We start from the raw sequence: 57,320 nt of genomic DNA, 5'->3' as shown, positions 1-57,320 counted from the left end.
CCACAGTTTCATCCGCCGCGAGATCCTGGCGCTGGAGCGCCAGGGGGTGGAGGTGCAGCGTATTGCCCTGCGCGGGTGGGACGCCGAGTTGCAGGATGCCGAGGACTCGAGCGAACAGGCCAGGACCCGCTATGTGCTGCAACGTGGCGTCAAGGGCTTGCTGGCACCGTCCTGGCAAGTGCTGCGCGCACAGCCGCGCCGGTTCTTCCAGGCGCTTTGGCTGGCCATGCGCCTTGGCCTGCGGGCCGACCGCGCCTGGCCCTACCACCTGGTCTACCTGGCCGAGGCTTGCCAGGTACTGCAGTGGTTGCAGGCTGGCGAAGCAAAACATGTGCATGCGCATTTCGGCACCAACTCCACCGAGGTGGTGATGCTGGCCAACGTGCTGGGCGGGCCAGCCTACAGCTTTACCGTGCACGGGCCGGAAGAGTTCGACAAACCGCAGTTCCTGCACATGGGCGAGAAGGTGCGGCGTGCCGCATTTGTCGCGGCGGTCAGCTCGTACGGGCGCAGCCAGTTGTTTCGCTGGGTGGCACACGACCACTGGGCCAAGGTGAAGGTGGTGCATTGCGGCCTCGAGCGCAGCTTCCATGAGGTGGCGCCGGTCGGCGTGCCCACGGCGCCACGCCTGGTGTGCGTCGGCCGCCTGTGCGAACAGAAAGGCCAGCTGCTGTTGCTCGAGGCCGCGCGGGTACTGGCCGCCCGGTCGATCGCCTTCGAGCTGGTGCTGGCCGGCGACGGTGAAATGCGTGGGCAGATCGAGGCGTTGATTGCCCGGCATGGCTTGCAGCAGCAGGTGCGCATCACCGGCTGGATCAGCAGCGCACAGGTGCGTGAGGAAATCCTTGCGGCGCGTGCACTGGTGCTGCCCAGCTTTGCCGAGGGGTTGCCGGTGGTGATCATGGAAGCCATGGCCTTGCGCAGGCCAGTACTGACCACCTATGTGGCAGGTATTCCCGAGCTGGTGCGGCCGGGCGAGAACGGCTGGTTGTTCCCTGCCGGCGCCGTGGACGAGCTGGCGGCGGCCATGGCCGACTGCCTGGCGCAACCTGCCGAAGCGCTGCAGCGCATGGGCGAGGCAGCCCGCCAGCGTGTGCTGCAACGGCATGACATCGATACCGAAGCGGCCAGGCTGGCCAGCTATTTCAAGGCATCCGCATGATGAGTGTATTGGCTTGGTTACTGGGCACACTGGCGGCCATCGCCCTGTTGCCGGTGCTGCTGCTGTTGGTGCAGGTGCTGATGGCTTGCCTGCCAGCGCGCGCGCAGCCGTTGGGCAACAACGCTCGTCCGCAGGTGGCAGTGCTGGTGCCAGCCCATGACGAGGCGTCGATGATTCGTGTCACGCTGGCAAGCATTGCCCCGCAGTTGCGGCCTGGCGACCGCTTGCTGGTGGTGGCGGACAACTGCACTGACGACACCGCGCAACTGGCGCGCGAGGCCGGTGCCGAAGTGGTGGAGCGCCGCGATGCGCGGTTGCGCGGCAAGGGCTACGCCCTGGATTTTGGCGTGCGCCACCTGGCCAGCCAGCCGCCCGAGGTGGTGATCGTGGTGGATGCCGACTGCCAAGTGGGCGAGGGGGCGATCGAGCGCCTGGCGCGGCGCTACCGCGAGGTCGCTCGCCCGGTGCAGGCGCTGTACCTGATGCACGCACCGGCAGGGGCCGGGCTGGCAGTGCAGGTTGCCGAGTTCGCCTGGCGGGTCAAGAACCTGGTGCGCCCGCGTGGTTGGGCACGGCTGGGCCTGCCTTGCCAGTTGATGGGCGCCGGCATGGCGTTCGGCTGGCGTGACCTGGCCTTGATCGACCTGGCCAACGGGCATCTGGTGGAGGATGTGAAACTGGGCCTGGACCTGTGCCAGCAGGGCAAGCCGCCAGTGTTCTGCCCCGAGGCCGTGGTCAGCAGCCTGTTCCCTGCCAGCCAGCAAGGCCTGGGTAGCCAGCGCACCCGCTGGGAGCATGGGCACCTGAGCCTGATGCTGGCCGATGCGCCCAGGCGTGCGCTGGCCGCAGTCACCCGGCGTAACGGCAGCTTGCTGGCCATGACCCTGGACCTGCTGGTGCCGCCCCTTGCGTTGCTGGTGCTGAGCCTGCTCGGGCTCAACCTGGTGGCCTGGCTGGCGTACCTGCTGTTCGGCCTGGCGGCACCTGCCTGGATCGCCCTTTGCGCGCTGGCATTGCTCGGCCTTGCCGTCGCACTGGCCTGGGCGCGCTTCTGTCGCGAACTGATCCCGTTTTCCGTGCTGCTGTACGCGCCGTTTTACGCCGCAAGGAAGGTCCCCTTGTATCTGGGGTTCCTGATCAAGCGCCAGGTTGAATGGGTACGTTCGAAACGGGATAAAGACTGATGGCTGAATGGCAGAAACGTTGGAACACCCTTGTCGGCAAGCTGGAAGTGGTGGTGGATGCCACTGCCGCGCAGCGCCTGCTGGACAGGCTGAGCGCCCCGGAAGCCGCGACCGTGCTGGGCTTCGTCAATGCCCATGCAATGAACCTGGTGGTGCGCGATGGCGCCTGCCACCAGGCATTGTCGGCGGCCGACGTGCTGCTGCGCGACGGTTCCGGCATGGCGATCCTGTATCGCCGGCTGGGGCTTGAACCGGGGCTCAACATGAATGGCACCGACTTCATTCCTCGGCTCCTGGCCGCCTACCGTGGGCGGCGGGTCGCGTTCTGGGGCACCCGGCAACCTTACCTGGACCAGGCCGTGCAGCGCAGCGTAGCCATGTTCGGGGTGGTGCCAGTGTCGGTCCACGATGGCTTTGCCAGCGTCGATACCTACCTGCAACTGGCCAGGGAGCAACAACCGGAGCTGATCGTGCTGGGCATGGGCATGCCCAGGCAGGAGGTTGTGGCGGCAAGGCTGGCAGCAACTGGCGGGCCGTGCCTGATCGTGTGCGGCGGCGCGATCCTGGATTTTCTCGGCGGCAAGGTCAGCCGGGCGCCCGAGTGGTTGCGGCGGATGGGCGGGGAGTGGCTGTACCGACTGTTGCGCGAGCCGAAGCGTTTGTTCATGCGTTATGTGGTGGGTAACCCGTTGTTCCTGCTGCGTACCTTGCTGTACCGCCGCGACGGAGGGGCGGCCAGACACCCCGTATGAGCGGCACAATCCGCGCACACTGATGGCGGGTGGCTGCTACAGTGAGATCAATGGGTTGGGGCTGCAGGATTTCGCTTCACGGGCTTTGCATGAGCCGTTGTCAAGTCTTGCTGGTTTGTGGAAGGCACTTGCTGCGCGCAAATTGATGAGGTCTGAAATGGTTCTCGAGCCCAGAAGCAGTCGTTCCTTATTGCAGAGAAGAAGCAGCGTAAGTAACGCCATTCAGGCCGGCCTCGATGGGATTGCAGTCACCGGCATTGCCTGGTACCTGATCTACGACCAGTTTGGCTACATCACCTCCGATTACGTGATCATGCTGCTGTTGCTGGTTGGCGCCCTGGCAGTCATCTACGATCATTATGCGATCTACCGTACCAACGTTGGCCTTTCCATCAAGGCTTTTCGGCTGTTCAAGGCCTGGTCGGCAACCTTTTGCTTCCTGGTGGTCATGGCCTTCCTGGCCAAGCAGAGCGAAACCTATTCGCGGCTGCTGGTGGTGCAGTTGTTCATCATTGGCTACATCGCCCAGTTGTTCCTGCACTTTGCCGTGCGTGAATTGCAAAAGCGCTTCACCGCCCATGCACGCCTGGACAACGCCCTGATCATTGGCGCCGGTGACCTGGCCAACTTCCTGTACCAGAAAATCAGCAACAACCCCTGGTTCGGCGAGCGTGTGCTGGGCTGCGTGCTGATCGACAGCGCCGATGAGCCGGGGCGCGAAAGCGCCGACGGCAAGCAGCGCATGCCAGTGCTTGGGCATGTTGCCGAGCTCGACGATGTCGTGGCCCGTCACGGCATCCGCACGGTGTACCTGGTGACTCCACTGGGTGGTTCCGAGGTCATCAATGATGTGTATTTCAAGTTGCTCGACAAGTGCATTGCGGTGAACTGGGTGCCGGATATCTTCTCGTTGCGCCTGATCAACCACAGCGTGCGGGAAATTGCCGGCATTCCCGTGCTGACCTTGTCGGAAACACCGCTGACGGGCATGAGCCTGTTCCTGAAGAACCTCGAGGACAGGGTGTTGGCGGCGCTGATCCTGCTGCTGGCATCGCCGGTGTTGCTGGCCGTTGCGCTGGCCATCAAGCTCGATAGCCGCGGCCCGGTGTTCTTCCGCCAGGAACGCACCGGCTGGACCGGGGAAGCGTTCCGCATCTGGAAGTTCAGGAGCATGCATGTCCATCAGCCGGAAGAGGGCGTGGTCAGGCAGGCGCAGAAGAATGACCCGCGGCTGACCCGGGTCGGCGCCTTCATCCGCCGCACCAGCCTGGATGAACTGCCGCAATTGTTCAATGTGCTGACCGGGGAGATGTCGCTGGTCGGGCCACGGCCGCATGCCTTGCAGCATGACACGCTGTATTCGCAGGACATCGTCGACTACTTTGCCCGCCACAATATCAAGCCTGGCATGACCGGCCTGGCGCAGGTGCGTGGGTTCAGGGGCGAGACCAGGGATATCGAGCAGATGATCCAGCGGGTGGACTCGGACATCGAGTACATCAACAACTGGTCGCTGTGGCTGGATTTCGTGATTCTGGTGCGCACGTTGAATGCGTTTACCGGCAAGCAGGCCTACTGACGCACAAATCTCGCAAGCGCTCTGCGCACCCTGTGGGAGCGGGTTTACCCGCGAAGAATCCAACGCGGTGCATGGCACCGGCTGTGCCGGTGTTCGCGGCTAAAGCCGCTCCCACAGGGTCCCTGCTAATTCAGTGAGTCACTTGTAATTCCATGAAAGTGTGCAAGCGCTCTTGGCCGCCCTAGTCCTTGTTCAGCGGGTGCAACTCCCTGAACCCCCGCGCTTCCTCCACCAGCCAGTCATGCACCGCCCGCGCCCCCGGCTGGTTCAGCCCGCCCGGCGGGTAATGCACCACATAGCGCTTGTGATTGGCGATCGGCACCCCGAACGGCACGATCAGCGCCCCGCGCTCCAGTTCGTCGTTGAGCAGCGTGCGCCGGGCAATCGCCACGCCAATGCCGGCAATCGCCGCCTCGATGGTCAGGTGGTTGCGGTTGAAGGTATGCCCGCGCCGCACATCCAGGCCGGCGGCGCCGATGCCCTCCAGGTAGAACTCCCATTCGGCATATTCCGAACTGCCGCGCCAGGCCGTGATGTCGTGCAGCAGCGGGTAGTGCGCCAGGTCTGCCGGCCCGTGCAGCGGCGGGCGCCCGCGCAGCAAGGTGGGGGAGCACACGGGGAATATCTGCTCGTCCAGCAGCGGCGTCGAGAGCATGCCGGGGTAGCTGCCATCGTTCAGGTCGATGGCCAGGTCGAAATCGCCCGGGGTCAACGCCTGGGCACTGTCTTCGGCCACCAGGCGCAGCTCGATGTCCGGGTAGCGTTGCTGAAAGCGCGGCAGGCGAGGCGTGAGCCATTTGGCCAGGAACGACGGGATCGAGCGCAGGCGCAAGGTGCCGCGGATTTCCCCTGCGTCCAGGCGCAGCAGTTCGGCTTCGATGCTGCCATAGGCTTCGGTCACCGTCTGCGCCAGGCGTTGCCCTTCGGCGCTCAGTTCCACACCGCGCGCCCGGCGCAGGAACAGCCGATAGCCCAGGCGTTCCTCCAGCTGGCGCATCTGTTGGCTGACGGCGCCTGGGGTGATGTGCAGCTCCTCGGCACAGCGGGTGAAGGACAAGTGCCGGGCCGCACAGGCGAACACGTGTAGCCAGACGAACGTCTGGCCATTGAGTTGTCGTCGCATCGTTTAGTACCACTAAAGCCTTGCTTAGGAAGTTTCGTTGGTCATCCATGAGCCAGCGCGGCAGTATCGCGCAAAATCGCAATAACGCTCAATTTCTCCAGATAACCGTGCTGCGTCTTCATACCCGGGCACGGTCAGGCATTAGCATGGCTATCAGTGTTTTCGACCTTTTCAAAATCGGCATCGGGCCGTCCAGTTCCCACACCGTCGGCCCGATGCGGGCGGCGGCTACCTTTGCCCAGGCCCTGCGCGAACAGGGGCTGCTGGCCCGGGCAAGCCGTGTCGAGGTGCGGCTATACGGGTCGCTGTCGGCCACCGGGGTTGGTCACGCCACCGATCGTGCCTGCCTGCTCGGCCTGATGGGGCAGTGGCCGGACCGTATCGACCCGGCCACCATCGAGTCGCGCATTCGCCAGGTGATGCAGGAGCACTGCCTGATGCTCGATGGCAGCCACCCGCTGGCGTTCGACTACAGCCGCGACATGCTGCTGCTCGACGAGAACCTGCCGTACCACCCCAATGCCATGAGCCTGGAAGCCATGGACGGGCAGGGCAGCCTGTTGCGCCAGACCTACTATTCAGTGGGCGGTGGCTTTATCGTCGAGCAAGCCGAGATCGATGCGCCAGCTGTCGAAGCGAATGCGCTGGTGCTGCCGTACGAGTTCGACAGTGCCGCGCAGTTGCTGGCCTTGTGCAAGGCCCATGGGTTGAGCGTGGCGCAGTTGATGATGGCCAACGAATGTGCCTGGCGCCCGGAGGCCGAGGTCCGCGAGGGCTTGCTGCGGATTTGGGGCGCCATGCGTGAATGCGTCGACAACGGCCTGCGCAACGAAGGCATCCTGCCGGGCGGGTTGCACGTCAAGCGCCGAGCGGCGCGGCTGCATCGCAGCCTGCAGGAACTGGGCAAGCCCAACGTGATCGGTTCCACCCTCAGCGCCATGGAATGGGTCAACCTGTTCGCCCTGGCGGTGAATGAAGAGAACGCCGCCGGCGGGCGCATGGTCACGGCGCCTACCAATGGTGCGGCTGGCATCATCCCGGCGGTGCTGCACTACTACATGAAGTTCAACCCGGGCGCGTGCGACGCGGACGTGGTGGACTTCCTGCTGGCGGCAGCGGCGGTCGGCATCCTGTGCAAGAAGAACGCTTCGATTTCCGGGGCTGAGGTTGGTTGCCAGGGCGAGGTGGGCTCAGCCTGTTCGATGGCCGCTGCCGGCCTGGCCCAGGTGCTGGGCGCTACGCCGCCGCAATTGGAAAATGCCGCCGAGATTGCCCTGGAACACAACCTTGGGCTGACCTGCGACCCAGTTGGTGGCCTGGTGCAGGTGCCGTGCATCGAGCGCAACGCGATTGCTGCGGTGAAAGCGATCAACGCCGTGCAGATGGCGTTGCGGGGGGATGGCGAGCACTTCATCTCGCTCGACCGGGTGATCCGCACCATGCGTGATACCGGGGCGGACATGCATGCCAACTACAAGGAGACTTCGCGCGGCGGCCTGGCCGTTGCCTTCGTCGAATGCTGACGCGGTCAGCTGTAGGAGCGGCCTTGGGTCGCGAAAGGGCTGCGAAGCAGCCCCAGCGATTTCAGCTTGTATACGTGGATCTGGGGCCGCTCCGCACCCCATCGCGACACAAGGCCGCTCCTACATGGACCAGTTAGGCTTTAGCGGGCTTTCTGCTTCGCTTCCAGGAAGCTCGCGCGCATGTCCTTGGCCCAGCCATCCAGCACCGGCTTGACGTCATTCAGGGTCAGCTGCGTGGTCTTGTTCTCCAGATCCTGCCCCGTGCCCTTGCGCACGACCTGAGCCAGCACTTTCTGGCTGGCACCATCGAGGAACGCAGCTTCCACGCCGACATCCACCTCCTGGTCACGGCCGCCCATGGCCGTGTTCACACCGGCTGAAATCAGCGCGATAGGGATGACCTCATAGGGCTTGAGGCCCTCGTTGCTGGTGGACACCGCAGTAATGGCCGGGCGCACCACGATCACGCCCGGGCCGGGGCCCTTGGCCAGCGGTACCACGCTGCCCATTTCACGGCGCAGCGCTTTGTTGAAGTAGCGGGTGATTTCCTGCAGCGTCTGCGCCGAGATGACCGCCGTCGGCTGCGGCCTGGGGTAGAACTGGCTGGGCTCGATGAACACCTGGCTGTACTGGTTGACGTTGACCTTGGGGTCGATCCAGCGCATCACCGGGTCACCCGACGGGCTCTTGGTTTCCTGCAGCCGGCTGTAATCCTTGAGGAAGCCGGAGTAGTCCTTTGGGTCCACGCGATTGCTGGAGCAGGCGGCCATGGCAAGCAATGCGGCGCACAACAGGGTAATGCGGGGCAATGATTTCATGATGAAGATGCATCCATGATAGGTCGGCCAGAACAACGCTAGCAGGTGCGGGGCAGTTGGCCAGTGGGTAGGTTCAATCGATTGTGAAATGGTAGAAAGTTGGAGGGGTTGGAAGGGTTTGTCTTGAGTTTTTCTGCGTCTGTTAGACCGAGCGCCGCGCGGGCGGCGCTCGGTCTAACAGACGCCGCAAAGCTCGTGGCGAACTCAACCCAGCACCTCCCGCAGTCGATACCACAACATCCCCAGCGCCAGCAGCGGCGAGCGCAGTGCCTTGCCGCCGGGGAAGGTCAGGTGTGGCACCGCGCTGAACACGTCCAGTCCCTGGCTGTGGCCGAGGGCGATGCTTTCGGCCAGCAGTTTCGCCGTCCAGTGCGTCACGTTCAGCCCATGCCCGGAATAGCCCTGGGCGTAGTAAACGTTGGGGTGCTGGCTGAGGCGTCCGACCTGGGGGAAGCGGTTGGCGGTGATGCCGATCATGCCGCCCCACTGGTAGTCGATACGCACGTTGGCCAGCTGCGGGAACACCTTCAGCACCTTGGGCCGCATGTAGGCGGTGATGTCCTTGGGGTCGCGGCCGGAATAGTGGCAGGCGCCGCCGAACAGCAGGCGCCGGTCTGCCGTCAGGCGGTAATAGTCCAGGCCGACTTTCTGGTCACACAGCGCCATGTTCTGCGGGATCAGGCTGCTGGCTAGTGACTCGGGCAATGGCTCGGTAGCCACCACGTAGCTGCCGGCCGGCAGCACCTTGCCGCTCAGGCGTGGTTCCAGTTCATCGAGGTGGGCGTTGCAGCCCAGCACCAGGCTGCTTGCCCGCACCTTGCCACGGGCTGTGTGCAGGGTCACGCGGGGGCCGTGCTCGATGCGCAGCACCGGGCTCTGCTCGAAGATGCGTACGCCCAGGCCGTGGGCGGCGCGGGCTTCGCCCTGGACCAGGTCAAGCGGGTGCAGGTGGCCCGAGCCCATGTCTACCAGGCCGCCGGCGTACTGGTCGCTGGCGACGATTTCATGCAGCTGGTCGGCACTGACCAGGCGGGTTTCAGGGCGATAACCGAGTGCGGCCAGGTCGTCCTGTTCGTCCTTGAATGCGGCGAACTGCGCTGGGGTATTGGCCAGTTCGCAGAAGCCCCAGCGCAGGTCGCAGGCAATGCCGTACCGGGCGATGCGGCTGGCCACCAGCGCTACCGAATCGATGCCGGCCTGTTTCAGGTAGTGCACGCCGTCCTGGCCGACATGTCGGGCAAAGCCGCTGACGTCATGGCCGATGCCGCGAATCAGCTGGCCGCCGTTGCGGCCGCTGGCGCCCCAGCCGATGCGCCGGCCTTCAAGCAGCACCACCGAGAGCCCGCGTTCGGCCAGTTCCAGGGCGGTATTGACCCCGGTCAGCCCGCCGCCGACCACGCACACATCGGCGCTCAGTTCGCCGTCCAGGCTGGGATAGGGCGCTGCATCGCGTGCCGTGGCGGCATAGTACGAAGCGGTGTGTTGGGTAGTGAAAGACATGGGCGTTCTCGACTCAGCGGTTGGACTTGATCTTGCTCCAGGAACGGGTCATGACGCGCATGATCTTCGGGCTCGGCGTGCTGGAGATGTACAGCTTGTCCAGCACGTCCTGGGGTGGGTAGATCTCGGGGTTTTTCACCAGCGACGCGTCCATGTAGGCCTGGGCATCGGGGTTGGCGTTGGCATATCCGACCGTGGCGCTGACCTTGGCGATCACCTTGGGGTCGAGCAGGTAGTTGATGAACGCCAGGGCCTGTTCGGGGTTGTTGGCGTCCTTGGGGATGGCCAGCAGGTCGAACCACAGGTTGCTGCCTTCCTTGGGAATGCTGTAGGCGACTTTCACGCCGTTTTTCGCCTCCACGGCGCGGTTGGCGGCCTGGAACACGTCGCCGGAGTAGCCGAAGGCCACGCAGACATCGCCATTGGCCAGGTCGGAAACGTACTTGGAGGAGTGGAAGTAGGTGATGTAGGGGCGCAGTTCGAGCAGGCGGGCTTCCGCCTTGGCGTAGTCGGCCGGTTTTTCGCTGCGCGGGTCCATGCCCAGGTAGTTGAGCACGGCCGGGAACAGTTCGTCGGGCGAGTCCATGAACGCCACGCCGCACTGCTTGAGCTTTTTCAGGTTCTCGGGCTCGAACAGCACCGCCCATGAATCGATATGGTCGACGCCCAGGGCCGCCTTGACCTTGTCGATGTTGTAGCCGATGCCGTTGGTACCCCACAGGTAGGGTACGGCGTACTGGTTGCCAGGGTCGTTCTGCTCAAGCTGCTTGAGCAGCTTGGGGTCCAGGTGCTGCCAGTTGGGCAGCTTGCTGCGGTCCAGCGGCAGGAAGGCACCGGCCTGGGCCTGGCGTGCGAGGAAGTGGTTGGATGGCACCACCACGTCATAGCCGGTGCGCCCGGCCAGCAGCTTGCCTTCCAGGGTTTCGTTGGAGTCGAACACGTCATAGACCACCTTGATCCCGCTGCTGGCCTGGAAGTCGGCCACGGTGGTGTCGCCGATGTAGTCGGTCCAGTTGTAAACGCTGACCGAGGGGGTGGCCTGGGTGGTGGTGGCGAACAGCAGGGCGAATGCGGTGGGGATCAGGGTTTGCAGATGACGCATGGGGACACCTCGTTGGTCTTGTTCTTGGCGTTCGGTGTGTTGGGGCTGCTTTGCAGCCCATCGCCGGCAAGCCGGCTCCCACAGGTACAGCACAGGCTTCAGGTTCATGGAGAACCTGTGGGAGCCGGCTTGTCGTGGCGACGAACCGCGGCGATGGGGTGCAAAGCACCCCTTGGGTGGATCAGACGCTCAGCATCAGGAATTCACGCTCCCACGAGCTGATCACGCGCTTGTAGTTCTCGTGCTCGGCGCGCTTGACCGCTACGTAACCCTGGACGAACTGCTTGCCCAGGTACTGCTGCACGGTCTCGCAGTCTTCCATGTGCTGCAGGGCGTCCTCGATGGTGATCGGCAGGCGCAGGTTGCGCCGCTCGTAGGCACGGCCCTGCACCGGTGCGCTGGGCTCGATGCGCTCGATCATGCCCAGGTAGCCGCACAGCAGGCTGGCGGCGATGGCCAGGTACGGGTTGGCATCGGCGCCCGGCAGGCGGTTTTCCACGCGCATCGCCTCGGGGCTGGAGGTGGGCACGCGCAGGCCGGCGGTGCGGTTTTCTTCACCCCACTCGACGTTCACCGGTGCCGAGGTGTCCGGCAGGAAGCGGCGGAACGAGTTGACGTTGGGCGCAAACATCGGCAGCAGCTTGGGGATGTACTTCTGCAAACCGCCGATGTGGTACAGGAACAGCTGGCTCATGCTGCCGTCTTCATTGGCGAAGATCGGCTTGCCGGTTGCGATGTCGACCACGCTCTGGTGCAGGTGCATGGCACTGCCGGGCTCGTCGGTGATCGGCTTGGCCATGAAGGTGGCGGCCACGTTGTGCTTGAGCGCGGCTTCACGCATGGTGCGCTTGAACACGGTGATCTGGTCGGCCAGGTCCAGGGCGTCGCCGTGGCGGAAGTTGATCTCCATCTGCGCCGGGCCGTCTTCATGGATCAGCGTGTCCAGGTCCAGGCCCTGGATCTCGCACCAGTCGTAGACATCTTCGAACAGCGGGTCGAATTCGTTGGCGGCATCGATCGAGAACGACTGGCGGCCGCTTTCGGCACGGCCGGAACGCCCCAGCGGCACTTGCAGTGGCAGGTCCGGGTCTTCGCAGCGCTGGGTCAGGTAGAACTCCATCTCCGGTGCCACGATCGGCTGCCAGCCTTTGTCGGCATACAGCTTGAGCACTTTCTTCAGCACGTTGCGCGGCGACAGCTCGATGGGGTTGCCTTGCTTGTCGAAGGTGTCGTGGATCACGATCGCGGTCGGCTCGATCGCCCACGGGATCTGGTACACGGCGCTCGGGTCTGGGCGGCAGACCATGTCGATGTCGGCGGCATCGAGCAGGTTGTAGTAGATGTCATCGTCAACGTAGTCGCCGGTGACCGTCTGCAGCAGCACGCTCTCGGGCAGGCGCATGCCACGCTCGTGGAGAAACTTGGCGGTGGGCGCGATCTTGCCGCGGGCGATGCCGGTCAGGTCGCTGATCACGCATTCGACTTCGGTGATCCGGTGTTCTTTCAGCCAGGTGGACAGCTGATCGAAGGGGGCGTTCATACAGACCTCTTGGTTGGGGTTTAGTGTGGGAGCAAGCGTGCCAGCGTAAACCGTTCTACGGTTTCGAAGGCGTCCCGCTTCCCAGGTGACGCGCTGGAGACTATCTTGGTCGCAGCCCGCATGGCTGATCTATCCACTTTCTCCGGCAATGAATGCACCAAAAGAGTGCAACTAGGACCGAGCGTGACAACCGCCAATGCCCTGCAAGTCCAGGCTTTCCACACCACCGACGTGACCGAACAAGTACGTGCCACCCCTGGGTGGCAGCAGCAGTACCGGCAGATGTCGCCCGGGCATTTCAGCGGAGAGCTGCGTTGCCTGGGGCTGGACGGGGTGGAGGTCTACGAGGAGCGGTTGAACACCCGGGTGGAGCAGTTTTTCCGCGCACCCAGCGGTTCGCTGGCGTTCTGCTTCGACCGCAGCGAGAACAGCCTGTACCTGCTGAACGAACAGAGCCGCAACATCTGGATCACCCCGGAGAACTACCAGGAAGTGGCGGTCGTGTTCGACCAGGCCTTCCTGGCCCGCCATGGGCTGGACCCGCAGCGCCTGGAAGGGTTGTTCATGGTGCCGCTGGGCAGCGGCCAGAACGCGCTGTTCGGCAGCTGGCTGAGCGCGACGCTGACCCGCCTGGGCCAGGCGGATTGCCCGCTGCAGGGGCAGGCCCTGGCGGAGCAACTGCTGGAAGACTGCCTGTTCATCCTCGACAACGCCTGCCAGCGCCTGCAGGGCGTGGCGTTGGGCCGGCGTGACGAGGAACGGGCGATCATGCGCCGGGTGAGCGAGTGGGCGGCCGACTGCCCGGAGGAGACTCTTAACCTGGTGGAGCTGGCGGATGTTGCCGGGGTTTCCTTGCGTCAGTTGCAGCAAGCCTTCAAGGCGTATACCGGGATGCCGCCGGCGCACTGGTTGCGCCTGCGCCGGCTGAACGGTGCGCGGCGCGATCTGCTGCACGGCGGTGAAGTGACCGTGGCCGAGGTGGCGATGCGTTGGTCGTTCTGGCATTTGGGAAGGTTTTCAGAGAGTTACCGGCAGTTGTTCAAGGAGTTTCCCAGCGAGACTTTGAAGCGGGGCAGGGGCTGAATCTGGTGGTGTAGCTGCTCCCACAGGGTCACCTCAGTGCCAGGCGTTGTGAGGTCCCTGTGGGAGCGGGCAAGCCCGCGAAAAGGCCGGCCCAGGCAATACACAACCCAGCATTCCACAGCGAAAATTGCTATCGTGCCGCCCTGATTCCACCCGAGGTGCCGATGTTCTACCTGCCTTTGCCCAGCGACCAGGCCGACCGCCTCGCCAGCGAGCCCACCACCGACTTCTTCACCACCGCCAGCGTCCTCGACGCCGCCGCAGTGCTGTTCGTGCAGAACCTGCCGCGCCAGCCCGCCACCGCCTCGGCGGATGCGCAGGAACGCCGCTTTGCCGAAATAGTGCGCATTGCCAACGAGGTCGAAAGCGCCGCGCCGGGGCGCTTCCCGGGCCAGGTGGCGCAGCACTTCGATCGCGAAGCCTTCGCCATGGGCCTGGGCATGCTGGGCGAAAACGGTATCGCACTGCTGTCGACCGAGGTGGAGTACCAGGCCGACGAACTGCTGGACGCCGAGGGCCAGTGGAACTTCCAGTTCGCCGACAGCTACCGCCAGCGGGCAACCCCGCTGCACCCGGTGTACCTGCCTTCCCTGGCCAGCGACCTGATGCTCAGCGACCAACAGAACCGCCTGCTGCGCGAATTCCTCAGTGGTATCGATGAGTCGGTGGCGGTTCAGGGCTTTGCCGGCACCGGCAAGACCTTCCTGATTCACCAGTTCGCCCGTTTGCTCGAGCCGCAGCGCACGCTGTTGCTGGCGTTGACCGAAGGCCAGCTGCGCGCGCTGCAGGCGCGGGTCAAGGATGCCGCCGCCTACACCGCACTGACCTTCGGCCAGCTGGCCGACGAGCTGCTCAACCGCGACCTCACCAGCAATGGCTGGCGCCTGCGCGACCCGTATCGCACCAAGCTTTCGTGGCGCCCGCAGGATGCGCAGGTGGTACGTTGGCTGGCCATCCCCGACATCGGCCCGCTCGCCGCGCGCGATGTGGTTGCCTTATGCGTCCGCGCGGTGCGCACGTTCTGCCACAGCGCCGACACCCAGCTGCAGTTGCACCACCTGCCCTGGGCCGGGCCGGGGACCACGCCACTGGACCAGGAAGTGTTGCTGGAAAAGGCACGGCTGTACTGGCAGGAGCTGATTCGCCCGTCGGCACGGGAAATCCAGTTGCCGGTGCGCGACTACCACCGGGTCAAACTGCTGTCGCTGACCGGTCATGTGATCGACAGCCGCTACACCCATGTCATCGTCGACGAGGCCCACGAGCTGTCGGCACCGATGCTTGCCGTGCTCGACCGCAGCCCGCAGTCGATCATTGCCCTGGGTGACGAGCTGCAGAACCTCAACGGCCTCAGCGCGCACCATGGCGGCTTCATCCGCCAGCGTTACATCGACCACTCGCTGCGGGCCGGGCCGGCGATGGACAACGTGCTCAACCCGCTGATCCAGGCCCACCCGGCGGCGATCCAGGCAGCTTTCAGCGGCAGCGCCGAGCATTACACGCGGGTCAGCTTCTTCGATGCGGTAACGGTGCCGGAACAGCCCACGGCATTGATCGTCGACGATGAATGGGGCCTGTTTGGCTGGTTCCAGCGCCTGACCCACCAGGGTGTGCCGTTCGTGCTGCTGAAAAGCGCGCGCAAGGACTTCGAGCTGTTCGTCGAAGACTGCATCGAGCTGTACCGCCATGGCACCCGGCCGCGTCACCCGATGCTGTTCCGCTATGCCAGCTGGCAGGCGCTGGAGCAGGACAAGGGTGATGACAAGGCGTTCGTCGCCGTGGCCAACATGCTGCGCAAGGGTTACACGCCAGAGCACTTCGCCAGGGCCAAGAGCCGTTACCGTTGGGACAAGGCGCCCAAGCTGTTCCTGGGGCGGGTGCGGGATGTGAAGAACATGGAGTTCGCCCGGGTGATGGTGTCGCCGGAGCTGATGGTAGCGCCGCAGGTGGCCGGGAACCGCAATGAACGGGCGCGGATGCTGGCGGGGTTGTACACCGCCTGTTCGCGGGCGCGGCATGAACTGATCGTGCCGGGGGGGATGCTGGACTGGGTCAAGGACCAGGTTCGGGATTGAGCCCTGGGGCCGCTTTTTCAGCCCTTCAAAGTCCTTGTGGGAGCGGGTTCACCCGCGAACACCGGCGCAGCCGGTGCCGGGCACCGTGTCGCCTGATTCGCGGGTAAACCCGCTCCCACAGGGCTGCAAAGCAGCCCCAGGGTCATGAATCAGTTACGGTCCAGCCACACAGTCTGGGCATTGGTGAACTCACGCACACCAAAGTGCGACAGCTCACGCCCGAAGCCGCTCTTCTTCACCCCGCCAAACGCCACGCGGGGGTCGGAAGCGCAATAGCCGTTGATGAACACGCCGCCGGTATCCAGCGCCGCGGTCATGCGCTCGGCCAGCGCGTAGTCGGCGGTGTAGATGGTCGAGGCCAGGCCGAACTCGCTGTCGTTGGCCAGCTCCACCGCATGCTCCGCATCACGTGCGCTGATGATCGCCGCCACCGGGCCGAACAGCTCCTGCTTGAACGCAGTCATCTGGGGGGTGACGTTGGCGAACACGGTCGGCGCGTAGAAGTTGGCAACGCCATCGACCTTGTGGCCGCCCAGCAGCAGGGTGGCGCCTTCGGCGATGGTCGCCTGGACCTGGCCATCCAGCTCGTCGCGCAGGTCGTAACGGGCCATCGGGCCGATGTAGGTACCTTCTTCCAGCGGGTTGCCGACCTTCAGCTCGCGAGTGGCCTCGACGAACTTGCGGGTGAATTCGTCAACGATGCTTTCCTCGACGATCAGGCGCTTGGCCGCAGCGCAGACCTGGCCGGTGTTCTGGTAACGGCCGATCACGGCTGCTTTCACGGCGGCATCCAGGTCGGCGTCGGCCAGCACGATGAACGGGTCGGAACCGCCCAGCTCCAGCACGCACTTCTTCAGCGCGGCGCCGGCTTGCGCACCAATCGCCATGCCGGCACGCACGCTGCCGGTCAGGGTCACGGCGGCGATGCGCGGGTCGTTGATGGCGCGGGTGACGCCGTCCGGGGTCACGTTCAGCACTTCGAACACGCCTTCCGGCAGGCCGGCATCCTTGAACAGCTCGCCCAGCAGGTAGGCGCTGCCCATCACGTTCGGCGCGTGCTTGAGTACGTAGGTGTTGCCGGCCAGGATCGCCGGCACGGCGCCGCGCAATACCTGCCAGACCGGGAAGTTCCAAGGCATCACGGCCAGGATCGGGCCCAGCGGGCGGTATTCGATGCGGGCTTTCTCGACCTGGGTCGGCTCGGCGGCGAGCATGGCCGGGCCATGTTCGGCGTACCAGCGGCACAGGCCGACGCACTTGCTGACTTCACCACGGGCCTGGGCGACAGGCTTGCCGATTTCGCGGCTGATCATTTGCGCGAAGGCTTCGGCCTTGGTTTCGAGGGTTCTGGCCAGGGCAAGCAGGTACTCGCTGCGCTGACCCAGCGACACCTGGCGCCACTGGCGGTAGCCAACCTTGGCGCGTTGCAGCGCCGCTTCCAGTGCGGCGTCGGTGTCGAACGGGTAGGCGCCGATCTGCTCGCCGCTGTACGGGTCGAGGGAGATGGCGTGGGTCAGGCTGCTGATCGCGCTCATGGCGGGACACTCTCGTTGTTGTTGAACCGTGACGCCAGACTAGTGGGCTATGGCTTTAATGAAAACTGAATAATAATGAGCGAAACATTCACGTTTGGAGAAAGGCTGTGGACCTGGTGCAACTGGAGATCTTCAAGGCCGTGGCAGAGCAGGGCAGCATCAGTGCCGCCGCGCAGCATATCCATCGGGTGCCGTCGAACCTGACCACGCGTATCAAGCAACTGGAGGAGGACCTGGGCGTGGAGCTGTTCATCCGCGAGAAGAGCCGCCTGCGCCTGTCCCCCGCAGGCTGGAACTTCCTCGAATACACCCGGCGCATCCTCGACCTGGTGCATGAGGCGCGGTTGACCGTGGCCGGTGAAGACCCGCAAGGCACCTTCGCCCTGGGGTCGCTGGAAAGCACGGCCGCGGTGCGCATCCCGGCCTTGCTGGCGGCCTACAACCAGCGCTACCCCAAGGTCGACCTGGACCTGTCCACCGGGCCGTCCGGGACCATGCTCGAAGGCGTGTTGTCTGGCCGCCTGGTGGCGGCGTTCGTCGACGGGCCGGTGCTGCACCCGACGCTGGAAGGCATGCCGGTGTTCGAGGAAGAAATGATGGTCATCGCGCCGCTCAACCACGCCCCGGTAACCCGCGCCCAGGACGTCAACGGCGAAAGCATCTACGCCTTCCGCGCCAACTGTTCGTACCGCCACCACTTCGAGAACTGGTTCGTGCAGGACCAGGCGGTGCCGGGCAAGATCCACGAAATGGAGTCGTACCACGGCATGCTGGCCTGCGTCAGCGCCGGCGCCGGCCTGGCCATGATGCCGCGCAGCATGCTCGACAACATGCCCGGTTGCAGCACCGTCAGTGCCTGGCCGATGTCGGAGGATTTCCGTTACCTGAAGACCTGGCTGGTGTGGCGCCGGGGCACGGTATCGCGCAGTTTGAGCATGTTCGTGAAACTGCTTGAGGAAGGGCGCGCAACCTGATGTTCCAGCGCAATATTCACACCATCGATGCGAATTTCATCAAGACGACCATGCATCAGCACGAACGCCGTTACGCCCGAAGGATCAGATAATAGGTAAGCCATCCTCGAAAGGAGGGTCGTACCATGCGTAACCATCACTATGCCCTCGGCGCGGCGCTGCTGATCACCCTGGCGCTGCCATGGACCCTGGCGGCCGCCGCCGACCTCAATGCCCCCATCGACATGCAGGCCGTGCAACTGCAACAGCAGGAGCAGAACGGCGTCCGCTACCTGCAAGGCGGCATCGGCCAGGATGAAGCCAACGCCCTGCGCAAGACCCCGGGCTATGACCTGCATGTGGAACTCTCCACCGGCCCGGAAGGCAAGTTCCAGAGCGGTGCCACCGTCGACATCCAGAATGCACAGGGCCAGCCCGTGCTCAGCCTTACGGATGCCGGGCCGCTGCTGTATGTGCAGTTGCCTCCCGGCAAATACAAAGTGACTGGCAACGCCCAGGGTGAGACGGTGCAGCAATTGGTGACCGTGAATGGCAAGACCCCCGCGACCGTGAACCTGAACTGGCGTTGATGAAAAAGAGGGCAGGAGTACGGATGTACTCCTGCCTGAAAGGAGCGCATCGCCATGAGCCTGGACCTTCAGCTGGAGATGTTGGACGAGCGGGGCTATGTGTTGCTCCCCGGTGTGCTCGAACCCTTGCGTATCGCCTTGCTGCGCTGCGCCATCGATGACTTGCAGCCCATCCACTGGGATTACCAGGGGCTGCTGGAACACTACAAGTGCGTGTTCAACCGCAACCCATTGTGGTTGCCCTTTCTCGACCTGCCGCCGCTGATCGCCCTGGCCGAAGCGGCACTGGGTGCCGACTGCCATGTGATCGGCCAGACCGCCTGGCGCAGCCACCCGGGTTACCCCGGCGTGGCCCTGCACCTGGACCATCTGCCCATGCAGTTGCCCGACTGGCTCAGCGAGCGCGGCGACTTCACCCAGCCCCCGCAGATCCTGACTGCGCAGCTGTACCTCAGCGATATCGACCATCACATCGGGCCGACCTGGATTGTGCCCGGCAGCCACCGCGCGGCGCGGCCACCACAGGCTGGCGAGCAACACTGGCAGGGCCGTGATGCCCAGCCGGTGCTGTGCAAGGCAGGGGACGCGCTGGTGTTTCGCAGCGATGTCTGGCACAGCGGCGGGGCCAACTGCACCCAGTCACGCGAGCGCGACATGCTGCAAGTGCACTATGGCCGGCGCATGGTCGCGCAGAAGTTTTCGCCGTACCTGAACTGGCGTTTCAACCCGCAGGTGCTGGAGGAGGCCACACCCAGGCAAAGGCGCCTGCTGGGCGAACACCAAGAGGCGGAATACGACTGACCGCTGCTGTTCGGCATGGCAGATGCTGGCGCAGGGTATTAGCCAATGGTGGCAATTCACTTTCAACTTTCTGTTTATCTGGTCGATAATCAGAAAAGTATTACTTCGTGTGACCGGTCTGGATGCATCCGGTCACCACATAAGATCGAGGGGCCCAAGCCCCCACTTGCCGTATAGACCATCAGGAGAAGTCATTGATGAAAACCCGTCTAGCAGCTTCGCTGGCTGCTGCAGTGCTGGCCTTTGCCGGGGCGAATCTGGCCCAGGCAGCGCAGGTGAGCGGCGCCATTGGCGCCACTGGCCAAGGTGACATGACCTACCGTATCGGCCTGTCGTTCGACTGGGACAAGAAATGGCTGGAAAGCAGCACCGGTCATCTGACCGGATACTGGGATGCGGCCTACACCTATTGGGAAGGCGGTGAGGCCAGTGGCGCGCACTCGCTGTCGTTCAGCCCGGTGTTCACCTACGAGTTCAGCGGTTTCACCTATACCCCGTACATCGAGGCCGGCATTGGTCTGGCGGCGTTTTCCAAGACCGACGTGGGCGACCAGCGCCTGGGCTCGTCGGTCAACTTCGAAGACCGCATCGGCTTCGGCCTGAAACTGCCGGGGGAGCAGAAGGTGGGGATCCGCGCGATGCATTACTCCAACGCGGGGCTCAAGCAGCCTAACGACGGCATCGAGTCGTACTCGCTGTTCTACAGCAAAGGGTTCTGAGACCGGGGGCCGCTTTGCGGCCCATCGCCGGCAAGCCAGCTCCCACAGGGACCGCGTATGGCTGGGACGATGCGGTCGAGGTGGGAGCTGGCTTGCCGGCGATGGGCTGCAAAGCAGCCCCAAGAACGGTCAGAAGGTATACGAAACCCCAGCCTGCACCGTCCGCGGCGCACCCGGGTAGGCGTAGAAGTTGAATGCTCCCTCGTCGTATTCCTTGTTGAAGAGGTTCTTCAGGTCGAGATTGAGGCGAATGTTGTCGTTGACCTTGTAAAAGGCCAGCAGGTCGACAACGGTGTACTGGTCCATGTTGTAAGTCACTGCCTCGGTCTGGCCATTGCGGTCATCGACGTACTTCACCCCAACCCCCAGCCCAAGGCCTTTGGCCAATCCGTCCTGGAATTCGTAGGTGTTGAGCAGGCTGAAGCTGTTCCTTGGAATGTTCGCCAGCCGGGTGCCAGAGGGCAGGCGGTTGTCCTTGGTCACTTCAGCGTCAACGTAGGCATAACCACCGATCACGCGCCACTCCGGCGTCAGGTTGCCGGCGATGTTGATGTCCAGACCACGGCTACGTACTTCGCCAGCGGCAAGGTTGTAGTTGGGGTCCGCCGGGTCGCGTGTCAGCACATTTTCCTTGACGATGTGGTAGATCGCCGCGTCAACGCTCAGCTGACGGTCCGGCGCTTCCCATTTGACACCCAGCTCATACGATTTGCCTTTCTCCGGGTCGAAGCCCGAACCTTGCAGGCTGGCGCCGCTGTTAGGCTTGAACGAACGGGCGGTGTTGGCATAGACAGCGACAGTTTCGGTCAGGTCGTAGATCAGGCCAACGCGCGGGGTGACGCCATTCTCGCCTTTGCTGAAATCTCGGTTTGCGGACCGCTTGTCGTCGTAGTCATGCTCGAAACGCTCGAAGCGTACACCTGCAAGTGCCTTCAAGCGCTCAGTCAGGGCCACCTGGTCCTGGATGAAATACGCCCAGGTCTCGAGCTTCTCGCTGTCCCAGGTGGTTGGTACCGCTGCCAGCTCCGGCCTCGGCTGGCCTAGTACCGGGTTGTAGATATCAATCGTGTAGGGCGCGGTGGAACGTCGAATGATCGAACTGTAGTGGTAGTTCTCGTACTCGATGCCAGTCAGCAGGGTGTGGCTGAACGCTCCTGTATCGAAATGCCCGGTCAGGTTCAGTTGCCAATCGCGATCAGTCCACTCCAGCTTGCGATAGTTGAAGTTTCGCTGCAGCGTGCGGCCGTCTGCGGGTGCGCCATTGGCTTCGACAGCATTACCCTTGAGCGAGCCATCCAAAAACTGGAACCCGCCACCCAGCGTCCAGTTATCGTTGAGCAGGTGTTCGAAACGCACCTGAGCCATGTTGTTGTCGTTGTGCAGAAGGTTGTCGCTGCCTTTTTCCCAGATATAGGTGTCGCGCGAGGCGCTGCCAGTCTGGGTGGCGTAGCGGGTCAGGCCACGGTCCAGCGGGTGGTTGTTGCGCATGAAATCGCCCTCGAAGACGATCTTCGTGCTGTCGTTGACCTGCCAGCTGAGCACCGGCGCCACGTCATAGCGCTCGCTTTCCACGTCGTCACGGAAGCTTTCGCCACCTTCGCCCAGCAGGTTCAGGCGGTAGGCCAGCGAGCCGTCCTGATTCAGCGGCCCGGTAGCGTCCAGGGTAGCGCGGTGCATGCCCTGGTCATCGAACTGGCTGCCCAGGGTGACTTTCGACTCTGGCAGCGGCTGCTTGCTGACCACGTTGAAGGTGCCGCCTGGGTCGCCACGGCCGTACAGGCTGCTGGCCGGGCCACGGATCACTTCCAGGCGTTCGACGGTGTTGGCGTCGGGGGCGTTGGGGTAGCCGCGGTTGATCGGGAAACCGTTGCGGTAGAACTCGCCGGTGGTGAAGCCACGCACGGTGAAGGTGGTCAGGCCCTGGCCGCCGAAGTTGTTGGCGCGGCCGACGCCGCCGGCGTAGTCCAGGCCGTCCTGCAGACGCGTGGCGCCGGTGTCTTCCAGTACATCCTTGGGCACCACGCTGACCGATTGCGGGGTTTCGTGCAGGGCAGTGTCGGTGCGAGTGGCGCTGGCCGAGCGGGTAGCCTTGTAACCCTCGACCGGGCCATCGGCACGTTCGCTGTCGGCGCTGCTGGTGATGTTCAGGGCCTGGAGTTCGATCTGGGTGGGTTCGCTGAGCGGTTCAGGCTCGGCAAAGACCAGCGGGGAGACAGCATGAAGCACACAAAGCGAAACGAACGTGCGACGCATCGACGGTACGATCCTGGAGTAGGGCGCTGAGGGTAGGGTGGGCAAGCGCCGAGAAACTACTACGAATCATTATCAAATGCATTCTTTTTGTGTGGGACTGGTGTACCAGATACCAAGTGGAATTTGTGCTGGATTCTTCGCGGGCACGCCCGCTCCCACAGGTTCGTCACAGGCTCAGGCTTTGTGCATGACCTGTGGGAGCGGGCGTGCCCGCGAATAGGCCAGTCCAGGTGCAGCAGCTCTCAGCGAACCGCCTTGATCGCCAGCACATTGCACAGCGGATGCTCCAGCACATGCACCGTGGTCCCGCCCAGGAACGTCTGCATGGCGTCATGCCGGTGGCTGCCCATCACGATCACATCCGCCCGGCTGTGCCCGACGAACTGGGCAATCACCTTGATCGCGGCCCCTTCCAGGAAGTGCCTGCGCTCCAGCGGGATCTGGTGGTGGTCGCCCAGCCGGTTGAACGCCGCACGCTGCGCGGTGCGCACGCTGACATCGAAGCCAGGCATGGTCACCGTGCCGGCGCCGAAGTCGGCAATGTGGGTCTTGGCCGCGTCGCACACATGCAGCAGGTGCAGTTCGGCATTGCACTGCAGGGCCAGGGCATGGGCGCAATGGATCACCTGCTCATCCAGGTGCTCGCCGGCGCCATGGCTGTTCAGGTCCACCGCGGCGGCAATCTGCCGGGGCAGCGGCAGGCGGATATCGCTGACCAGGTGCACGGCTACCGGGCTGTCCTTCAGCAACTGCCAGTCCAGAGGCGTTACCAGCAGGCGCTTGAGCACCGGTTCGTGCTGCACGTCCTTGATCAGCAGGTCGCAACCCAGCCGTTCCACCCGCTCCAGCACGCTGCCCAGCGGGTCGCGGGTCAGCAGCAGTTCGGTAGACACATCCAGGCCGGCGTTGGCCAGTTGTTCGGCTTCGTCCGCCAGCCATTGGCGGTTGTCGCTGAGCAGTCGCTCACGCTCGCGGCTATCGCTCATCAAACCGAAGGTGTCGACATCGTCGACGAACACGTTGATATCCAGCAAGGCACCGCTGGATTCCGCCAACGCCGCAGCGCGTTGCAGCGCTGGCGTGTGGCGCATCTGCGGGCCGAGCATGACGAACAGACGCTTGAACTGGCTCATCTCACACCTCCACGTGTGGCAGCCCCCCGGTGTCTGGTCTTGTTCAGTCTAGACCGCGCAGGGCCGCATGAGCAGCCGACGGAGGCTGGCGCGGCACGGTGTGTCGGGTATTATGCGGGCCCCATCATTTTCACGAGGCCCGCCCCATGTCCCTGAGTGCTGAACAGATCGGTGAATTCCGCGCCTTCGCCGAGCAGCTGGCCGATGCTGCTGCCGTGGCGATCAAGCCATACTTTCGCGCCAGCCTGGACGTCGAGGACAAGGGGGGGCGCCTGTACGACCCGGTGACCGTGGCCGACAAGGCAGCCGAGGACGCCATGCGCGAGCTGATCCAGGCCCGCTACCCCGACCACGGCATCCTCGGTGAAGAAGCCGGCGTGGCAGTCGGCAGCAGCCCGCTGACCTGGGTGCTCGACCCGATCGACGGTACCCGTGCCTTCATCACCGGCCTGCCGCTGTGGGGCACGCTGATTGCCCTGAACGACGGCACGCGCCCGGTGGTAGGGGTGATGAACCAGCCGTTCACCGGCGAACGCTTTGTCGGCACACCGGAAGGCGCCTGGCGCAGCGGTACGCCGTTGCAGACCCGCGCCTGTGCCGACCTGGCCTCGGCCACGCTGATGTGCACCACCCCGGACATGTTCGATACCGCCGCGCGCAAGGCTGCGTTCGAGGCCGTTGCCGGCAAGGCGCGCCTGATGCGCTACGGTGGCGATTGCTATGCCTACTGCATGCTGGCTTCCGGGTTTGTCGACGTGATCGTCGAGGCGAGCCTGCAGCCGTATGACGTGCAGGCGCTGATGCCGATCATTGAAGGGGCGGGCGGGGTGATCACGGCGTGGGATGGCAGCAGCGCGCAGAATGGCGGGTGCGTGGTGGCCTGTGGTGACCCGGCGCTGCATGCACAGGTGGTGGAGATGTTGCGTCACGCCATGTGATTCATGTGTTGCTTGTGCCGGCCCCTTCGCGGGCTTGCCCGCTCCCACAGGTTCATCACAGGTGCTGCGGGCTGTGCGGTCCCTGTGGGAGCGGGCAAGCCCGCGAAGAGGCCGGCACAGGTATCCAACCCCCCCGATCACCGCACTTTTTCCAATTTCCGGGCTCTATGTTTGGCCAGGCCACACTGATCCCCGGTGCGGCCGCCGAATATCGACCCGGTGCCGATGGTTGCAAGCAAGCCAAAATTCTTCCTCCGCCTGCTATTGGCAGGCGCCCTCACATGCCTGTGCGCCTGCACCCAGCAGCAGGGTCGCGACATGGTCAACCAGCTCGGCAACGGCAAGCCCAGCGAACTGTTCCAGACCAGCGTCGACCGCCTGGCCACGCTGTCCATGCGCGACAATCTGCAGAGCTTGTACCTGCTGATGAACAAGCTTTACCTGCGCAACCCCAACCAGTGGAAGCTGTCCGGCTACGTGGACGCTGCCACTGCCGAGCGGCAGATCCGTATCGCCATCGAACAACGCCAGCCCTTGCCGCAACTGGGCAACCGTCGCGACCTGGCCGCCTTGAGCTATGCCCTGAGCCCCGAGTTTCGCGGTGACCGGGTCGGCGCCTTCATCTACGCCATCGGCAGCATGCTGATCACCGCGCACGGCGGCCGTACCGAGTTCTACATGACCGATACCATCGATCCGCTGTTCGTCAACAACGCGGCGCGCAATATCGAGAAGGCCACCTGGATGCTGAGCCAGCGGCAGGATGCCAATGGCGTGCTGCTGTTGTTCTCCAACGAAATCTCGGAAGAGGGCAGCAACCTGAGTTTTGCCGTTGAGTTTGGCAAGATCGTGGCACGGCTGGATTTGCTGGCGGAGTTGCTGGATGAGCGGTACAGGCGGATTGGCTTGAATTATGCGCAAAGCCTGTTGTTGATGAACTTCCTGCCGGTGCAGTGAAGTGGGCGGTTCCGGGTTGCCTGTACCGGCCTCTTCGCGGGCATGCCCGCTCCCACAGGTACTTCATCGCCCTTCAGGCTGGTGATATCCCTGTGGGAGCGGGCGTGCCCGCGAAGGGGCCAGCACAGGCAACCGACATTCAGCGGGTACGCAACGACTCCAGCAACGGCTGAAACTCCGCCAGCAACCAGTCCCGCAAGCGGCAGCAACTGGAGTCATGGTCCTTGTCTTCGTTGAACGCCAGGAAGTGGAAGGTATCCTTGAGCACCAGTTCCTCTTCCACCGGCCTTGCCAGCAGCCCTTGGGCCACCAGCGGCTCTACCAGGTGGTGCCAGCCCAGCGCCACGCCCTGGCCACCCAGGGCCAGCTGCACCAGCAGGTTGTAATCGTTGGCATTGAAGAAGTGCGGGCCGGTGTTGGCGCGGCTTTTCAGGTCGATGTCATGGAACGCCAGCCAGACGTTCCAGTCCACGTGTTCGGCCACCTGCGAGCGGCCATAAGGGCTGAGGTTCAACAACGTGCCATCGCGCAGCCCCTGCAGGGTACGCACCTCTGGGTGCTGCGCCAGGTACAGCGGCGTGCACACCGGGTAGATCACGTCGTGGTTGAGCTGGTGCGAGCTGTAGCCCGCCTGCACCTTGCCCAGTTTGGTGATGTAGATGTCCGGGCGCACCCCGGGCTCCATGGCCAGGAAGTTCTGCGTGGTCACCAGGTTGATGTCGATGTCCGGGTTCTCATCGAAGAACCTCGGCATCCGCGGCCCCATCCACAAGGCGGCGAAGGCCGGCGAACAGCACAGGGTGACCACCTGCTTGCTGTTGGTGTTGCTGCGAATGCGCTCGGCAGCCTGGGAAATGTTGACGAACGACAACTGCACCGCATCGAAGAAGATCGAGCCGGCCACCGTCAGCTCCACCGCACGGCCCACGCGGGTGAACAACTCGGCGCCCAGGTAGGTTTCCAATTCGCGGATTTGCCGGCTGACCGCTGCCTGGGTCACGCACAGCGCCTCGGCGGCGCGGGTGAAGTTCTGGTACTTGGCGGCGGCGACGAAGACTTTGACCGCACGCAGCGAGGGCATCTTGATCAGCGTCTGATCGGGTTCGGAGTGTCTGACCATGTCGGTGGGGTGCAGGTCCTTTGTAGGAGCAGCCTTGTGCTGCGAAAGGGCCCCTACAGGCACCCAAGGCTCAAGTGTATGAGCCGGTCTCTTCGCAGCACAAGGCTGCGCCTGCATTCAAGCGCACTGCGCCAGGCTCTGGCTCGGGGCTCAGGTCCTGATTGATAACTTCAGGTAATGGTTTGCGTGAAACAAATGTCGTTGGACCCGCTCTGGATCAAGGCCTAACGTTAAACCCACGGCGCGACATTCGAGACATCGATAGTCGGACAACTTTGAAGCAGGACATTCTGCGTGCCGGTTTTGACTCACGTTCGAATTTGAACGGACTGCCAAGCGTACTCGCACTGATCTCTACCCGCCTTATTGAAAGTGCGATGTTGAAAGATTGGTTAATAAGCATAATAAAGAGGGTCGTATGAGCCATGCCGATGAGATTCTTTCGGTAAAAAACATCTTCAAAGTGTTCGGTCCCAACCCGAACATGGCCATGGAGATGCTCCGCAAGGGGGCCGACAAGAACGAAATCTTCAGCAAGACCGGCCACGTCGTCGGCGTGTTCGATGCAAGCTTTTCCGTCAAGCGTGGCGAAATCTTCGTCATCATGGGCCTGTCCGGTTCGGGCAAGTCGACCATGGTGCGGCTGTTCAACCGCCTGATCGAGCCCACCTCCGGCAGCATTCACCTCAACGGCAAGGAAATCACCGGGCTCTCCGACAAAGCCCTGCTGGATGTGCGCCGCAAGGAAATGGGCATGGTGTTCCAGTCCTTTGCGCTGATGCCGCACATGAGCGTGCTGGAAAACACCGCGTTCGGCCTGGAAATTGCCGGCGTAGCGGAGGCCGAACGCCACAGCCGCGCCCGTGAAGCATTGAGCCAGGTTGGCCTGGCCGGCCATGAAAACAGCTACCCGCACCAGTTGTCTGGCGGCATGCAGCAGCGTGTAGGCCTGGCCCGGGCCCTGGCCAACGACCCGGCGATCCTGCTGATGGACGAGGCGTTCTCCGCGCTCGACCCGCTGATCCGCAGCGAGATGCAGGGCGAGCTGATCCGCCTGCAGGCCGAGCAGCAGCGCACCATCATCTTCATTTCCCACGACATCGAGGAAGCCATCCGCATCGGCCATCGCATCGCGATCATGGAAGGTGGCCGCGTGGTGCAGATCGGCACCCCGCAGGAGCTGATCAACCAGCCGGCCAACGACTACGTGCGCACCTTCTTCAAGAGCTTCGACAGCTCGCGGGTGCTCAAGGCCGGTGATGTGGCCAAGTTCGACCCGGCGGTGGTGTGCAAGGTCAACGGCAAGGCACCGAGCTTCCAGGCCGGCGTGCCGTTCGGCTACCTGGTCGACGACCGCGGGCAGTTGCTGGGCGTGGTCGACACCGACGCCAACGGCGCTACCGCCAGTGAGCGTTACAGCCTGCACGAGCAGTGCCCGGTGTACACCGATACGCCACTGCACGAAGTGCTCGGGGTGGCGGCCGACCTGCCGTACCCGGTACCGGTGCTCGACCGCCAGGGCGCCTTCAAGGGCACGCTGTCGAAGAACGAGCTGTTGCAGACCCTGAGCCGCCACTAATACCCAGAGGTACACCCTCATGTCCGAATTCAGCATTCTCGACCCGTTCCAGGCGGCCACCATCCCCTTGGGCGACTGGGTCACCGCCACCCTCAACTTCCTGGTGCACAACTTCCGCGAGGTGTTCCGCGCCATCCGCTGGCCGATCGACCAGGTGCTCAATGGCATCGAGTTCACCCTGCAGAGCATCCCACCCACCATCGGCATCATCCTCTCCTCGCTGCTGGGCTGGCAGCTGGCCGGCAAGCGCATGGCCGTGCTGTGCTTCGTCACCCTGACCCTGCTAGGGCTGATCGGCGTGTGGGCCGAATCCATGACCACCCTGGCGCTGGTGCTGACCTCGGTGTTCTTCTGCGCGGTCATCGGCATTCCGCTGGGCATCCTGTGTGCCCGCAGCGACCGCCTGGAGCGCATCATCCGCCCGCTGCTCGACGCCATGCAGACCCTGCCGGCCTTCGTCTACCTGGTACCGGTGGTGATGCTGTTCGGCATTGGCAACGTGCCCGGCGTGCTGGTAACCATCGTGTTCGCCTTGCCGCCACTGGTGCGCCTGACCAACCTGGGCATTCGCCAGGTGCCGGAAGACAAGATCGAGGCCGCCCGTGCCTTCGGCTGCACCCCACGGCAGATGCTGACCCGCGTGCAGCTGCCGCTGGCCACCTCGACCATCATGGCCGGCCTCAACCAGACCTTGATGCTGTCGCTGTCAATGGTGGTGATCGCCTCGATGATTTCCGTCGGCGGCCTGGGCCAGATGGTCCTGCGCGGTATCGGCCGCCTCGACATGGGCCTGGCCACGGTCGGTGGCGTAGGGCTGGTGCTGCTGGCGATCTTCCTTGACCGCCTGACCCAGGCCATGGGCGCCCGCACCAGCGCCGACCCGAGCCTGCGCTGGTACCACACCGGCCCGGCAGGCGTGGTCATGCGCCTGTGTGGCGTGGCGCAACCGCAAGGGCGGCGCAAGACCGCCTGAGCACTGCAAGGCTTTTGAGACGTTCGATCTGCCGCACTTGAAGATAAAAATCAGAAGAAGGTAAGCGACGATGCACGAATCCAAGTTCTCCCGCAGCATCCTCAAATGCGCCACTGCGCTGACCCTGGTGGCAGCCGCGCTGGGCGCGCACGCCTCGGCCGAAAAACCGGGGGAGGGCGTGAAGGTTACGCCGATCTTCCCCTCCATCGCCGAAGAGCGCTTCCGTGGCGAAGTGGCCATGGAAGGCCTGCGCGAGCTGGGCTACAAGGTCCAGGAGCCTAAGGAGACCGAGTACGGCGTGATGATGGTGGCCCTCGCCAACGGCGATGCCGACTTCACCGTGCACCTGTGGGACAAACTGCACAACCAGTTTTACCAGCAGGCCGGTGGTGACGATGTGATGGTCAAGACCGGCGACATTCTGCCGGGCGTGGCCCAAGGCTACCTGATCGACAAGAAAACCGCTGACCAGTACAACATCAAGTACATCACCGACCTCAAAAAGCCAGAGATCGCCAAGCTGTTCGACACCGACGGTGACGGCAAGGCCGACATGACCGGTTGCAACCCGGGCTGGGGTTGCGAGCTGGTGATTGCCCACCACATGAAAGCCTACGACCTGGACAAGAGCATCACCGTCAACCAGGGCTCCTACTTTGCGCTGATGGCCGACACCATCACCCGTTACAAGGAAGGCAAGCCGATCTTCTACTTCACCTGGGTGCCACAGTGGATCGCCAGCGTGCTGGTCGAGGGCAAGGACGTGGTCTGGCTGGAAGTGCCGAAGACCGACCTGCCGGATGGCAAGAATGATGTCGACACGATGTACCACGGCAAAAACCTCGGCTTTGCCATCGACAAGGTGGTGGCCGTGCTGAACAAGGACTTTGCCGAAGAGAACCCGGCAGCGCTGAAGTTCCTGTCGCTGGTGCAGATCAGCACCGACGACGAGAGCAACCAGAACCTGAAGATGCAGCAGGGCGAGAAGAAGCCTGCCGACATCACCCGCCATGCCAAGGAATGGGTAGCGGCGCACCGCCAGCAGTTCGACCAGTGGCTGCAGGCATCGCGTGACGCGGCTGCACAGGCCAGCAAGTAACCTGTTCCATCAGTGCTGGCTTCTTCGCGGGCTTGCCCGCTCCCACAGGATCACCACAGGCTTGAGTTGTGTGGTTTCCCTGTGGGAGCGGGCAAGCCCGCGAAGAAGCCACCGCGATTTCCGCTGTTGAGTTAATAGCCATGAGCCACTTCGAAAGCATCCTCAAGAACACCAACCTGGCCCACCTGGACCCGGCCATCCGCACTTCGCTGTCGATGCCATGCCAGCGTGTCGCCTTCGTCCTGCGCGAGCACTTCTCGATGATGGCCTTCACCGCCGCCATGGACAGTCTGGTCACCGCCAACCTGATGAGTGCCACGCCGTTGTTCCAGATTCAGGTAGTGGGTGAGGGTACCCAGGTGATGAGTGACCTTGGCATCGCCCTGCCGATCAACACCCAGCTGGCCGACCTGGAGGTGCAAGGCCTGGACTGCCTGCTGGTGTGCGGCGGCTTCCGTGTGCGCCTGGAAACCGCACCGATGCTGCGCGCCAGGCTGCGTCAGGCCGACCAGCACGGCTGCCAGCTGGGCGGTTTGTGGAACGGTGCCTACTTCCTGGCCGAAGCCGGTTTGCTCAACGACCATGATTGCGCCTTCCACCCCGATGGCCGGGCGATGATGAGCGAGCTGTTCCCCAAGGTGCGGATCAGCCGCCAGGCCCATGTGCTGGACCGCCGGCGCATGAGCTGCGCAGGTGCCAGTAGCGCGCTGGACATGATGCTGGCGCTGCTTGAACAGTGCGGTGGCGTAGCGTTGCGCCGCGCCGTGGAGCAGATGCTGGCGTGCGACCGGGCGCGGGTACTGAGTGATGCACCTGCCAGCTCGCCGGAAATCGACCCAAGCCTGCCCAACGGCGTGCGCCTGGCCCTGGAGCTGATGCACGCCAATATCGAAGACCCGATCGGCATCGACGAGATCGCCGAGCATGCCGGCTTGTCCAGGCGGCATCTGGAGCGCCTGTTCCGCCGGCATGTACAGGCCACGCCGCCGCGTTACTATCTGGAGCTGCGGTTGACCCATGCACGACAGTTGCTGCAGCACACCAGCAAGTCATTGACCGAAGTGGCGGTGGCCAGCGGGTTTGTCAGCTTCCCGCATTTCTACCGGCGCTTCCGTGAGCTGTTCGCCATTGCCCCGCGGCAGTACCGGGCAAGGAGCCAAGGGTGGGCAGGGCGGCAGGATGTGGCTGTGCACTGAGTTATCTACTGTTTGTGCCGGCCTCTTCGCGGGCACGCCCGCTCCCACAGAGCCTTGCACAGGCCCAGAGGGCTGCGGCGATCCTGTGGGAGCGGGCAAGCCCGCGAAGAGGCCGGCACAGGAAAACACCGTTCGATAAACGAACACTGACCCTGTCCTGCCTGTCCGCTATCCGCCCATCCATTCCCAACGTCGCATTGCCCAACCCCCGCCTTTTTGCTTAAGTGTGCCCATCCACCGGTTGTCGCCTGCCCCCGCGACCCGCAGCCGGCTCGATAGAATGACCGTGACGACCGCAACCACAGCCCAACCGGGCCGTAGGAAGCGGCGACCAGAACAATAACGATCCGAGTGCCTTGCCTATGGAAAGCCGCCTGCTGAGCGAGCGCAGTAGCGTGTTTCATCACGCCGACCCTTATGCTGTGTCCGATTATGTCAACCAGCATGTAGGCCAGCATTGCATCGGTCTGTCCCGCACCACTCATCCGCAAGCCAGCCTCAGCCACCGCAAGTTCGCTGAACTCGACCTGTGCCGCATCAGCTACGGCGGCAGCGTGCGCGTTACCTCGCCGGCACTGGAAACCATCTACCACCTGCAAGTGCTGCTCAACGGCAACTGCCTGTGGCGTGGACACAAGCGCGAGCATCACCTGGTGCCGGGCGAGCTGCTGCTGATCAACCCCGACGACCCGGTTGACCTGACCTACTCGGAAGACTGCGAGAAATTCATCCTCAAGGTGCCGACCCGGCTACTGGACTCGATCTGCGACGAACAGCGCTGGAACCGCCCCGATGGCGGGGTGCGGTTCTTGCGCAACCATTACCGGCTGGACGAACTGGACGGGTTCGTCAACCTGCTGGCCATGGTCTGCCAGGAAGCAGAGGTGAGCGACTCGCTGCCCAGGGTGCAGGGCCACTACAGCCAGATCGTCGCCAGCAAGCTGCTGACCCTGATGAGCACCAATATCCGTCGCGAAAGCCTGGGTTCGCCGGGTGCAAGCCTTGAACGGATCATCGACCACATCGACCGCAACCTGAAGCTTGAACTGACAGCTGAAGCACTGGCGGAGCAGGCGTGCATGAGCCTGCGCTCGTTGTATGCATTGTTCGACCGGCATCTGCAGACCACGCCCAAGCAGTATGTGCGCCAGCGCAAGCTGGAGCAGGTACATGCCTGCCTGGGGGATGCCAGTTGCGCGGTACGCAGCGTGACCGAACTGGCCATGGATTATGGCTTCATGCACCTGGGGCGGTTTTCCGAGGTGTATCGGCAGCAGTTTGGCGAGTTGCCCTCGGAAACCTTGCGTAATCGTCGCTGAGCCGCACCGGCCTCTTCGCGGGTAAACCCGCTCCCACAGGGCCCCCGCAGAAACACCAGCCTGCACAAAACGGATAGCACCGCGCACAAACCGGATATTCCCGCCCAATACCAATCCCTAACCTGACCAGGTCTAAACAATAACAAGGGAGACCCTGGCCATGTCCCTGGGATTCGACTACCTCAATGCCTTGCTCGAGGACGACCGTGAAAAGGGCATCTACCGCTGCAAGCGCGAGATGTTCACCGACCCACGCCTGTTCGACCTGGAGATGAAACACATCTTCGAGGGCAACTGGATCTACCTGGCCCATGAAAGCCAGATCCCCGAGAAAAACGACTTCCTCACCCTGACCATGGGGCGCCAGCCGATCTTCATCGCGCGCAACAAGGACGGTGAGCTCAATGCCTTCCTCAACGCCTGCAGCCACCGCGGCGCCATGCTCTGCCGGCACAAGCGCGGCAACCGCTCCAGCTACACCTGCCCGTTCCACGGCTGGACCTTCAACAACAGCGGCAAGCTGCTCAAGGTCAAAGACCCGAGCAACGCCGGCTACCCCGACAGCTTCAACTGCGACGGCTCCCATGACCTGACCAAGGTGGCGCGCTTCGAGTCGTACCGTGGCTTCCTGTTCGGCAGCCTGAATGCCGACGTCAAGCCGCTGGTCGAGCACCTGGGCGAGTCGGCCAAGATCATCGACATGATCGTCGACCAGTCGCCGGAAGGCCTGGAAGTGCTGCGCGGTGCCAGCTCGTACATCTACGAAGGCAACTGGAAGCTCACTGCCGAGAACGGTGCCGACGGCTACCACGTCAGTTCCGTGCACTGGAACTACGCCGCCACCCAGAACCAGCGCAAGCAGCGCGAGGCGGGTGAAGAGATCAAGACCATGAGCGCCGGCGCCTGGGCCAAGCAGGGCGGTGGCTTCTACTCCTTCGACCACGGCCACCTGCTGTTGTGGACCCGCTGGGCCAACCCCGAGGACCGCCCGGCCTACGAGCGCCGTGAACAGCTGGCCGCCGACTTCGGCCAGGCCCGTGCCGACTGGATGATCGAGAACTCGCGCAACCTGTGCCTGTACCCGAACGTGTACCTGATGGACCAGTTCAGCTCGCAGATCCGCATCGCCCGGCCTATTTCTGTGAACAAGACCGAAATCACCATCTACTGCATCGCACCGAAAGGCGAGAGCGCCGATGCCCGCGCCAAGCGCATTCGCCAGTACGAAGACTTCTTCAACGTCAGCGGCATGGCCACCCCGGATGACCTGGAAGAGTTCCGCTCGTGCCAGACCGGCTATGGCGGCGGCACCGGCTGGAACGACATGTCCCGCGGCGCTGCGCACTGGGTGGAAGGCGCCGACGAGGCGGCCAGGGAGATCGAACTCAAGCCGCTGCTGTCGGGCGTACGCACCGAGGACGAAGGCCTGTTCGTGCTGCAGCACAAGTACTGGCAGGACACCATGATCCAGGCCCTGAAGGACGAACAGCAACTGATCCCCGTGGAGGCCGTGCAATGAGCCTTTATGAAACCGTGCGCGATTTTCTCTACCGCGAAGCGCGCTACCTGGACGATGCCCAGTGGGATCAGTGGCTGGAGCTGTACGCCAGTGATGCCAGCTTCTGGATGCCGAGCTGGGACGATGACGACACTCTTACCGAAGACCCACAAAGCGAAATCTCGCTGATCTGGTACGGCAACCGTGGCGGCCTGGAAGACCGGGTGTTCCGCATCAAGACCGAGCGCTCCAGTGCGACCGTGCCCGACACCCGCACCTCGCACAACATCAGCAACATCGAGATCGTCGAGCAGGGCGAGGGCAGCTGCCAGGTGCGCTTCAACTGGCACACCCTGAGCTTCCGCTACAAGACCACCGACAGTTACTTCGGCACCAGCTTCTACACCCTCGACCTGCGCGGCGAACAGCCGCTGATCAAGGCCAAGAAGGTGGTGCTGAAGAACGACTACGTGCGCCAGGTCATCGACATCTACCACATCTGATCCAGGGTTTTGCGAGCGCTGCCCGGTGCGTCCTGCGACGTGCCGTGGCCCGGCTCGCCCGCGAGGTGCAACATGAGCTACCAGATCGCACTGAATTTCGAAGACGGGGTGACCCGCTTCATCGAGGCCACCGGCCATGAAACCGTGGCCGACGCCGCTTACCGCCAGGGCATCAACATCCCGCTGGACTGCCGCGACGGCGCCTGCGGTACTTGCAAGTGCAAGGCCGAGTCCGGGCGCTATGACCTGGGCGACAACTTCATCGAAGATGCCCTGAGCGAAGACGAAGTCGCCGAAGGCTACGTACTGACCTGCCAGATGCGCGCCGAAAGCGACTGCGTCATCCGCATCCCGGCCTCGTCGCAGCTGTGCAAGACCGAGCAGGCCAGCTTCGAGGCCGCCATCAGCGATGTCCGCCAGCTGTCGGCCAGCACCATCGCCCTGTCGATCAAGGGCGAGGCCCTCAGCCGCCTGGCCTTCCTGCCGGGGCAGTATGTCAACCTCAAGGTGCCAGGCAGCGAGCAGAGCCGCGCCTATTCGTTCAGCTCGCTGCAGAAGGACGGCGAGGTCAGCTTCCTGATCCGCAACGTGCCGGGCGGGCTGATGAGCAGCTTCCTGACCAACCTGGCCAAGGCCGGCGACAGCATGACCCTGGCCGGGCCGCTGGGCAGCTTCTACCTGCGGCCGATCCAGCGCCCGCTGTTGCTGCTGGCCGGTGGTACCGGCCTGGCGCCGTTCACGGCGATGCTGGAGAAGATCGCCGAGCAAGGCAGCGAGCACCCGCTGCACCTGATCTACGGCGTGACCAACGACTTCGACCTGGTCGAGCTCGACCGCCTGCAGGCGCTGGCGGCGCGCATCCCCAACTTCACCTTCAGCGCCTGCGTGGCCAACCCGGACAGCCAGTACCCGCAGAAGGGCTACGTGACCCAGCACATCGAACCGCGCCACCTCAACGACGGCGATGTGGATGTGTACCTGTGCGGCCCGCCACCGATGGTCGAGGCGGTCAGCCAGTACGTGCGCGAGCAGGGCATTACCCCGGCGAACTTCTATTACGAGAAGTTCGCGGCGGCGGCCTGATTCCTTTTATTCCAAGTAATACGCCGACCCTGTGGGAGCGGGCGTGCCCGCGAAGAGGCCAGCAGGTTCAACAACTTTGTCTGGTCGGACGCATTCGCGGGCATGCCCGCTCCCACAGGAACTGTGGCGAACCGGAGAGATGGATATGAACAACCGATTCCAAGGCAAGGTCGCCCTGGTCACCGGTGCCGCCCAGGGCATCGGCCGTGGCGTGTGCTGGCGGCTCAAGGCCGAAGGCGCGCAAGTGGTCGCGGTAGACCGCTCCGAACTGGTTCACGAACTGGCCGGCGAGGGCATGCTCACCCTCACTGCCGACCTGGAACAACACGCCGACTGCGCCCGGGTCATGGCCAGCGCGGTTGAAGCATTCGGCCGCCTCGACATCCTGGTCAACAACGTCGGCGGCACCATCTGGGCCAAGCCCTTCGAACACTACGAAGTGGACCAGATCGAAGCCGAAGTACGCCGTTCGTTGTTCCCCACCCTGTGGTGCTGCCATGCCGCACTGCCGTACATGCTCGAACGCGGCAGCGGCGCCATCGTCAACGTCTCGTCCATCGCCACCCGTGGCGTCAACCGCGTGCCCTATGGCGCGGCCAAGGGCGGCGTCAACGCGCTGACTGCGTGCCTGGCCTTCGAAACCGCCGGCCGGGGCATCCGGGTCAACGCCACCGCTCCCGGCGGCACCGAGGCGCCACCCCGGCGCGTGCCGCGCAACAGTGCCGAGCAGACCGAACAGGAAAGGCACTGGTACCAGCAGATCGTCGACCAGACCCTCGACAGCAGCCTGATGCACCGCTACGGCAGCATCGACGAGCAGGTCGGCGCGATCCTGTTCCTCGCTTCCGACGAAGCCTCGTACATCACCGGCGTGACCTTGCCGGTAGGGGGCGGCGACCTCGGCTGAGCGACACCCACAAGGCAAAGAGCTTTCTTTCACAACAAAAACAAGAGCGACAGATGCCATGCGAACCCTTGACGTACACCCGATCATCGATAACGCGCGCTTTACCCCGTTCCACTGGATGGTCATGGCCTGGTGCGGCCTGCTGCTGATCTTCGACGGCTATGACCTGTTCATCTACGGCGTGGTACTGCCGGTCATCATGAAAGAGTGGGGCCTGACCCCGTTGCAGGCCGGTGCACTGGGCAGCTATGCGCTGTTCGGCATGATGTTCGGCGCCCTGGCGTTCGGCAGCCTGGCCGATCGCATCGGGCGCAAGAAGGGCATCGCCATCTGCTTCGCCTTGTTCTCCGGGGCGACCATCCTCAACGGCTTTGCCAGCAGCCCGAGCGAGTTCGGCATCTACCGCTTCATCGCCGGCCTGGGTTGTGGCGGCCTGATGCCCAACGCCGTGGCACTGATGAACGAGTACGCGCCCAAGCGCCTGCGCAGCACGCTGGTGGCGATCATGTTCAGTGGCTACTCGCTGGGCGGCATGCTCTCGGCGGGTGTCGGCATCTTCATGCTGCCGCGTTTCGGCTGGGAATCGATGTTCTTCGCCGCAGCGGTGCCACTGCTGCTGTTGCCGGTGATCCTCTACCACCTCCCGGAATCGATCGGCTTCCTGGTACGCCAGGGCCGTACCGACGAGGCCCGCAAGCTCCTCAAGCGGCTGGACCCGGATTGCGACCTGCAACCTGACGATGTACTGGTCGCCCCTGTGGGAGCGGGCTTGTCCCGCGAAAGGGCAGGTAAGTTCACCGCTGTAGTCGAACTGTTCCGCAATGGCCTGGCCATTCGCACCCTGGCGCTGTGGCTGGCGTTCTTCTGCTGCCTGCTGATGGTCTACGCGCTCAGTTCCTGGCTGCCGAAGCTGATGGCCAACGCCGGCTACAGCCTGGGCTCGAGCCTGTCGTTCCTGCTGGCGCTGAACTTCGGCGGCATGGCCGGGGCGATCCTCGGCGGCTGGCTGGGCGACCGCTACAACCTGGTCAAGGTCAAGGTGGCGTTCTTCATTGCCGCCGCGCTGTCGATCAGCCTGCTGGGCGTCAACAGCCCGATGCCGGTGCTGTACCTGCTGATCTTCATTGCCGGCGCCACCACCATCGGCACGCAGATCCTGCTGTATGCCGGCGCCGCCCAGCTGTACGGGTTATCGGTGCGTTCCACCGGGCTGGGCTGGGCCTCGGGCATCGGCCGCAACGGCGCCATCGTCGGCCCGCTGCTGGGTGGTGCGCTGATGGGCATCAACCTGCCCCTGCAACTCAATTTCATCGCCTTCGCCATCCCCGGCGCAATTGCCGCGCTGGCCATGGCCGTGCACCTGGCCAGCGGCCGTCGGCATGCCCAGGCCATTGCGGCGCAGGCGTAACGCCAGAACAACAACATGAGGTATCCCACCATGACCGTGAAAATTTCCCACACTGCCGAGGTACAGCAGTTCTTCGAAGAGGCCGCAGGCTTTGGCAACGATGCCGGCAGCCCGCGCCTGAAGCGCATCGTGCAGCGCCTGCTGCAAGACACCGCGCGGCTGATCGAAGACCTGGAAATCAGCGAGGACGAGTTCTGGCATGCCGTCGACTACCTCAACCGCCTGGGCGGCCGCGGCGAGGCCGGGCTGCTGGTGGCGGGGCTGGGCATCGAACACTTCCTCGACCTGCTGCAGGATGCCAAGGACCGGCAGGCAGGCCTGGTCGGCGGCACCCCGCGCACCATCGAAGGCCCGCTGTACGTGGCCGGTGCGCCCATCGCCGAAGGTGAAGTGCGCATGGATGACGGTAGCGAGGAGGGCGTGGCCACGCCGATGTACCTCGAGGGCCAGGTGCTCGACCCACAAGGGCGGCCGTTGCCTGGGGCCACGGTCGACCTGTGGCATGCCAATACCCGTGGCACCTATTCGTTCTTCGACCAGAGCCAGTCCGAGTACAACCTGCGCCGGCGCATCATCACCGATGGCGAAGGGCGCTACCGCGCACGCTCCATCGTGCCGTCCGGGTATGGCTGCGATCCACAGGGGCCGACCCAGGAGTGCCTGGACCTGCTCGGCCGTCACGGCCAGCGTCCGGCGCATGTGCACTTCTTCATCTCGGCACCGGGGTACCGACACCTGACCACGCAGATCAACCTGGCCGGAGACAAGTACCTGTGGGATGACTTTGCCTATGCCACGCGGGATGGGCTGGTGGGCGAGGTGGTGTTCGTCGAGGGCGAGGCGGGGCGGCATGCCGAACTGAAGTTCGACTTCCAGTTGCAGCGGGCCCACGGCGGTGCCGATGAGCAGCGCAGTGGGCGGCCGCGGGCTTTGCAAGAGGCCTGAGCCACCGGGTTGGCTTCTTCGCGGGCTTGCCCGCTCCCACAGGATCACCACAGGGCTGAAACCTGTGTGATCCCTGTGGGAGCTGGCTTGCCGGCGATCAAGGGCGCAGCCCTTGCCATACATCACCGATGCGAGAGGTGCCATGAAAACCCTGATCAAGGACAGTTCACTGTCCGCCATCGTCGCCGGCTGCATCGCCACGATGATCTCCTACGCAGGCCCCCTGGTAATCATCTTCCACGCCGCAGAAGCCGCCGGCCTGTCCCATCGGCAACTGTCCTCCTGGGTCTGGGCAGTGTCCATGGGCAGCGCCGTGCTCGGCGCGCTGCTCAGCCTGCGGTATCGGGTGCCGGTGGTGATCGCCTGGTCGATCCCTGGCTCGGCGCTGCTGGTCACCGCCTTGCCGCAACTGGGCCTGGAACAGGCCGTTGGCGCCTATCTGGTTGCCAACCTGGTCCTGCTGCTGATCGGCATCAGCGGGGCCTTCGACCGCATCATCGCGCGCCTGCCGGGCTCCATCGCCGCCGGCATGCAGGCCGGCATCCTGTTCAGCTTCGGCATCGAGGTGTTCCGCGCCTTGCCGGTGCAACCGCTGCTGGTACTGGCAATGTTCGTCACCTACGTGCTGATGCGCCGGCTGCAGCCGCGCTACGCCGTGGCGGCGGTGCTGTGCGTGGGCACGGTGGTGACCGTGGCCAGCGGGGCGTTTCGTAGCGAGGCGTTGGTGCTGGAGCTGGCGTCGCCGCAGTGGGTCACCCCGCAGTTCAGCCTGGCAGCGGTATTCAGCCTGGCAATGCCACTGGTGCTGGTGGCCCTGACCGGGCAGTTCATGCCGGGCATGGCGGTGCTGCGCAACGCCGGCTACCCCACGCCGGCCAGCCCGATCATCAGTGCCAGCGCCCTGGCCGGTGCCGCGCTGGCGCCGTTCGGTTGCCACGGGCTGAATCTGGCGGCGGTCACCGCCAGCCTGTGCACTGGCCATGAAGCCCATGAAAACCCACGGCGGCGCTATGTCGCGGCGGTGGCTGGCAGTGCGCTGTACCTGCTGCTGGGGATCGCCGGGGCCACGCTGATGTCGCTGTTCGCAGCATTCCCCGCCGCCCTGATCGCCGCCCTGGCCGGGCTGGCCCTGTATGGCGCCATCAGCGAAGCCCTGGCCCGCAGCCTGGCGGAACCAACCGAGCGCGATGCCGGGCTGTTCACTTTTCTGGTCACCGCTTCGGGGGTGGCCTTCCTGGGTCTGTCGGCAGCGTTCTGGGGCCTGCTGTTCGGCCTGCTGAGCCATGGTTTGCTCAGGCTGCGCCAGCCACGTGCCCGGGAGGTGCTGCGCCGTACCCCATGAACCGCCGTGCTTCCAACGCTTTACCCATAAAAACAAGATCAAGAGAGCTTCGGAATGAACCACACCCCTTGCGTCGCCCTGGGCCTGACTTTGCTCAGCCAACCGTTGCTGGCCGCCGAAGGCGGCTTCTTCGAAGATTCGAAGGCCACCCTGAGTGCCCGTAACTACTACTTCAGCCGCGACTTCTCCGACATCGTCGGGACCAACCGGCAATCCAAGGCCGAGGAGTGGGCCCAGGGCTTCATCCTCGACTTCAAGTCGGGCTACACACCGGGCACGGTCGGCTTTGGCGTTGACGCCCTGGGCCTGCTGGGCATCAAGCTCGACAGCAGCCCCGACCGCACCAACACCGGGTTGCTGCCGGTGCACAGCGATGGCCGCGCCGCCGACGAATACAGCCGCCTGGCGCCCACCTTCAAGGCCCGGTTGTCCAGGACCGAATTGCGCGTCGGCGAACTGCAACCCAACCTGCCGGTGCTGACCTTCAGCGACATCCGCCTGTTGCCGCCGACCTACCAGGGCGCAAGCCTGAGCTCGGCGGAAATCGACGGGCTGACCGTGCAGGCCGGGCACCTGAAAAGCACCCACCTGCGCAACGAAGGCGGCGACGGCAAGATGAACGCCATGCTCGGCCATGTGCCGATGCGCCAGGCAGAAAGCGATGCCTTCAACTACCTGGGCGGGGACTATGCGTTCAATGCCAACCAGAGCAGCGTCAGCCTGTGGTACGGGCAGCTGGAGGACATCTATGAACAGGGCTTTGTCGGCCTCAAGCACAGCAAGCCCGTAGGCAACTGGGTGCTCAGCGCGAACCTGGGGTATTTCACTGCGCGCGAGGATGGCGATGCGTTGCTCGGCAACATCGACAACCAGGCGTTCTTTTCGATGTTCACTGCCCGGCATGGCGGGCACAGCTTCCATGCCGGCTACCAGGGCATCTATGGCGACAGCCCTTTCCCACGGGTGTTCGCCAACATCTCGCCGCTGGGTAACGAAGTACCGACCTATGAGTTCGCCTACACCGACGAACGCTCGTACCAGGTGCGCTACGACTACAACTTCGCGGCCATGGGTGTGCCGGGGCTGACGGCGACCGTGCGCTACATCACCGGTAACAATGTCGACACCGGGCTGGGTTATGAAGGGCGCGACCGCGAGCGCGACCTGGACATCGGTTACGCCGTGCAGGGCGGGGTGCTGAAGGGTCTGGGGATCCGGGTGCGCAATGCCATGGCCCGGTCCAACTACCGCAGCGACATCGACGAGAACCGCTTGACGCTGGTGTACACCTGGCAGTTGTTCTGAATCATCCATAGAGGCATGTGCAAACCCGGTGGGAGCAGCTGTCTTATGTTGCCTGCACTGACCTCATCGCCGGCAAGCCAGCTCCCACAGGGATAGCGCATACCTTGAGGTCAACGCGGTCGGGGTGGGAGCTGGCTTGCCGGCGATGAGGCCAGTGCAGGTAGCCCGTTACAGATGCACCTTCAAGAAGAATTGCGCATTGGGCCCGGATGAAGTTAGCTTCCGGAAACCTCCCTTTCAGGAATGCCACCCTTGGACTCCATCACCCAGGCCGTACTCGGCGCGGCCCTGCAAGGTACCGTACTCGGCCGCATCCAGGGCCGCCGCTCGCTGCTGTATGGCGCGGCGCTGGGCACGCTTCCCGACCTGGACGTGATCATCCGCTACGCCGACCCGGTGTCGCAGATGACCTACCACCGCGGCTTTTCTCATTCCCTGTTCGTGCTCACCGGGCTGGCCTTGCTGCTGGCCTGGCTGGTCAACAAGTGCTGGCCAGGCAAAGGCTATACCTTGCCCAGGCTGTTCCTGGCGTTCTGGCTGGTGCTGGTCACCCACCCGTTGCTCGACGCCTTCACGGTCTACGGCACGCAGTTGTTCTGGCCCTTGCAGGCCACCCCGGAAAGCTGGGCAGCGGTGTTCATCATCGACCCGGTCTACACCGTGCCGCTGCTGGCCGCGGTGATCTACGCAATCATCAAAGGGCTGACGCGCAAGGCTACGCAGCTACTCACCTTGGCCCTGGTATTCAGCGCAGCCTACCTGGGTTTCGGCCTGGCCGGACGCATGGCGGCCGAGCAGCGTTTCCAGGCTGCCCTCGATCGCCAGGGTATCGCCGTCAGCCAGGTACGTGCCGTGCCGATAGCCTTCAACAGCCTCGTCTGGCGGGTGCTGGCCAAGACCCCGGATGGCGATTACTACGAAGGCATCAGCAGCGGGTTCGACCAGCAAGCGCCAGAAATGCAGCGTTTGCCGCGTAATCTGCAACTGGCGCAAGCGCTGGCCGGGCACCCTTTGCACCAGCGCTTGCGTTGGTTCACCGATGACTGGCTGCGCTACGACCAGGTCGGCGATGCGCTGGTAGTCAGCGACCTGCGCATGGGCATTCCGGGGAACTACACGTTCCGCTTCAACATGGCCCACCGTGACAGCCAGGGGCACTGGATTGCCGATGTGCCGTCGATGTGGAAGGGCGCTGGACCAGGGGCGGCGTTCAACGGCGACGACCTGATGCTGATCTGGCGACGGATCGTCGAGCAGCAGCCACCTTTGCCGCTGGCTGCCTGGACCGACCGCTACCTGGGGCCCGCCACAGTCGAGTCCGGGCGCTGAGGCATGCGATCAGCCGGGCTGGACCTGGTCAAGTGGACGGCGATGCTGACCATGGTTGCCGACCACCTGCGTTTCCTGTGGCCTGCTGCCGATGGCCTGTTCGTACTGGGCCGGTTGGCGTTTCCGCTGTTCTGCCTGGCCATTGCAGTGAATGTGGGGCGTGCCAGGGGCGGGGCGCTGTATACCCGCGGCAACCTGCGTTATCTGGGGTTGATGCTGGTGTTCGCGGTGCTGTCGGAGCCTGTATACCGTTGGCTGGAAAGTGGTTCGCCAACGTTCAGCGTGATGCCGACCCTGGTGTTGGGCTTGCTGGTTGCCTGGGGCGTGCATCATCCGTCGAGGTCGGCGCGCGTGCTTGGCGTTGCCGGTCTGCTTGCAGGGTGGTTGTTCAGCGAACAGCTGATGTACGGGCTGCCGGGGGTGATGCTACCGGGCGCCTGGTTGATGGCCCGCCGCAAGGGAGGGGCGGCCTGGGTGTTGACTTGCCTGTTGGCCATGGGTGGGAACCTGACCAACAGTTGGTTGCGGGAACATCTGTTGGCGCCCATTACCGTGCTGACGCTGATTGCTGCAGCCTTGGCGATTCCGGTCGGGTTGCTGTTGCTGCGTCATGATGATTGGCGGGTGCCAGCAGTGGGGCGTTGGGGCTACCTGTTCTATCCGGTGCATTTATTGGCGATCAAGGTTTTCGCTTGATCGCTCTCGACGGTCCTGCTTGCATTTCACAAATCCATACCCATCTAAACCGGCCGCACCAGACTCAGGAACCCCCATGGAACCCAACCGCTTCGGCGACATCGCCGCCTTCGTCAGCGCCGCGAAGGCCGGCAGTTTTACCGCCGCCGCCGCCACCTTGGGCCTGACGCGTTCGGCGGTGGGCAAGAGCATCGCTCGCCTGGAGGCGCGCATGGCCGTGCGCCTGCTCAACCGCACCACGCGCAAGCTGAGCCTGACCGACGAGGGCCTGGTGGCCTACGAGCGCTGGCGGCAGATTCTGGATGACCTGGACGAGGTGGAAAGCACCATGGCCCAGCGCCGTGGCAAGCCCACCGGCACCCTGCGCCTGACAGCACCCCTGTCGTTCGGCCAGCGCCATGTGCTGCCGATTCTCGACCGCTACCTGAAGCAGTGGCCCGAGCTGCGCGCGGATATCCGCTTCACCGACCGTTTCGTCGACCTGGTCGAGGAGGGTATCGACGTTGCGGTGCGTATCGGCGCACCGAAGGAAGACTCGCAACTGTTGACGCGCACGGTGGCCTGGCAGCAGTTCGTCACCTGCGCCTCACCCGCATACCTGGACGCACGCGGCGTACCGCAGGTGCCCAGCGACCTCTACGGCCACGACAAGATCGCCTTCCTGGCTGGCGAAAAGGCCATGCCGTGGCGCTTCCATACCGAAGCGGGGCTGCACCTGTGCGAAGACCCCGGGCGGCTGAACATCGACAGCTCCGAGGCGATGCTAGACGGCGCGCGGGCGGGTTTCGGGCTGATTCACCTGCCCACCTACATTACCGGCGACGACCTGCGCGCCGGCACCCTGGTGGAGGTGCTGCAAGCCTATCGGCCGCCAGCGGACCCGATTCGCATCGTCTACCCAAGCAAGCGCCACCTGTCGCCACGGGTACGCGGCTTCATCGACCTGCTGGTAGCCAGCTGGGAACCGGGCGTGCCCTGGGAATACTGATTGGGGAATGGCAGGCCCCTATGCCGGGCCTGAAGCCGGGTTTATCACTGGCTGCGCAGCAGGGAAACTGGCAGTCACTGATAATCCCTGTGGAGACCCCATGACTGCACTGTCCGTACTGGACCTGGTCATGATCGGCGAAGGCAAGACCTTCGCCGACGCGATCGAAGAGTCCCGCCAACTGGCGCGCCATGTCGAGCAACAGCACTACAGCCGCTACTGGATCGCCGAACACCACGACATGCCGGGCATCGGCTCGGCCGCCACGTCACTGGTCATCAACGAAATCGCCAACGCCACCCGGCATATCCGCGTCGGCGCCGGTGGCATCATGCTGCCCAACCATGCGCCGCTGGTGGTGGCCGAGCAGTTCGGCACGCTCGACACCCTGCACCCTGGCCGCATCGACCTGGGCCTCGGCCGTGCGCCAGGCAGCTCCGGGCCGACCGTGCGCGCCTTGCGTGGTGCTGCGCCAGAGCGCGACTTCAGCCAGGACATCGCCGAGCTGCGCGACTACCTGGCCGACAACGGCCAGCGCCGCGTGCGCGGCGTGCCGGGCAAGCATGACATCCCGGTGTGGATCCTCGGCTCCAGCCTGTTCGGCGCCGACCTGGCAGCGAAACTGGGCCTGCCCTATGCCTTCGCCTCGCACTTTGCCCCGCGCTACCTGCTGCAGGCCATTGCCCACTACCGGGCCAACTTCCAGCCTTCGGCACAACTGGCCAAGCCGTATGTGATGGTGGGCATGAACCTGTTCGCCGGCGATAGCGACACCGAGGCGGATTACCTGGCCAGCTCCCATCGCAAATGGATGCTGGACTTGCATGTCGGGCGCTTCGGCCTGCTGCCCAAGCCGCAGGAGGGTTATGTCGAGAGCCTGCCGGACCATGAGCGCGCGGTACTTGAGCAGGTGATGGCCTGCACCGTGGCCGGCGGGCCGGAGCGGGTAAGGGAAGGGTTGCGCACGCTGATCGAGCAGACCGGCGCGGATGAACTGATGATCGACTGCCGCATCCACGACCCGCTGGCGCGGCAGCGTTCGCATGCCTATGCCGCGCAGGCCCTGGCGCAGCTGGGTTAAAGCTACCGGCCTCTTCGCGGGTGAACCCGCTCCCACAGGATCACCACAGACTTGAACTTTGTGGGATCCCTGTGGGAGCGGGTTCACCCGCGAAGAGGCCGGCACAGGTAACAAAAAAGGGAGCACATGAGCTCCCTTTTTCAGCATCAAGCCTGCTTGAGGAACGGATAATCCGTATACCCCTCAGCCCCATTGGCATAATCGAACTGCGCCCGGTGCGCATTCAACGGCGCCTGCACCCGCAGCCGCTCTACCAGGTCCGGGTTGGCAATGAAGCTGCGCCCGAACGCTACGGCATCGATCAAGCCACGCCCGATCAGGTCTTCACCTTTCTCGGCGGTGTAGGCACCGGCAGCAATGATCACCCCCGGGTAGGCCGCACGAATCGCCTGACGGAATTCGTCACGCAGCGGCTTGCCGCCGGCCCAGTCCGGTTCGGACAGGTGCAGGTAGGCAAGGTTGCGCTTGGCCAGTTCGCGTATCAGGTACAGGCCTGCGGCTTCCTGGTCCTCGCCATTGTCCACGCCATTGAAACCACCCAGCGGGAACACACGGATACCCACGCGCTCGGCACTCCAGTTGGCAATCGCCGCGTCCACTGCTTCAAGCACGATACGCGCACGGTTCTCGACGCTGCCGCCGTAGCGGTCTTCGCGTTGGTTGGCGCTGGGGGTGAGGAACTGGTGCAGCAGGTAGCCGTGGGCGGCGTGCAGTTCGATGAAGTCGAACCCGGCTTCACAGGCATTGGCCGCCGCCTGGCCGAAGTCGGCAACGATGCCGGCGATTTCCGCCTCGCTCAGCGCCCGCGGCGCAGAGGTTTCCACACGCATCAGGTTGCCGTGCTCGTCACGCAGGGTAGTGCGGGCAGCGGCCGGCAGCGCCGAAGGTGCCACCGGTGCTTCGCCGCCGGGTTGCAGGGAAGTGTGCGATACCCGCCCGGTGTGCCACACCTGCACGGCGCTATGGCCGCCATCGGCGTGGATGCCTTCGTTGACACGCTGCCAGGCGGCGATCTGCTCGGCGCTGTGGATGCCCGGCGAGCCGGAATAGCCTTTGGCCTGGAAGGAAATCTGCGTGGCTTCGGTGATGATCAGCCCGGCGCTGGCGCGTTGGCGGTAGTACTCGGCCATCAGCGGGGTAGGTACGTCACCCGGCTCGAGGCTGCGCAGGCGGGTGAGGGGGGCCATGAATACCCGGTTGGGCAGGGTGAGCGGGCCGACTTTCAGGGGTTGCAAGAGTTTCATTGCTGCTCCAGAGGTGGAAAACCAATGGTGCGCACGATACCGAGGTGATTGGGGAAAGGGGGGACCGGGAGCCCGGCATTGGGCTCCCCAATGGCTGTTCCTGATGCTTCTGCACTGCCTGTTCCGGCCTCTTCGCGGGCTCGCCCGCTCCCACAGGGACCCCACAATTCCCCAGGCTGTGATGATCCTGTGGGAGCGGGCGTGCCCGCGAAGAGGCCAGGACAGGAGAACGATCAGCTACGGGCCAACCGCCCACTCACATAATGCGCCACATCATTGAACCCCGGCGTCGACGAATGCCCCGGCGTGACCAGCGAATCAATGAACGCTTCATCCTCCGCGGTAATCTTCACCGCCAGCGCGCCGCCATAGGTATCCCACTGTTCTTCCGTACGCGGCCCGACAATCGCCGAACTGACCAGCCGATTGTTCAGCACCCAGGCAATCGCGAACTCGACGATACCCACGCCCTTGGCCTCGACATAGGCCTGGATCTGCCGCGCAATGGCCAGCGACTCCTGGCGCCATTCCACCTCCATGATGCGCTTGTCCTGGCGCCCGGCCCGGCTACCGGCATCCGGCACCGCCCCCGGCGCATACTTGCCGCTGAGCACGCCCCGCGCGAGCGGGCTGAACGGCACCACGCCCAGGCCATGGGCTGCCGCAGCGGTAAGCTGTTCCGGCTCGGCCTGGCGGTTGACGATGTTGTACAGCGGCTGGCTCACCACTGGCCTGGGCACGCCCAGGCGCTCGGCAATGTGGCAGGCCTCGGCGATGCGCCAGCCGCGGAAGTTGGACACGCCCCAGTAGCGGATCTTGCCCTGGCGCAGCAGGTCGCCGATGGCCTGCACGGTTTCTTCCAGCGGCACCTTGTGGTCTTCGCGGTGCAGGTAGTAGATGTCCAGGTAGTCCATGTCCATGCGCGTCAGCGTGGCCTCCAGGGCATTGAAGATGTGCTTGCGCGACAGCCCGCTGCGGTTGGGCAGGCCATCGGCCGGGCCGAAGCCCACCTTGCTGGCCACGATCCAGTCCTGGCGATGGCGGGCCACCGCTTCGCCGACGATTTCCTCCGCACGCCCGGCGTTGTACACGTCTGCGGTGTCGATGAAGTTGATGCCCTGGTCCCAGGCCTTGTCGATGATGCGCAGGGCGTCCTCGGTGCTGGTCTGCTCGCCGAACATCATGCTGCCCAGGGTAAGGGCGGAAACCTGCAGGCCACTGTGGCCGAGGGGGCGGTAGATCATGCGCTTGGGTCCTTGTGCAGTCGGCTGATCTACCCGTTTTACACACAACCGGGGCGCAATGAAAGGCAGCCTCAACCGATCAGCGCCAAGGCCTCCTGCAAGGTCAACGGGCGCTTCAGGCGTTGCGACAGTGTCGCCATGGCATCGGAGTAGCCCTTGGCGATGACCGCCTCGACCCGCTCATCCACGCATTGCAAGGCGATGAAGTCGCCTTTTTCCGGCTCGCCGACGAACTCGATGCGGTTGCAGTCCCGCGCGTGGCCCAGTACTTCGTAGGTGCGGCCGTGCTGGTAGGTCCAGAAGAACGGCACGTCGGCATAGCGGCGCTGCTCGCCGAGCATGTTGGCGGCGGCGATCACCCCATGTTGCTGGGCCAGGCGCCAGTGTTCGATACGCACCGGGCGCCCGCTGAGCGGGAAGGTGGCGATATCCCCTGCTGCCCACAGGCCATCTGCAGCGCGCATTTCAGCGTCGACTTGCACCGACTTGTCCTCGGTCAGCAGCACCCCCTGGATGAAAGCGGTCGCCGGTCTGACCCCGGTGCCCAGCAGCACCAATGGCGTCTGTAGCCGTTCACCGTTGGCCAGCAGCACGGCCTCGACCTTGCCCTGGCCCTCGATCCGCTCGACCTCGGTGGGGCCGTGGAAGGTGACCCCCTTGCGTTCGTGCAACTCGCGGATGCTACGGCCGATGCGCTCGCCCAGCTGCCGGGCCAGGGGGACCTCATGGCGGGTGACCAGGTGCACCTGCACACCGTACTTGCGCAAGGCCGAGGCGGCCTCAAGGCCGATGAAACCGTCGCCGACGATCACTGCCGGCTGGCCGGGCTCGGCAGCGTCCAGCAGGTGTGCGGCATCTTCCCGTGAGCGCAGGGTAAATACCCCGGGCAGGTCGACGCCCGGGATATCGGGCCGCAGCGCCTTGCCGCCGGTGGCCAGCAGGCAGGCGTCATAGTCGATCTGCTGGCCGTCGGCCAGGGTGATCTGGCGTTTCTGGGTGTTCAGGTTGCGCACCTTGCCATGCTTGCGCTCCAGCTGGCCCTTGCGCAGGGCTTCGGCGTCGAGCAGGGTCGGCACCTCATCGGGCGGCATCTGCCCGGCGATCACGAATTTGCTGAGGGAAGTACGATCATAGGCTGGCTGGCGCTCCTGATCGACCCAGACCAGGCGGCCGGCAAAGCCATGGGCCAGCAGGGTGGCGACTGCGGCGCTGCCCGCGGCACCGGCGCCGACCACCACGAAACAGCGGGCGTCGCTGTGGCGGGGCGGTTCGGTTCTGGGCAGGGGTTGGTCGTCGACCCAGACCTCGTCGCCCTTGACCCAGGTTTTGTAGCGGCGCAGGTCGGCCAGGGCCGGCGGCTCGCAGACCGCGCCCTCGTCCACGGCGAACGCGGCCTTGTGCCAGGGGCACACCAGCAGGCCGCCGCACACCACGCCTTCATTGAGTGGCGCACCTTCGTGGGGGCAGTTGCCCTGGTAGGCGTGCACCTGGTCACCCTGGCGGATGAGGATGATCTCCTCGCTGCCGGCCTGGACGCGCAGGGGGCGGTGTTCGTCGAGTTGGGCCAGGCGGGCCACGGCGTGCTGGGTCATGGGGGTTCTCCAAAGGGACCTTTGGAACCATTTGACGCCTGGGCTGGGGAGGGGATGCGTTGAGCTGACGATCGGTGGAGGGTGTGGATTTTATGTGGCCTGGGCTGGCCTCTTCGCGGGCTTGCCCGCTCCCACAGGGATACCACAGTGTTCGAGCTTGTGGTGATCCTGTGGGAGCGGGCGAGCCCGCGAACGGGTTCAACTGGCCCTTGCAGTACTCAGCGCACCAGCCCGGGTAACCCGCAAGGCCACCAGGCTACCCAGCACGATCAACGCCGCCAGCGAATACAGCGCGGCATCGGTCGAGCCGGTCTGGTCCTTGATGAAACCGACCAGGTACGGGCTGAGGAAACCGGCCATCTGGCCCACCGAGTTGATGATCGCCAGGCCCGCGACAGCCGCGCCGGCGCTGAGCAGCGCGGTGGGCATCGGCCAGAACATCGGCAGGCCGGTGAGCGCGCCCATGGTGGCGATCGACAGGCCGAGGATGGCGATGGCCGGGTTGCCGGCGAAGTTGACCGCGATCAGCAGGCCGATGGCGCCCATCAGCATCGGCACCACAAGATGCCAGCGGCGCTCGTTGCGCAGGTCGGCCGAACGCCCGCACAGGATCATGAACACACCGGCCAGCAGGTACGGGATGGCGCTGAGCCAGCCGATCAGCAGCGGGTTGTCGAAGCCCATGTTCTTGATGATCGACGGCAGCCAGAAGTTGATCGCGTACACACCGCTCTGGATGCAGAAGTAGACAAAGCCGAAGGTCCAGATCAGCGGGTTGGTCAGCACGGCGAGCACGCCGTCGCCGGTGGTGCTCGGCTTGCTGGCGGCATCGGCCTCGAGGTCGGCGGCGATCAGCTGGCGTTCGGCCGGGCTCAGCCAGGCGGCTTTCTGGTAGCCGTCACTGAGCAGGAACACCGCCAGTACACCCAGGGCAACGGTCGGCAGGCCCTGGATCAGGAACATCCATTGCCAGCCGGCCAGGCCGTGCTGGCCGGCGGCGAAGTGCTGGAGGATCCAGCCGGAGAACGGCCCGCCGAGCAGGCCCGAAACCGGGATCGCCGACATGAACAGGGCCATGATGCGACCGCGGCGGGCCGCCGGGAACCAGCGCGAAAGGTACAGCACCACGCCCGGGAAGAAGCCGGCTTCGGCGGCGCCGGTCAGCAGGCGCAGGGCGTAGAACTCGGTGGGCGTGGTGACGAACAGCAGGCAGGTGGAGAGGCTGCCCCAGGCGATCATCATCAGCGCGATCCAGCGCCGCGGGCCGAAGCGGTTGAGTGCCAGGTTGCTCGGCAGACCGCAGAGCACGTAGCCGATGAAGAAGATGCCGGCGCCAAGGCCGTACACCGTTTCGCTGAACTTCAGGGCGTCGAGCATCTGCAGCTTGGCAAAGCCGACGTTGACGCGGTCCAGGTAGTTGAACAGGTAGCAGATGAAAATGAACGGAATCAGCCGCAGGGTGATGCGCCGGTACAGCGCGTTGCGGTTGGTGTCCGTGCCTTGGTCAGGGGCGGGGCTGTATGCCATGATCGGGTTCTCTGTTGTTATGGTTGTCGCCGCGTCGCCTGTTCCGGCGCTCGCCCTGACGAGTCTCGGGGACTGCGGCGTGCCTGTCTTTGTGCTTTTGCACAGCACTTGCACCGGGCTGCTGTGCCCGAGCCCAAAACCCTGACACCCAAAGGACCGTTCAATGTTCGAACTCGACCATGACCTGGCGCAGGATATCGTTGACCGCGCGATGGCCATTCTGCCATGCAACGTCAATGTCATGGACAGCCAGGGGTTGATCCTTGGCAGTGGCGAACCGGAGCGTATCAACACCCGCCACGAGGGCGCGCAACTGGTGCTGGCCAACGGCCGCATCGTCGAACTGGATACCGACGCGGCCAAATGCCTGAAGGGCGTGCAGCCCGGGGTGAACCTGCCGCTGATGCTGGATGGCCGATTGATGGGCGTACTCGGCCTGACCGGTGACCCGCAGCGAGTGCGTACCTATGGTGAACTGGTGCGCATGACCGCCGAAATGCTGCTGGCCCAGCGCCATTTGCAGGCCGACCAGCAATGGCGACGGCAGCGCTGTGACGATTTGCTGGCCCTGCTGCTGGGCGGCAGCGGCGATTCTCCGCGGTTGCTCGACGAAGCTCGGCAACTGGGCCTGAAACCCCAGTTGCCACGGGTACCGTGCCTGTTCGAACTGGCCTCGGGGCCAGCCGCCGAAACCCTGGCGGCATGGTTGATGAGCCGCTACCCGGACAGTTGGTGCGTAAGCCCGGCCCGCCAGTCGTTGTTGTGGTGTCGCCCGGCAGGCGTGGTGCTGGACGAACCTCGCCTGCTGGAACGCCTGCAGCGCCATGGCTGGGAAGTGGATCGGTTGTCCCTGGGCAGTGCCGCGCAAAGCCTGGAGCAACTGCGCCGGGGTTATCGCCGGGTGCGCGACCTGTTGGCCTATGGGCGCGAGGTACTGCCCGGTGAGCGCCTGCTCAGCCTGCAGCGCTACCGGTTGCCGGCATTGCTGTGGCGGCATCGCAACGATGATGCGCTGGATGAATTGCTGGAGCCGTTGCAGCGTATTCGCAGCAAGGACAGCAGCGGGCAGTTGCTCACCACCCTGCGCGCCTGGTGTGCCCATGACGGCCAGAGCCAGGCCTGTGCCGATGCCCTGGGCATCCACCGCAACAGCCTGCGCTACCGCCTGGAGCGGATTGCCGAGCTGGGCGAGGTCGACCCGCTGCGCATGGAAGGGATGCTTAGCCTGTACCTGGGGCTGCAGCTGCTGCCTGCCGACTGAAGGGCTGCCTGCACCGGCCCTATCGCCGGCAAGCCAGCTCCCACAGGATGCATGATGCTCTCAGGCCTGTGTTGAACCTGTGGGAGCTGGCTTGCCGGCGATAGGGCCAGTACAGGCGAAACAGGCGAAATGCATCTGCCCAAACAACCCGCCCGGCGTTTTGTGCATTTGACCGAGGCCTCCTTGGCAGCCACCTGTCAGCATGCCGCTCATCAGGACAGGAGAAACCCCATGAAGATCGTCATTGCCCCCGACTCGTTCAAGGACAGCCTCGACGCTGCCGGTGTCGCCCGCGCCATCGCGGCGGGCCTGGGCGAGGCCTGGCCGGAGGCCGAGCTGGTCGAGTGCCCGATGGCCGACGGTGGCGAAGGCACCATGGATGCGATTCTCGCCGCCAGCCACGGCGAACTGCGTCGTCAGACCGTGCGCGGGCCGCTGGGGCAAAGCGTGGAGGCGGGCTGGGGCTGGCTGCCGCAAAGCCGCACGGCGATCATCGAAATGGCCCAGGCCAGTGGCCTGCAGTTGGTGCCGCCAGGCCAGCGCGATGCCTGCCGCAGCAGCACCTGGGGCACCGGCGAGCTGATTGCCGCTGCTCTGGCCGCTGGCGCGCAACGGGTAGTGCTGGCCATCGGCGGCAGTGCCACCAACGACGCGGGCAGCGGCATGTTGCGGGCGCTGGGCCTGCGCCTGCTGGACGCCGATGGGCAAGCGCTGGAGGAGGGCGGCCTGGCCTTGGCCAAGCTGGCCCGCATCGATGCCAGCGACCTCGACCGGCGCCTGGCCGAGGTGCAGTTCGAAGTCGCGGCAGACGTCGACAACCCGCTGTGTGGCGCCAATGGCGCCTCGGCGATCTTCGGCCCGCAGAAGGGCGCCAACCCACAGCAGGTGCAGGCGCTGGACCAGGCCCTGGGGCATTTTGCCGACCATTGTGCGCAGCTGCTGGGTGAGGATGTGCGGGACTACCCAGGCTGTGGCGCTGCCGGCGGCATGGGGTTTGCAGCCCGGGCATTCATGGGCGCGCAGTTCCGCCCTGGGGTGGAAGTGGTGGCCGAACTGGCCGGCCTGGATGCCTTGGTGCAGGGCGCAGCCTTGGTGGTGACCGGCGAAGGACGCTTCGACGCCCAGACCTTGCGTGGCAAGACGCCGATGGGCGTGGCCCGGGTTGCCAAGCGCCACGGGGTGCCGGTGGTGGTGCTGGCCGGGACCTTGGGTGAAGGCTACCAGCAGCTGTATGCCCATGGTGTCGATGCTGCCTTTGCCCTGGCCAGCGGGCCGATGAGCCTGGAGCAGGCATGTGCCAATGCCGCTGAGCTGCTGCGGGCGCGGGCTTGTGATATCGGGCGGCTGTGGCGCTGCGCAACGCGAACTTGATCGAGATCCAGATACCGACGGTGAACCCTGTGGGAGCGGGCGTGCCCGCGAAACAGGCACTGCGGTTTCATGGCACCGGCTTCGCCGGTGTTCGCGGGCATGCCCGCTCCCACAGGTTTTATGCGAGGTTCAGAAAAAGCGCGGTTCCTGGGAGCGGGCAAGTTGGGACGCCGCCCCGCCCGGGTTCTCGAACATGGCAATGAAGTTGGCCAGCGCCGGTGAAGCATTCCGCGCGTTCCATTTCATGTACAAGCCCAGGCCCGGGGTGGGCTGGTCGTCGATTGGCAGGATTGCTCGGAACTGCACGCGCTCGCGCGGTATGGAGCCGATGAACGATGCCGGCACCAGGGCTACGCCAAAACCACAGGCCACCAGGCCGAGCAGGGTGTGGACCTGTGCCGCTTCCTGCACCACCCTGGGGTAGAAACCCGCCGCCTCGCACAGCGCCGTCAACTGCGCGTGGTAGCCGCTGCCCAGGGCTTGCGGGGTGAAGACGAAATCCTCATCAGCGAACTCGCGCAGGTCTACCGCCCCTTCCTGTGCTTTGGCGTGGCGGGCGGGCAGGGCCATGACGATTTGCTCGTCGAGCAGCAACCGTGACTCTAGGGTGCCAGCCGGCAACGGCAACCTGCGCATGAAGCCGATATCCGCCTCACCGGCCAGCAGGGCCTTGGCCTGCGAGGCCGATGGCATCTCGCGGATGGTCAGCTGCACGTTCGGGTACGCCTCGCGAAAGCGGCGCAAGGTGGTGAGCAGCGACTCGTAATAAGCGATGGAAATGGCGGTGATGTCCAGCTTGCCGCAGATGCCGGCGGACACATTGCGCGCATACTCGATGCCCTGTTCCAACTCGGCCAGCGTGCGGTAGGCGGTGTCGAGGAAGGCCGTGCCCGCAGCAGTCAGCCGCACCCCGCGCTTGTTGCGCAGGAACAGGCTGAAACCGAGCTTGTCCTCGAGGCGGCCAATCGCCTGGCTCAGCGGTGGTTGCGCCATGTGCAGGCGCTCGGCGGCCTTGTGAAAGTGCAGCTCTTCGGCCACGGCAACGAACTGCCGAAGCAAACGTGTTTCGATCATCCTGCGGTCCTTCGGCCCGGTGAACCGGCGGTGATATCCATGAGATATCAAAGTTACATGCTTTTAATATTAAGTCATTGATTTTTTTGTTGTTATCGTAGAAAGGAGAATCGAAGGTAGCCAGCAAATGCCCGTCACAGAGCCTTTCCACGACAACGTTGCGGTCTTCACCGATGCCGCACAGGGCCTGGGACTGGCCTGTTCCATGACGCTGGCGGAGGTGGGCGAACTGCGTAACCGCCTCAAGGCATGCAGCCATGTGCCAGTCAACGTCGCCAACACCCGCGCCGACCTGGGCGAAAGCCTGGTCTGGGATGAATGCAGCGGCGCGTTGTACTTCGTCGATATCTCTGGCGGGCGGATCAACCGCCTGATACCCGATGGCGAAACCGAGTGCCTGTACGAATCCGCGGCACGCATCGGCGCGTTGGCGTTGACCGACCAGGGCAACCTGATTTTCACCGAGGATGCCAGCGTGGCCATCTTCGACGTGCCGCTGCGCAAGGTACGCCGGCATTCGGTGTCGGTTCACCCGCGGTCGACCTACCGTTTCAACGACGGCGCCTGCGACCCGCAGGGCCGCTTCGTGACCGGGCTGATGGACGATGCCCTGAGTGGCAACACCGGGGCGCTGTTCCGCTTTGACGGGCAGTTGAGCGACCAGGTGATCCACGACGACATGGCGTTGCCCACCGGCCTGGCCTGGTCGCAGGACGGCCACACGGTGTACTTCGTCGATTCGGCGGCGCGCTCGATCTACCGCGCCAGGTACCTGGCCGAAGGCCGGCTTGGTGCGGTCACCCTGTTTGCCGAAACCCCTGCCGAACTGGGGCGCCCGGACGGCCTTGCGCTGGACCGCGAAGGCGGCCTGTGGGTGTGCCAGTACCATGGCAGTTGCCTGCTGCGCTATGACAGCAACGGCCACCTGACCGACCAGGTGCTGATGCCAGTGCCGTGCCCCACCAGTTGCTGCTTCGGCGGGGCGGGGATGAACACCTTGTTCATCAGTACCGCGCGCTTCGGCATGAGTGCCGAAGACCTGCACCATTACCCCGACGCTGGCGACCTGTATGCCATCAACCCGGAAATTGGCGGCATCGCCCGCCACACCTTCAAGGAATGAGCTTTTGCGCCTGGCTGGCCGGTAGCACGGCCAGTTCGCCAAAGCGCTGCGCCGCGTCGATGTAGCGCAATGCCGACTTGGCGTCTTTCCAGCCCACATAGCTCATCAGCGCCTTCAACTCCCAACCGTTGGCCGTGGCCCAGGTGGCGAAGCCACGGCGCAGCGAGTGGCCGGTATACAGCGCCGCCGGTACCCCGGCGCGTTCCAGCATGCGCCGCAGCAGGCCGACCAGGCTGTTGCTGTTGAGCGCGGTATCGCCGAGGTTGCCCCAGCGGTCGAGCTTGCGGAACACCGGCCCATGGGCGATGCCGGCGACTTCCAGCCATTGCAGGTAGGCCGTGACCGGGCACAAGGCCTTGAGAGCCGGGGTGCGGTGTTGTACGCCCAGGGCCTCGCGGTCGCCTTTGCTGCGCGGCAGGAACAGGGTGATGCCGACGCCCGCCTCGGCCTGGATGTGCTCCACGCGCAGGCGCGCCAGTTCATCACCCCGAAAACCGCGCCAGAAGCCCAGCAACAGCAGCGCAGCGTCGCGACGCGCCCGGCGCAGGGTGGCCAGGTCATGCTGTTCCCGGGCCTGGCGGGCTTCTTGTTCGAAACATTCCACTGCGCTTTGCAGGTGCTGCAGCAACAGCGGCGCGGCCTGCCTGGGCGGGGTCGGGTGCAAGGTGCGGATGCCGCGTAGCACCTGGCGCACCAGCGGCGCCTTGGTCGGGTCGGGGAAACCTTGGGCGACGTGCCATTGGCTGAGCGCCGCCAGGCGCTGGCGCAGGGTGCTGACGGCATGCTGGTCGGCGTGTTCGGCCAGGTAGCGGGCGATGCTCTCGGCCGTGGCCGGCAGAAAACCGCCCCAGTGGGTTTCGAAATGCTCGATGGCGGCTTGGTAGCTGCGCCGGGTGTTGTCACGGGTGGCGGCGCGGAGGTAGCGCTCGATGTCGGTCATGGTGCGGGTGCGAGTGGATGATGAGCACACGATAAACCGAAATGGGTTGCCTGTCCTGGCTGCGATGCTGGCGGGATTGTCGGGGGCGCTTTGCGCCCCTTTCGCGACACCAGGCCGCTCCCACAGGGTTGCGCTGCCTGCAGGTCCAGCGCTGTACCTAATGAAATGGTCCTCCCAGGACTCCCCAGTGAAAGCCTAAGCTTTCACTGGGGGATCTAACTGGAGATCGCCGTTATGAATACTCAAAATCTTG

The 57,320-nt window shown here is 64.4% G+C and carries 48 protein-coding genes (1 of these 48 running past the window's edge); 33 read left to right on the top strand and 15 right to left on the bottom strand.

What is annotated here, in order from left to right:
• From CAG44_RS25305 to CAG44_RS25290, 4 genes are all read left to right on the top strand, one after another.
• On the top strand, positions 1-1,162 hold the 3' portion of the coding sequence (locus tag CAG44_RS25305; RefSeq protein WP_085589553.1) for a glycosyltransferase. 41 nt of this gene lie to the left of the window's left edge; only the last 1,162 of its 1,203 coding nucleotides appear in the window; its start codon lies beyond the left edge, outside the window; it ends in the stop codon at positions 1,160-1,162.
• Positions 1,159-2,346: a glycosyltransferase family 2 protein gene (locus tag CAG44_RS25300; RefSeq protein WP_085693217.1), complete on the top strand. Its 1,188-nt coding sequence runs from the start codon at positions 1,159-1,161 to the stop codon at positions 2,344-2,346. The genes CAG44_RS25305 and CAG44_RS25300 overlap by 4 nt, the downstream gene beginning before the upstream one ends.
• Positions 2,346-3,098 carry a WecB/TagA/CpsF family glycosyltransferase gene (locus CAG44_RS25295; protein ID WP_085693216.1) on the top strand — a complete coding sequence of 251 codons (753 nt, stop codon included), beginning with the start codon at positions 2,346-2,348 and terminating at the stop codon, positions 3,096-3,098. Before CAG44_RS25300 ends, CAG44_RS25295 begins: the two co-directional genes overlap by 1 nt.
• Before the next feature lie 157 nt (positions 3,099-3,255).
• Positions 3,256-4,677 carry an undecaprenyl-phosphate glucose phosphotransferase gene (locus CAG44_RS25290; protein ID WP_085693215.1) on the top strand — a complete coding sequence of 474 codons (1,422 nt, stop codon included), beginning with the start codon at positions 3,256-3,258 and terminating at the stop codon, positions 4,675-4,677.
• 181 nt (positions 4,678-4,858) lie between these two features.
• Here the strand turns inward: CAG44_RS25290 and CAG44_RS25285 are convergent, their stop codons facing one another.
• Complete coding sequence (locus tag CAG44_RS25285; protein WP_075046970.1) at positions 4,859-5,800, bottom strand: LysR substrate-binding domain-containing protein; 942 nt, start codon at positions 5,798-5,800, stop codon at positions 4,859-4,861.
• A 146-nt stretch (positions 5,801-5,946) separates the two neighbouring features.
• Here CAG44_RS25285 and CAG44_RS25280 point away from each other — a divergent pair, with 146 nt between their 5' ends.
• The gene (locus CAG44_RS25280) at positions 5,947-7,323 is read left to right on the top strand and encodes an L-serine ammonia-lyase (protein ID WP_085589562.1); all 1,377 of its coding nucleotides are present in this window, start codon (positions 5,947-5,949) and stop codon (positions 7,321-7,323) included.
• Positions 7,324-7,463: 140 nt separating this feature from the next.
• On the opposite strand, the gene CAG44_RS25275 is transcribed toward CAG44_RS25280, so the two are convergent.
• The 4 genes from CAG44_RS25275 to CAG44_RS25260 form a co-directional block, all read right to left on the bottom strand.
• The gene (locus tag CAG44_RS25275; protein WP_085693214.1) at positions 7,464-8,141 is read right to left on the bottom strand and encodes a DUF3313 domain-containing protein; all 678 of its coding nucleotides are present in this window, start codon (positions 8,139-8,141) and stop codon (positions 7,464-7,466) included.
• Positions 8,142-8,345: 204 nt separating this feature from the next.
• The gene (locus CAG44_RS25270; protein ID WP_085589565.1) at positions 8,346-9,641 is read right to left on the bottom strand and encodes an FAD-binding oxidoreductase; all 1,296 of its coding nucleotides are present in this window, start codon (positions 9,639-9,641) and stop codon (positions 8,346-8,348) included.
• A 13-nt stretch (positions 9,642-9,654) separates the two neighbouring features.
• Positions 9,655-10,743 carry a polyamine ABC transporter substrate-binding protein gene (locus CAG44_RS25265; protein WP_085589567.1) on the bottom strand — a complete coding sequence of 363 codons (1,089 nt, stop codon included), beginning with the start codon at positions 10,741-10,743 and terminating at the stop codon, positions 9,655-9,657.
• A 181-nt stretch (positions 10,744-10,924) separates the two neighbouring features.
• Positions 10,925-12,283 carry a glutamine synthetase family protein gene (locus tag CAG44_RS25260; RefSeq protein ID WP_085589569.1) on the bottom strand — a complete coding sequence of 453 codons (1,359 nt, stop codon included), beginning with the start codon at positions 12,281-12,283 and terminating at the stop codon, positions 10,925-10,927.
• A 183-nt stretch (positions 12,284-12,466) separates the two neighbouring features.
• On the opposite strand from CAG44_RS25260, the gene CAG44_RS25255 reads away from it, so the two are divergent.
• Positions 12,467-13,366, top strand: a complete 900-nt coding sequence (locus CAG44_RS25255) for a helix-turn-helix domain-containing protein (RefSeq protein ID WP_085589571.1) — start codon at positions 12,467-12,469, stop codon at positions 13,364-13,366.
• A gap of 164 nt (positions 13,367-13,530) precedes the next feature.
• Positions 13,531-15,441 (top strand): AAA family ATPase, encoded by a 1,911-nt coding sequence (locus CAG44_RS25250; RefSeq protein ID WP_085693213.1) that lies wholly within the window; start codon positions 13,531-13,533, stop codon positions 15,439-15,441.
• 149 nt (positions 15,442-15,590) lie between these two features.
• On the opposite strand, the gene CAG44_RS25245 is transcribed toward CAG44_RS25250, so the two are convergent.
• Complete coding sequence (locus CAG44_RS25245) at positions 15,591-16,976, bottom strand: aldehyde dehydrogenase family protein (protein WP_085693212.1); 1,386 nt, start codon at positions 16,974-16,976, stop codon at positions 15,591-15,593.
• Between the two features lie 107 nt (positions 16,977-17,083).
• Between CAG44_RS25245 and CAG44_RS25240 the strand changes: the two genes are divergently transcribed.
• From CAG44_RS25240 to CAG44_RS25225, 4 genes are all read left to right on the top strand, one after another.
• A complete protein-coding gene (locus CAG44_RS25240) occupies positions 17,084-17,950 on the top strand; it encodes a LysR substrate-binding domain-containing protein (RefSeq protein ID WP_013972688.1) in 867 nt (288 codons plus the stop codon).
• A gap of 125 nt (positions 17,951-18,075) precedes the next feature.
• A complete protein-coding gene (locus tag CAG44_RS25235) occupies positions 18,076-18,519 on the top strand; it encodes a hypothetical protein (protein WP_025339026.1) in 444 nt (147 codons plus the stop codon).
• 54 nt (positions 18,520-18,573) lie between these two features.
• The gene (locus CAG44_RS25230; RefSeq protein ID WP_085693211.1) at positions 18,574-19,320 is read left to right on the top strand and encodes a phytanoyl-CoA dioxygenase family protein; all 747 of its coding nucleotides are present in this window, start codon (positions 18,574-18,576) and stop codon (positions 19,318-19,320) included.
• 197 nt (positions 19,321-19,517) lie between these two features.
• Positions 19,518-20,039: an acyloxyacyl hydrolase gene (locus CAG44_RS25225; RefSeq protein WP_085693210.1), complete on the top strand. Its 522-nt coding sequence runs from the start codon at positions 19,518-19,520 to the stop codon at positions 20,037-20,039.
• A 129-nt stretch (positions 20,040-20,168) separates the two neighbouring features.
• Here CAG44_RS25225 and CAG44_RS25220 read toward each other — a convergent pair whose 3' ends face one another.
• Positions 20,169-22,292: a TonB-dependent siderophore receptor gene (locus tag CAG44_RS25220; protein ID WP_085693209.1), complete on the bottom strand. Its 2,124-nt coding sequence runs from the start codon at positions 22,290-22,292 to the stop codon at positions 20,169-20,171.
• A gap of 242 nt (positions 22,293-22,534) precedes the next feature.
• Positions 22,535-23,425 (bottom strand): universal stress protein, encoded by an 891-nt coding sequence (locus CAG44_RS25215; RefSeq protein WP_085693208.1) that lies wholly within the window; start codon positions 23,423-23,425, stop codon positions 22,535-22,537.
• A gap of 146 nt (positions 23,426-23,571) precedes the next feature.
• Here CAG44_RS25215 and hisN point away from each other — a divergent pair, with 146 nt between their 5' ends.
• The gene (gene hisN, locus CAG44_RS25210) at positions 23,572-24,363 is read left to right on the top strand and encodes a histidinol-phosphatase (RefSeq protein ID WP_085693207.1); all 792 of its coding nucleotides are present in this window, start codon (positions 23,572-23,574) and stop codon (positions 24,361-24,363) included.
• A 225-nt stretch (positions 24,364-24,588) separates the two neighbouring features.
• Positions 24,589-25,320 carry a hypothetical protein gene (locus tag CAG44_RS25205; protein ID WP_085693224.1) on the top strand — a complete coding sequence of 244 codons (732 nt, stop codon included), beginning with the start codon at positions 24,589-24,591 and terminating at the stop codon, positions 25,318-25,320.
• Between the two features lie 139 nt (positions 25,321-25,459).
• Here CAG44_RS25205 and CAG44_RS25200 read toward each other — a convergent pair whose 3' ends face one another.
• Positions 25,460-26,440 carry a LysR family transcriptional regulator gene (locus CAG44_RS25200; RefSeq protein ID WP_025339032.1) on the bottom strand — a complete coding sequence of 327 codons (981 nt, stop codon included), beginning with the start codon at positions 26,438-26,440 and terminating at the stop codon, positions 25,460-25,462.
• 418 nt (positions 26,441-26,858) lie between these two features.
• On the opposite strand from CAG44_RS25200, the gene CAG44_RS25195 reads away from it, so the two are divergent.
• The 17 genes from CAG44_RS25195 (at position 26,859) to CAG44_RS25115 (ending at position 45,691) form a co-directional block, all read left to right on the top strand.
• Positions 26,859-28,019 carry a glycine betaine/L-proline ABC transporter ATP-binding protein gene (locus CAG44_RS25195; RefSeq protein ID WP_025339033.1) on the top strand — a complete coding sequence of 387 codons (1,161 nt, stop codon included), beginning with the start codon at positions 26,859-26,861 and terminating at the stop codon, positions 28,017-28,019.
• A gap of 19 nt (positions 28,020-28,038) precedes the next feature.
• A complete protein-coding gene (proW, locus tag CAG44_RS25190; RefSeq protein ID WP_085693206.1) occupies positions 28,039-28,992 on the top strand; it encodes a glycine betaine/L-proline ABC transporter permease ProW in 954 nt (317 codons plus the stop codon).
• Between the two features lie 70 nt (positions 28,993-29,062).
• Positions 29,063-30,091 carry a glycine betaine/L-proline ABC transporter substrate-binding protein ProX gene (gene proX / locus CAG44_RS25185; protein ID WP_085693205.1) on the top strand — a complete coding sequence of 343 codons (1,029 nt, stop codon included), beginning with the start codon at positions 29,063-29,065 and terminating at the stop codon, positions 30,089-30,091.
• Positions 30,092-30,231: 140 nt separating this feature from the next.
• On the top strand, positions 30,232-31,287 hold the full coding sequence (locus CAG44_RS25180) for a GlxA family transcriptional regulator (RefSeq protein ID WP_085693204.1): 1,056 nt from the start codon (positions 30,232-30,234) through the stop codon (positions 31,285-31,287).
• A gap of 362 nt (positions 31,288-31,649) precedes the next feature.
• The gene (locus CAG44_RS25175; RefSeq protein WP_085693203.1) at positions 31,650-32,606 is read left to right on the top strand and encodes an AraC family transcriptional regulator; all 957 of its coding nucleotides are present in this window, start codon (positions 31,650-31,652) and stop codon (positions 32,604-32,606) included.
• Positions 32,607-32,766: 160 nt separating this feature from the next.
• A complete protein-coding gene (gene benA / locus CAG44_RS25170; RefSeq protein WP_085693202.1) occupies positions 32,767-34,125 on the top strand; it encodes a benzoate 1,2-dioxygenase large subunit in 1,359 nt (452 codons plus the stop codon).
• Positions 34,122-34,607, top strand: a complete 486-nt coding sequence (gene benB, locus CAG44_RS25165) for a benzoate 1,2-dioxygenase small subunit (protein ID WP_004374327.1) — start codon at positions 34,122-34,124, stop codon at positions 34,605-34,607. Before benA ends, benB begins: the two co-directional genes overlap by 4 nt.
• A 72-nt stretch (positions 34,608-34,679) precedes the next feature.
• Positions 34,680-35,690, top strand: coding sequence for a benzoate 1,2-dioxygenase electron transfer component BenC (gene benC / locus CAG44_RS25160; RefSeq protein WP_025339040.1), 1,011 nt, complete (start codon positions 34,680-34,682; stop codon positions 35,688-35,690).
• Positions 35,691-35,835: 145 nt separating this feature from the next.
• Positions 35,836-36,597 (top strand): 1,6-dihydroxycyclohexa-2,4-diene-1-carboxylate dehydrogenase, encoded by a 762-nt coding sequence (locus CAG44_RS25155; protein ID WP_075045179.1) that lies wholly within the window; start codon positions 35,836-35,838, stop codon positions 36,595-36,597.
• A 58-nt stretch (positions 36,598-36,655) separates the two neighbouring features.
• Positions 36,656-38,005 (top strand): aromatic acid/H+ symport family MFS transporter, encoded by a 1,350-nt coding sequence (locus CAG44_RS25150; RefSeq protein WP_085589585.1) that lies wholly within the window; start codon positions 36,656-36,658, stop codon positions 38,003-38,005.
• Positions 38,006-38,035: 30 nt separating this feature from the next.
• Positions 38,036-38,950 carry a catechol 1,2-dioxygenase gene (gene catA, locus CAG44_RS25145; protein WP_085589587.1) on the top strand — a complete coding sequence of 305 codons (915 nt, stop codon included), beginning with the start codon at positions 38,036-38,038 and terminating at the stop codon, positions 38,948-38,950.
• A 142-nt stretch (positions 38,951-39,092) separates the two neighbouring features.
• Entirely contained in the window at positions 39,093-40,292 is a 1,200-nt protein-coding gene (locus tag CAG44_RS25140) for a benzoate/H(+) symporter BenE family transporter (RefSeq protein ID WP_085589589.1), read from the top strand.
• A 54-nt stretch (positions 40,293-40,346) separates the two neighbouring features.
• Positions 40,347-41,597 (top strand): OprD family porin, encoded by a 1,251-nt coding sequence (locus CAG44_RS25135; RefSeq protein WP_085589591.1) that lies wholly within the window; start codon positions 40,347-40,349, stop codon positions 41,595-41,597.
• 252 nt (positions 41,598-41,849) lie between these two features.
• The gene (locus CAG44_RS25130) at positions 41,850-42,926 is read left to right on the top strand and encodes a metal-dependent hydrolase (protein WP_085589594.1); all 1,077 of its coding nucleotides are present in this window, start codon (positions 41,850-41,852) and stop codon (positions 42,924-42,926) included.
• 3 nt (positions 42,927-42,929) lie between these two features.
• Complete coding sequence (locus tag CAG44_RS25125; protein WP_085589596.1) at positions 42,930-43,622, top strand: TraX family protein; 693 nt, start codon at positions 42,930-42,932, stop codon at positions 43,620-43,622.
• Positions 43,623-43,698: 76 nt separating this feature from the next.
• Positions 43,699-44,610: a LysR family transcriptional regulator gene (locus CAG44_RS25120; protein WP_025339048.1), complete on the top strand. Its 912-nt coding sequence runs from the start codon at positions 43,699-43,701 to the stop codon at positions 44,608-44,610.
• 100 nt (positions 44,611-44,710) lie between these two features.
• Positions 44,711-45,691 (top strand): LLM class flavin-dependent oxidoreductase, encoded by a 981-nt coding sequence (locus CAG44_RS25115; protein WP_085693201.1) that lies wholly within the window; start codon positions 44,711-44,713, stop codon positions 45,689-45,691.
• 146 nt (positions 45,692-45,837) lie between these two features.
• On the opposite strand, the gene CAG44_RS25110 is transcribed toward CAG44_RS25115, so the two are convergent.
• The 4 genes from CAG44_RS25110 to CAG44_RS25095 form a co-directional block, all read right to left on the bottom strand.
• The gene (locus CAG44_RS25110; RefSeq protein ID WP_085693200.1) at positions 45,838-46,935 is read right to left on the bottom strand and encodes an alkene reductase; all 1,098 of its coding nucleotides are present in this window, start codon (positions 46,933-46,935) and stop codon (positions 45,838-45,840) included.
• Between the two features lie 233 nt (positions 46,936-47,168).
• Complete coding sequence (locus CAG44_RS25105; RefSeq protein ID WP_085693199.1) at positions 47,169-48,179, bottom strand: aldo/keto reductase; 1,011 nt, start codon at positions 48,177-48,179, stop codon at positions 47,169-47,171.
• 71 nt (positions 48,180-48,250) lie between these two features.
• The gene (locus tag CAG44_RS25100) at positions 48,251-49,771 is read right to left on the bottom strand and encodes an FAD-dependent oxidoreductase (RefSeq protein WP_085693198.1); all 1,521 of its coding nucleotides are present in this window, start codon (positions 49,769-49,771) and stop codon (positions 48,251-48,253) included.
• Positions 49,772-49,969: 198 nt separating this feature from the next.
• Positions 49,970-51,298 (bottom strand): MFS transporter, encoded by a 1,329-nt coding sequence (locus tag CAG44_RS25095; RefSeq protein ID WP_085693197.1) that lies wholly within the window; start codon positions 51,296-51,298, stop codon positions 49,970-49,972.
• 163 nt (positions 51,299-51,461) lie between these two features.
• On the opposite strand from CAG44_RS25095, the gene CAG44_RS25090 reads away from it, so the two are divergent.
• Positions 51,462-52,559 (top strand): sugar diacid recognition domain-containing protein, encoded by a 1,098-nt coding sequence (locus CAG44_RS25090; RefSeq protein ID WP_085693196.1) that lies wholly within the window; start codon positions 51,462-51,464, stop codon positions 52,557-52,559.
• Between the two features lie 231 nt (positions 52,560-52,790).
• Positions 52,791-53,930 (top strand): glycerate kinase, encoded by a 1,140-nt coding sequence (locus tag CAG44_RS25085; RefSeq protein ID WP_085693195.1) that lies wholly within the window; start codon positions 52,791-52,793, stop codon positions 53,928-53,930.
• Positions 53,931-54,059: 129 nt separating this feature from the next.
• Here CAG44_RS25085 and CAG44_RS25080 read toward each other — a convergent pair whose 3' ends face one another.
• Positions 54,060-55,004: a LysR substrate-binding domain-containing protein gene (locus CAG44_RS25080; RefSeq protein WP_085693194.1), complete on the bottom strand. Its 945-nt coding sequence runs from the start codon at positions 55,002-55,004 to the stop codon at positions 54,060-54,062.
• A 205-nt stretch (positions 55,005-55,209) separates the two neighbouring features.
• On the opposite strand from CAG44_RS25080, the gene CAG44_RS25075 reads away from it, so the two are divergent.
• A complete protein-coding gene (locus tag CAG44_RS25075) occupies positions 55,210-56,127 on the top strand; it encodes an SMP-30/gluconolactonase/LRE family protein (RefSeq protein ID WP_256575293.1) in 918 nt (305 codons plus the stop codon).
• On the opposite strand, the gene CAG44_RS25070 is transcribed toward CAG44_RS25075, so the two are convergent.
• Positions 56,117-57,067 (bottom strand): site-specific integrase, encoded by a 951-nt coding sequence (locus CAG44_RS25070; protein WP_085693192.1) that lies wholly within the window; start codon positions 57,065-57,067, stop codon positions 56,117-56,119. The genes CAG44_RS25075 and CAG44_RS25070 overlap by 11 nt on opposite strands.
• Between the last annotated feature and the right edge of the window lie 253 nt (positions 57,068-57,320).

Origin of the sequence: Pseudomonas sp. B13(2017) (assembly GCF_002113245.1) — a bacterium.
GTDB classification, from domain to species: domain Bacteria; phylum Pseudomonadota; class Gammaproteobacteria; order Pseudomonadales; family Pseudomonadaceae; genus Aquipseudomonas; species Aquipseudomonas putida_Z.
This window is presented reverse-complemented; position numbering and strand designations above follow the sequence as displayed.

Excerpts from the sequence above, each read along its gene's own strand:
- CAG44_RS25300 (WP_085693217.1), top strand. The coding sequence starts at position 1,159 with ATGATGAGTGTATTGGCTTGGTTACTGGGCACACTGGCGGCCATCGCC.
- CAG44_RS25295 (WP_085693216.1), top strand. The coding sequence starts at position 2,346 with ATGGCTGAATGGCAGAAACGTTGGAACACCCTTGTCGGCAAGCTGGAA.
- CAG44_RS25290 (WP_085693215.1), top strand. The coding sequence starts at position 3,256 with ATGGTTCTCGAGCCCAGAAGCAGTCGTTCCTTATTGCAGAGAAGAAGC.
- CAG44_RS25285 (WP_075046970.1), bottom strand. The coding sequence starts at position 5,800 with ATGCGACGACAACTCAATGGCCAGACGTTCGTCTGGCTACACGTGTTC.
- CAG44_RS25280 (WP_085589562.1), top strand. The coding sequence starts at position 5,947 with ATGGCTATCAGTGTTTTCGACCTTTTCAAAATCGGCATCGGGCCGTCC.
- CAG44_RS25275 (WP_085693214.1), bottom strand. The coding sequence starts at position 8,141 with ATGAAATCATTGCCCCGCATTACCCTGTTGTGCGCCGCATTGCTTGCC.
- CAG44_RS25270 (WP_085589565.1), bottom strand. The coding sequence starts at position 9,641 with ATGTCTTTCACTACCCAACACACCGCTTCGTACTATGCCGCCACGGCA.
- CAG44_RS25265 (WP_085589567.1), bottom strand. The coding sequence starts at position 10,743 with ATGCGTCATCTGCAAACCCTGATCCCCACCGCATTCGCCCTGCTGTTC.
- CAG44_RS25260 (WP_085589569.1), bottom strand. The coding sequence starts at position 12,283 with ATGAACGCCCCCTTCGATCAGCTGTCCACCTGGCTGAAAGAACACCGG.
- CAG44_RS25250 (WP_085693213.1), top strand. The coding sequence starts at position 13,531 with ATGTTCTACCTGCCTTTGCCCAGCGACCAGGCCGACCGCCTCGCCAGC.
- CAG44_RS25245 (WP_085693212.1), bottom strand. The coding sequence starts at position 16,976 with ATGAGCGCGATCAGCAGCCTGACCCACGCCATCTCCCTCGACCCGTAC.
- CAG44_RS25235 (WP_025339026.1), top strand. The coding sequence starts at position 18,076 with ATGCGTAACCATCACTATGCCCTCGGCGCGGCGCTGCTGATCACCCTG.
- CAG44_RS25230 (WP_085693211.1), top strand. The coding sequence starts at position 18,574 with ATGAGCCTGGACCTTCAGCTGGAGATGTTGGACGAGCGGGGCTATGTG.
- CAG44_RS25225 (WP_085693210.1), top strand. The coding sequence starts at position 19,518 with ATGAAAACCCGTCTAGCAGCTTCGCTGGCTGCTGCAGTGCTGGCCTTT.
- CAG44_RS25220 (WP_085693209.1), bottom strand. The coding sequence starts at position 22,292 with ATGCGTCGCACGTTCGTTTCGCTTTGTGTGCTTCATGCTGTCTCCCCG.
- CAG44_RS25215 (WP_085693208.1), bottom strand. The coding sequence starts at position 23,425 with ATGAGCCAGTTCAAGCGTCTGTTCGTCATGCTCGGCCCGCAGATGCGC.
- hisN (WP_085693207.1), top strand. The coding sequence starts at position 23,572 with ATGTCCCTGAGTGCTGAACAGATCGGTGAATTCCGCGCCTTCGCCGAG.
- CAG44_RS25205 (WP_085693224.1), top strand. The coding sequence starts at position 24,589 with ATGGTTGCAAGCAAGCCAAAATTCTTCCTCCGCCTGCTATTGGCAGGC.
- CAG44_RS25200 (WP_025339032.1), bottom strand. The coding sequence starts at position 26,440 with ATGGTCAGACACTCCGAACCCGATCAGACGCTGATCAAGATGCCCTCG.
- CAG44_RS25195 (WP_025339033.1), top strand. The coding sequence starts at position 26,859 with ATGAGCCATGCCGATGAGATTCTTTCGGTAAAAAACATCTTCAAAGTG.
- proW (WP_085693206.1), top strand. The coding sequence starts at position 28,039 with ATGTCCGAATTCAGCATTCTCGACCCGTTCCAGGCGGCCACCATCCCC.
- proX (WP_085693205.1), top strand. The coding sequence starts at position 29,063 with ATGCACGAATCCAAGTTCTCCCGCAGCATCCTCAAATGCGCCACTGCG.
- CAG44_RS25180 (WP_085693204.1), top strand. The coding sequence starts at position 30,232 with ATGAGCCACTTCGAAAGCATCCTCAAGAACACCAACCTGGCCCACCTG.
- CAG44_RS25175 (WP_085693203.1), top strand. The coding sequence starts at position 31,650 with ATGGAAAGCCGCCTGCTGAGCGAGCGCAGTAGCGTGTTTCATCACGCC.
- benA (WP_085693202.1), top strand. The coding sequence starts at position 32,767 with ATGTCCCTGGGATTCGACTACCTCAATGCCTTGCTCGAGGACGACCGT.
- benB (WP_004374327.1), top strand. The coding sequence starts at position 34,122 with ATGAGCCTTTATGAAACCGTGCGCGATTTTCTCTACCGCGAAGCGCGC.
- benC (WP_025339040.1), top strand. The coding sequence starts at position 34,680 with ATGAGCTACCAGATCGCACTGAATTTCGAAGACGGGGTGACCCGCTTC.
- CAG44_RS25155 (WP_075045179.1), top strand. The coding sequence starts at position 35,836 with ATGAACAACCGATTCCAAGGCAAGGTCGCCCTGGTCACCGGTGCCGCC.
- CAG44_RS25150 (WP_085589585.1), top strand. The coding sequence starts at position 36,656 with ATGCGAACCCTTGACGTACACCCGATCATCGATAACGCGCGCTTTACC.
- catA (WP_085589587.1), top strand. The coding sequence starts at position 38,036 with ATGACCGTGAAAATTTCCCACACTGCCGAGGTACAGCAGTTCTTCGAA.
- CAG44_RS25140 (WP_085589589.1), top strand. The coding sequence starts at position 39,093 with ATGAAAACCCTGATCAAGGACAGTTCACTGTCCGCCATCGTCGCCGGC.
- CAG44_RS25135 (WP_085589591.1), top strand. The coding sequence starts at position 40,347 with ATGAACCACACCCCTTGCGTCGCCCTGGGCCTGACTTTGCTCAGCCAA.
- CAG44_RS25125 (WP_085589596.1), top strand. The coding sequence starts at position 42,930 with ATGCGATCAGCCGGGCTGGACCTGGTCAAGTGGACGGCGATGCTGACC.
- CAG44_RS25120 (WP_025339048.1), top strand. The coding sequence starts at position 43,699 with ATGGAACCCAACCGCTTCGGCGACATCGCCGCCTTCGTCAGCGCCGCG.
- CAG44_RS25115 (WP_085693201.1), top strand. The coding sequence starts at position 44,711 with ATGACTGCACTGTCCGTACTGGACCTGGTCATGATCGGCGAAGGCAAG.
- CAG44_RS25110 (WP_085693200.1), bottom strand. The coding sequence starts at position 46,935 with ATGAAACTCTTGCAACCCCTGAAAGTCGGCCCGCTCACCCTGCCCAAC.
- CAG44_RS25105 (WP_085693199.1), bottom strand. The coding sequence starts at position 48,179 with ATGATCTACCGCCCCCTCGGCCACAGTGGCCTGCAGGTTTCCGCCCTT.
- CAG44_RS25100 (WP_085693198.1), bottom strand. The coding sequence starts at position 49,771 with ATGACCCAGCACGCCGTGGCCCGCCTGGCCCAACTCGACGAACACCGC.
- CAG44_RS25095 (WP_085693197.1), bottom strand. The coding sequence starts at position 51,298 with ATGGCATACAGCCCCGCCCCTGACCAAGGCACGGACACCAACCGCAAC.
- CAG44_RS25090 (WP_085693196.1), top strand. The coding sequence starts at position 51,462 with ATGTTCGAACTCGACCATGACCTGGCGCAGGATATCGTTGACCGCGCG.
- CAG44_RS25085 (WP_085693195.1), top strand. The coding sequence starts at position 52,791 with ATGAAGATCGTCATTGCCCCCGACTCGTTCAAGGACAGCCTCGACGCT.
- CAG44_RS25080 (WP_085693194.1), bottom strand. The coding sequence starts at position 55,004 with ATGATCGAAACACGTTTGCTTCGGCAGTTCGTTGCCGTGGCCGAAGAG.
- CAG44_RS25075 (WP_256575293.1), top strand. The coding sequence starts at position 55,210 with ATGACGCTGGCGGAGGTGGGCGAACTGCGTAACCGCCTCAAGGCATGC.
- CAG44_RS25070 (WP_085693192.1), bottom strand. The coding sequence starts at position 57,067 with ATGACCGACATCGAGCGCTACCTCCGCGCCGCCACCCGTGACAACACC.